Genomic DNA, 57,671 nt, shown 5'->3' on the forward strand with positions numbered 1-57,671 from the left:
ACAGTTGCAACTTTCTTGTTACTCGATTTATATGCGACCTTTTTGGAAATCTTTCCTGTCGCTGTTACCTTTGTCTTTAAGGTAAAGGATTTTCCTTTTTTTAAGGTTAACTGCTTTGCCGGCAGATTCGTAACCGCTATGGTTTTGATCTTACCACCGGCTGCATAGCTCTCTGTCTGTGGGACAGTCAGAATGGATACTGCAACTGCGATCGCTATCACCCATGCCAGAAATCTTTTCACAGACAAATTATATCGTCTTTCTTTCATCTATACTCTCCTTCTGTAGATTCCCTAATCTATTCTCATACGAACCTTATTCTTTGACATATGCATATGCGGTCGTATTACTTCCGTTCACCGTCACATCCAGATAAAAATTATAAATTTCACCACTTATACTCTTTCGACAGGTTAAATGATGAGTTCCATTTTCCAGATAAACGGTTTTGGTCGATCCATAATAACTTCCATCCGAAACATCCTGCCAATTGCCAAACCGGTTATATTTTTCACTGCATCTGGCACATCCGGGTCCAGCTCTATAGTAACCTTATATACCGGGAGTGTGACATCAAATGACCAGACCGGATGCACATCATCTGTTCCATATGCCGCTTTCTGAGTCTTCAGATTATAAACAGTAGTACCTACTGTTCCACTATAACTGGATACCGCAACATCATAAGTACCGGCTTCCAGATCATCCATTAAAATGACTCCATCCTTACTAACACCATTCCATCTGCCGCTTACCTCATCCGTATACTCGGCATATTCATTTTGGTTCTTCATAGTGAATTGAAAACTGGTCAGTGGATCGCCATTTGCATCTTTTACTTTACCCTGTAAATAACCGCCTTCTATAATTTTTAGTGTAAGAGTTCCTGTGCTTGTCATAGAAGTGTCTGTCTTATCTGTTGCACGGATACGAAGCTTGTAGGTTCCGGTTGACAGTTTTGGGGATGATACCTGTATCCCGGCTCCACCATTGATGAGTGAAGAAACTGCTAATGCAGCACTGTCACTTTCTTCTCGTAAAATCTCATATGTATAATCGCTCGTATCAGTACCGTTTCCGCCATATACCTTAAGCTGTGGAAGCGTAGTTCCCCATGCAGTTGTCAGAACCTTTTCCGCATCCTTTACAAGCAGTTCCGTTCCATCATAAACCAGCCAGATGATAGTCATACTGAATTTGTTACCAAGTTCATCTTCATAGACTAATTTACTTGTATATTTCCCTTGCTTTGTCACGTTACCGTTAAATTTAAGTGTACATGTGGCAGCAGCTGTCTTGATCTGATATTTAACCCCTGCCGGCAGTCCGCTAACAGAGCAATTGGAATAGCCCTTTCCAAGTGTCTGACTCTTATCAACAGAATCTCCAAGTTTGTATACATATGTTTCTGATTTTTCTATCGTATAAGTTTCATCCCGATAGATACATTCTCTTGACAGATTTAATTTTGGAACTACTACTTTTATATAGGAGTTTTTCTGTAACACCGAATCTCCTGTAAGCTTAATCTTATAAGTAAGCGAATCCGTTGTTGTTATCTGTCCGATCGTATACTGTTTCAGATAGTCTGCACTTTCATATTTCTTTGCCCATACCTGAAAGTCCGAAGCCGTGAGTGCTGCCTGCTTTGTTAATGTAATGGTTAACAGATCCGGCTGTGCTATATTCAGGCTCTTAACGATCAGTGGTTCTTCCGGTGTCGGGATTGGTATGATCGAAGCTGCTTTCTTCACTGTAATCTTACAGGTGGCTTTCTTACCGGATCCGTCCTTTGCTGTTGCCGTAATCGTGACGGTTCCTTCCTTCTTTGCCTTTACAACACCTTTGCTGGTTACAGTTGCAACCTTCTTATTGGATGACTTCCATACGACTGCCTTGCTGCTGGCTTTCTTCGGTGTAACCGTTGCCTTTAAGGTCTGCTTTTTTCCAATTGTCATCGTAGACTTGGTCTTGTTCAGCTTTACCTTGGTAACCGGCGTTCCGACTGTCACTGTGATCGTGCATTTTTTCTTCTTATCTGCCTTTGAGATCACATAGATCTTAGCGGTTCCTTTTTTCTTCGCTGTGATCTTACCTTTTGCATTTACCGTCGCAATCTTTTTATTGCTTGTCTTATATGTAACCTTCTTTGAAGCCTTTCCGGTTACTGTTACCTTTGATTTTAAGGCAAATGTCTTTCCTTTTTTTAGTGTCAGTTGTTTTGCCGGCAGGTTTGTGACTGCCACCGTTTTTACCTTGCCACCGGCTGCATACGTTTCCTGTACCGGCACCGTCAGGATCGAGACGGCTACCGCAAATGCCAGAACCACGGCAAAAATCCTTTTTATCATTGTTGTTCTTCCGTTTTCCATTCATACCTCCCTGTAAAAAAACTTGTTTTTCATGTTATTCTGCATCTTTTTCTGCTATATAGACATATAGTTTCATTATATCTGACGCCCAACATAAAAACAAGGTAACGCATTCTATTTATACAAAATATCCAGTTGTTTTTGTGCAGTTTTACACCAAACGAACGGCACTGCAACAAACACCGGAGCCACATTGTAAATGACCTGCTGTGCTTTCGATTCGAAGTAAATGCCCTATTTGTAAATACTCCTGTGCCAACTCGCCTCCGGCTCAAACAGGCACCCGTATTTACAGGCAATTTACTTCTCTTGTCGAAATGCTCGCGGATGTCATCTTACAATGTGGCTCCGGTGTTTGTTGTAGTGCCTGTTAATTTCTATATAAAATATATAAGCTCCAAATCTTTAAATTTAATCTCACTTATTTATTTTCCGTTGTGACATATCACAACTTGTAATTACATTACGAAGTCAATCATAATTACACCTGCTGGGCTTTATAACATAAAAATATGATGCCCTTTATAATATGACATTTGCGAGCATTTCGACTGAAAAAGCACATTGTCAGTAAATACGGGTGCCTGTTTGAGCCGAAGGCGAGTTGGCACAGGAGTATTTACGAATAAGACATGTGCTTTGATTCGAAAGCGCAGCAAGTCATTTATAGAGGGCATCATATTTATGTCATAATTCTAGCAGGTGTATTCCTACTTATCTTCGGCAACTGTTATTACAAGCTGGGATACATCGTAGCCGGTTTTTCTGGTTACGATGTCTTCCACCTGTGCCCGTTCGGTGTCGGACAGGTTTGCAACAGGAAGTGTAACATCAACGGTATCATCATTTACGGTTACGATGCAGTCGGTATAGCCTTTTGCTGTCAGGACGGTTTCCGCATCCGTCTCTTTTTCAATCATATCAGTAAGTTTAACGTAGCTGCTTACTGCTTCATCTTTTGCTGCGCTGTCCATGGTTTCATCATTGATGATCGCAAGCAATGCTTCTTTGCTTTTTGCCCGGTTCTGTTCCCGGTTCAGCTTTGCGGTTGCGAGATTCGTTCTCATTGCCTGTGCACTGGTAAGGACTGCTTCTCCTATGTCTTCTTCATCGCTGTTTAACTCCACATTTTCCTCTAAAGCCGCCTGTTCCAGATATGTAGGATCGATATTCTCCGATGCAGCTTCTCCGCCTGCTTCTGTATTATCCGCAGCTCCCATCGTTTCTTTATTTGCCTGATCTGTAAGCTCTTTTTCTGAAGTATCGGAAACGTCAGTTTTCTCACTATCATAGCTGATAACTTCAGCATCCGCATTTGTCTCCTTTGCCTTTTGCCGCAACAGGTCGTCTCTTTTTCCTGCATTGAAATTCAGATAGCCTGCAACTCCGATCATAACCGACAGGGCAAATATCACCAGACGGTTTTTCTTAAAGATCTTTTTCTTCATTCATATCCTCCATGCTTTATTCTTGTTCTAATACAACTATCTTATGCGCCGGGACATCAAATAATGCCTGCACGGCTTCGGTTATTTTTATCGCAATCGTCGGATCGGAAGCCCCCGTACAACTGACCAGAACTCCCTCAATCTCCGGCTCCAGTATTTTGCTCACATAGGGATATTCGCCGCTGTCTGCGTTTGTCATAACAGAAGCCTCACTTCTGTTTTTCTGGCTGCTGCCGTCGGATTCGCTTTCAGACTTCGTCACATCTTTTTCTATAATTTTTTCACCGCCATCTTTTAATGTGATCATGACACTTACCGTTCCGACACCCTTCACCTGAGACAATATCCCCCGCAGCTTCTCCTCCTGAAATACTATATAGTCTTCATAGCCGCTGTTCGCCGATAATATTTCTCCGGAAGTTTCCTGTCCATTGTCCGTAGCAGCCTCCCCGTTCTGTTGTTTTCCAGTCACTCCACCGGACGTTTTATCCTGCTTCGTTCCGGTTAAAGCATCAAGTCCGGAAAATCCGTTTTCCTTATCAGACGGCCAGAGAATGACCAGCAGACAAATACCTGCAAGCAAAATCCCCATGCACTTTCGAAGTGCCGCATTTTTGTCTTTTTTCAGTTCCTGCAGCTTTTGTTTGATGTTATTCCATATTCCTTCCATGCTCTCTCACTCCATTATATGTAACATGTCCGCTTTTAGTACATGTTATTTTGTCTGATATCCATTTACAAATATTTCTATCCTGTCCTCACTGATCTTATACTCTTTTGCGATCTCCTGACGGAGTTTTGCTACATCCACGGTTGTATCTGCTACACTGTCTGATGTTGTAGAGACAACATCAACCTCAACCGCTGTGATCGTATAGTTCTCATCAAAGGTAATCGTTACCTTATTGTCCAATTGAAATGTATCACGCAAATGATCTTCGATCATAGTCTCCATAACATCTGTATAATATGTAACATCGCCATTTCCCGGTGCGCCTGCAATAGATTCATAGTAATAATCAAAGCTTAGAATGTCGTTCAAGCCTCCCGCACTTAATACAGGTGTCAGGACAATGATCGCCAGTACAAAACCAACCGCCGTCTGCATATATTTTCTGTATTTCTCATCCGGAAGCAAGAAAAATACCAGCGAGGAAAACATTATAAAAAGCACGATATTTTTTATCCAAGCTAACAACATCCAGCACTCCTTTCCACCAATTTCTGAAAAACGGTTATGCATGTACCCGGATGGACAACCAGCTTTTCACCTCGCAAGCAACGTCATAAGCGTGAGGGAGATGATAAATAAAAAGGAAGCACACCAGATGCCACGCAGCATCAAACCGATGGTCTGTGCCATAATGTTAATGCCGTCGGAAAACCGTTTATCTCCCAAGGGCTGCACAAATGCGGATACGATACGGAGAGTCAGATAGATCACCGCGATCTTGGTAACCGGCAGAAGCACTGCCAGCAATACGACGACCGCGCCTGCAATTCCGATAGCATTTTTCAAAACCATACCCGAACCGAGCAGGATATCCGAGACGTTCTTAACCGTATTTCCCCCCGGCAGCATCCCGAACGCTTTTAAGACAGCATTTCGTTCCAACTTGTCCACAGATGGAACGATCACACCCTTTATCACATTCATTCCGGTTACAACTGCAAACATGGTTTTCAGGATCCATCCTGCAATATTCCTCAACAACGTAACTGTCCTTGAAAAATGATCCTCGGCATTTAACTTATTCACCAGTCCGACCACCCCACTGCATTTGGCAAGCGGAAATACGATCTGAATGATCACCTTCTCGCACAGAAAAATGATCAGCACCGTGATCTGATAGGTAAATTCTGCCGTGCCTGCACCATTTGTATAGGAGACAGCCAACGTATAAGCAGGTATAAAAGTGATCATCAGATCCGTAAGATCCGAGACTGCCGACACCGCTATATTGGAAACGATCGCAAACATTCCGAGCAGGATGGATGCCACCATCAGATAGGTGACAAAGAAGCCGTTTCCACCTACCATCTTTCCAAACTTTCCGGACAGATTCGTGAACACCGAACCCAGAATGACAACGGCAAGAAGCTGAAGGAGCAGGCGATTATTGCTTTTTATCTCTCCTGTAAGTGTCTGCTGTATGGTTTTCAGACTATAGTCAAGCAGTCCCTGAAGGTCTCCGTTTCGTATATAGGATACGACCTCCCGAAAAGAGAGTCCTGCCTGTTCTTCTGTCAGCATGTCCATCTCGTCAAAAGCATTTTCATCAAGTCCCAGATCCGTCTCATCGACATCTAAGGTAGCTGCCCTGCTGGTCTGCCCGCCAAAACACACCACAGATAATAGGATCGTGAACGCCATTACGCCTGCTATAATCATTTTCGCTTTTTGTCCTCTCATAGTTCTACCCCATCAGACGAACAACCATATCGATCACATGGAACAGGATTGGCAGACTCATCACCACCATTGTCACCCGTCCGGCAAGCTCAATATGCGAAGCGATCGCACCATAGCCTGCGTCCTTACAGATATTTGTCGCAAATTCACAGATATAGGAAATGCCAAGCATCTTAAGCAGGATCGATATATACTCCATATTGATATTGATGTATCCGGTGATGCGGTCGATGGAATCCAGTACATTTCCAAGTCTTCCTATGATAAAGCTGACAATAAATAAACACGCTCCAATACTTAAGAGCGTGCTGTATTCTGCATTCATTTTCTTTAGTTTTATCGCTACTAAAACGACCAGAACCGATGCCATACATACCGTAACAAGACTCATGCCTTTTCTCCCCTATCCACCGATATTTACAAGCTTCATAATGTCATTAAAGAATTCTACGATATATGGAATGATCCAAGAAAGTACAAGAATCAGTCCTGCCAGATTCAGCAGGAATGCCAGCTCGTCCTTCCCCGAATGCTTTAATATCTGATTCAACAGTGCTACAAGGATTCCTACCGCACCTATCTTCAATAATAACTGTATCGTCATAAGCTCCTGCCACCCTTACCCTATCAGTATTATCAAAAAGATCCCTCCGAGTAATCCAAGTGATCTGGATACTTTATTTATCCTGCGTGCCCTGTCCTTCTGTTCCTCATACTCTGCCTGCATGTTCTGTTCCCACAGCTTCAGATTCCTGATCTGCATATCGACATCCATATAACACAGCCATTTTCCAAGCTCTTTTACCGCACCGATCTGTGCGTCCGTCAGATAGCTGTGTTCCATCAGACTTCCGATACTGCCTGTCCAGATCTGCTCAAAAGAAGAAGCATATTCTTCCGTCCGGAACTGCAAAGCCAGCCCGGCAAGCCAGTCTCCGATCCTTCCCCCTGCTTTATCCGATCCTTCCCGAATGATCTCGGTGATCTCCGATGCACTGTATGCCAGATGCCCATTTGCCATCCGGACAAATATCAGAAGCTCGTAGATATCTTCCACTCGCCGGTTTTGATAAACTCCTATCGTCTTTCCTATCCCATAGGAAGCTGCGACCACCAGAAGCATTCCAAGAATCTTTATATATAACATATGTACGCCTCCCTGCACTTATGACAGTTCTGCTACAGCCGCTTCATTTTCATATGCCGATGTCAGGCGTTCATCCTCTGCCATAAAGAGAACACTTCCCCGATCGTCAAATATCGTCCGGATCTCTCCTGTCCGTTTGCGATTGCTCAGCACGATATATCGTTCAAATATCCTCTCATCGACCAGCTTCCGAAGTCCCGGACGATTTCTGATATCATCAATGGAATTGCCATGTACGGTTGCGATCAGCTTACAGCCGCAGTTGATCACGCTGTAGATCGCATCGATATCTTCCCGGCTGCCAATCTCATCCACCGCTATGATCTGCGGTGACATCGAACGGATCAGCATCAGCATTCCATATGATTTTGGACAACAGTCAAGAATATCCGTCCGTATGCCGATATCATTTTGTGGTACGCCTTTATAACAGGCTCCGATCTCAGATCGTTCATCTACGACACCGATAGTATTTCCTTTGAATCCTGGAAATCCATCCGACAACATCCGGATCATATCTCTAAGAAGTGTGGTTTTGCCACATCGCGGTGGGGAAATGATCAGTGTATGAAATGTCTCATTTCCATTTATTATGTACGGAAGAACCTTCTTACAGCATCCCTTAACCTGATGTGACAAACGGATATTGATAAATGATATATGTCTGACACTCTTGATCATTCCAGATTCCAGAATGACTTTTCCCGCAAGCCCTACACGATGTCCCCCTTGAATCGTTATAAATCCCTGCCGGATCTCATCCTCATATGCATAGAGTGAATAGTTACTGATATATTCCAGCGTTTCCCTTATATCGGCAGGTGCTACCATATATGCTTTCTTACATTCTGTGGTTCGCGTTCCCTTCTCCGTCACAAAATATTCCCGATTATCATAGATCACGATCAAGGGTTCATTCATCCTAAGCCTTATCTCCTGAAGCTTGTTATAATCATATATCTCACTCGAAAATATTCTCCTTAACGCTACGGATAATATCTTCAATATTTCATTCTCTCTGCTTTTTTCCAAACTGATCCACCTCATGCATATGTCATCTGTAACCATTTTCACCTGTCAGTTCCATCATCTGCCAATACTCGAAAAGCATCTGCTTTTCTGATATGATCTGATACCTAAAGTAGGCTGTTACACACTTCTGATAGTTATAATGTATGCATGACAAATGAAAATTAGAACAAAAAAATACCACATTTCTTTCTGAATTTTTCAGAGTGAAATGTGGTATCTGCTTTTACAGATTATCGTATAAATCTTCGGTAAAGGTCAGGCTTCCCCGATATCCCGCATATGTCCGGTTAAATACCAGCCGTTCATTCATCGGGAAGGAGGTCAGGATGAACTGACAGTCCTTTGTCAAGGCCACTTCGCGATCATTGCTGCTGCCAAGAATCAATGTGATCTCCTTTTCTTCATGTCGCAAATGTCTATCATATATTAAATAACGTACTGGTCTACCATCAGGTTGTTTTGCCAGTCAACGAGATCGGCTAAGGTGATTCCCTCAAGTACATCCTGTATTGCCTGATCAAGTTTCTCCCAGATCAGTACGCTGACACACATACTTCTGTTTTCGCAGTAAGCTGCGTTATCGCCGACACAGTCTGCAGGTGCCAGACTTCCTTCTACTGTTTCTAAGATCTGCCGCACCGTATAATTCTCCGGTGAAGCATATAACATGTATCCTCCACGCGCTCCACGGATACTTTTTACCAGTGATGCCTTATTTAATATTGCAACGATCTGCTCCAGATATTTGTCTGAAATATGCTGTCTTCTTGCAATATCCTTTATCTTAACCGGCTCACCATTATAATAGGTGGCCAGATCCAACATCAGTTTTATCGCATATCTTCCTTTTGTTGATATCTTCATCTTGACCTCCCTGTCGTTGTTATCTGATTCAAATGATTCCATACATCTATACATCATCTGAATCTCATCTACTTTTTCTGCAAACATGATAAATTATCATTTTACATTATAGTATACTATTTCTATAGGCTTTATCAAGTACAAATTTATTTTTTATGGCAATCCATCCGGTGTTCCACATCCACAGCCACCATGACCACCATGTCCACCACAACAGCCTGCTTCTGTATGATCACCTTTGATGTTACGCCCGGTCGCTCCTCCACATCATTGATCGTCCGCTCACAAAAACGGCATCCGATGTTTTATCCCGGACTCACCGGCATATGAATCCGCCCGGCATTATTTTTCTGTCCTCCAAAACACGGATGTGAGTTCTGAAGATCCTTATATGTATTGCTTCCCATTTACTTCGCCTCGTTTATCCTGAACCATAAAAAAGACTTTGTCCAAAACAGCTGCTCTTTTTATATCCCCAAAGAGCCTGCTGTTTCAGGCAAAGTCTTTTTCATTGTATTATATTTTCTCTTTCATCTTCTTAATGATCTCTTCATTTGCAGTACTTACTTTGCGTACTCAAAAAATCCGGAATCCGCGGATTTATTATAGATTGCATAACAGTCAAGTGTTGCTGATCCATCAGCACTTTCCTGCCACCAGGAAAGGAATGCTTCCGGCAATTCTGAGACAGGTGCATCCGGAGTGTAGAAATAGATCTCCGTTCCACTGTCCATGCCGGATGGTTCACCCGCTTTATAACGGATACCATCTTCGATTTTTTCCTCATCTTCTGCTACTTTCACGCTATCCAGAGTCATCGAATATGTATAATCGTTTACCTTCTTGATATCTTTGAACTGTCCGCTGAAATTACAAACATATACGGTCCCATTTGGGTATTCATTCTCATCTCGTTCTCCCATTTCGGAATCAGAAAATGCTCCTGTAAATGATCCATCCTGTGATAATGTTAATGTTGTACTCCATCCACCGGCTCCACTGCTAAAGATCATGTCTATCGGATATGTACCCGGCAGAGCGGATACAGCTTCTTCCTGTAATTCTGCTGTAGAAGTACCTTCCTCTGTAGCACCGGCATCTTCTTCGGAAGAAGCCGCTTCAGTGGTCTGTGTCTCAGTCTTAGCTTCTGTGCTGGCTGCCTCTGTTGTCTGCGCTTCCATCCCGGCTTCTGTACTGGCTGCCTCTGTTGCCTGTGCTTCCGTCTTCTCTGTCGTTGCTTCGGTTGATACCTCGGTTGTTCCTTTGTTCTTTTCTGTTGACTCTGAGTCTGCGCCATTGCATCCTGCCAGCAAACTAACTGCAAATGTTGCCGCAAGTGCTACCGTCATAATCTTTCCCGACTTGGTTCTATTCTTTCTCATAGCTTACAATCCTCCTGCATTCATCTGTAAATACGTTTCTGGAATTCTTATTGTGAATCTCATCACAATGCTTTTCTTCGGCTGTTTTTCGAATATACAAAGTATATGTCCGTTATCTGATTTTGTCAGCTTAATTATTCTTTATAGATGTTGCATTTCGTTTACGATTGTTACGGTTCTTTAACCAATCTTTGAACTCCGGCAAAGTCTTTCTTCCGGCTTCTGTAACCGGCTTCACCCATTTGCCTGATCTGGTATAGGCAAGCTCGATTGCCAGGCGCACCAGTTCATCCGTATATACAAATGAAAATACCGCGAGGAAAGGCAGATGTAAGACCATACCTGCGATCCACGTTGCCGGAACGCTGACTAAGAATAAACCGCCAATCTCCACATAGGTTCCGACTCTCGTCTCGCCTGCTGCCCGGTATCCCTCATTCATAATATAGTTACAGGTTCGAACGGCACCGAAGAACAGGTAAATGTATAACATATACATGCCATACCGAAGTGCCTGATCCCCCAGTCCAAATAAGCCAAACAATGGTTCATGTAATAACGCACAGATCAGCACAATCCCGAAAGTAACTGCCGGACAGAACAATGCCGACCGCTTCATAAACCGGTATGCACCCTTATGGTCACCGGCGCCGACAGACTGTCCGATCACAACACTGGTGGCATTTGATAAGCCACCGAAGAATGCATAGACAAAGCCCTCGCATACACGGAACGCTGCCATGGCGGCGATCGCAGATTCATTCTGATGTCCGATCACGATATTGATCAGCATCTGTCCAACTCCATAAAACAGTTCGTTACAGAGAATTGGAAATGCATTTGCCAGATATACTTTGATAAATCCGCCATGGAATAAGAACATCTGACTCAGGCGAATCCGCACCTTGCATTTTGAACGCATCAGATAGATAAACAGCAGTAATAAATTGATGATTGCAGATGCAAGTGTTCCGACTGCTGCACCGGCTGCACCCATTTTCGGTGCGCCGAATTTACCGTATATCAATACAAAGTTCAAGCAGAAATTCACTACCAATCCTACGATGGAACAGATAAGCGGCGCTTTCACCCGCTCTGTCGAACGGAGCAGGAAGCTGATAAGTACAGCAAATACCTGAAGCGGATATGCCCATCCGACAATCCGCATATACGGCTTTCCGATTCGGATAAATACTTCTTTATCTGTATATACCCCCAATAAGAATTCCGGTCTGATGATACACAGGGCTGCAAATGCAAAGCCCACGATTGCCATGCAGATGAAAGTGATACCGAATGTACGATTAATTCCCTTTTCATCATCCGCCCCCCAATACTGGGAGAAGAACAGGATCGACGCACTGGCAAATCCCCAGTAGCAGCTGAAGAACAGGGAACTGATCTGGGAACAGATACCAACTGCTGCCACGCACGACTCTCCTAGCCTTCCGATCATGATCGTATCGACCATACTGGCTGTTGTAGTTAATAAATTCTGTAATGCGATGGGAAATGCAATCGTCAGCATCACATACAGAAATGATCTTTTATTTTTCATATGTATCTAATATTGCTCAGGAAACCTTAATCGTTATCTTCTTCGATTTTCCTCTATATTTTGAAGTTCCTTTTGCCTTTACCGTAATTGTATAGGTCCCTTTGGCGTTCCTTTCCTTACTGTTACCTTTCCTTTTTTGCTAACAGTAATATATGCTTTCGAAGCCTTTGATCTGGAATATGTCACCTTACCCTTTGCATTCTTTACCCCGATTATAAAGGAATGCTTTTTGTTAAGCTTTCCGGTTGATTTTTTTGCTTTGTAGGTTTTTGAAGCCACCTTTACCTTCATTGGATTCGACTTTTTAATCATTAATTTCGCTACATTGGATTTCGCTGAATTGCTGGTTGCTGTTGCTTTTGCACTTGCAATTACATAATAGGTTCCAACCTTGGAAGGATATGTAGATAACCGCTTCGTACACTTCGAATCTGAATAATATTTATAGGTAATCTTCCCTGCCGCGCCTTTTACGCTTGCAGCACCTATCTTTTTTCCCTTTCCAGTATAGGTAACTGTCTTATTCTTCAGTGTCAATGTTGGTGTGGTCTTTGTAACCTGTGACTTACTCTGCACCGTCAAGGTAAGTGACGTTTCATGATATTTTGTTTTTGCTGTGATAGTTACTTTACCACCGCCCACAAATGTAATCTTTCCATTTTTATCTACCGTTGCTACACTCTTCTTATCTGAGCTCCATGTGATATTCCCGCTTGTAAATGGACAATACATGCTAAAACCGGGATTTACCAGAACGACCTTCGCATTTACGCTCTTGCCTGCAGTATAAGTATCCTTGTCCATCTGTATAACAAATTTATAAGAATATGTCTCACCATCACCCCAAACAATACCGTCCGTCGTAATTGCTTCTGTAAATTTCTTTTTCGGAATATTGATATTCTGTGTTATGGTACGGTCTGCCTGCTTCTCTGCCGTCTGAGCATCTGTATTTGAACCAAAGCACTGTACCCAGGTATAAATACCATTTATATAAAAGCAGCCAACTCCTATCGTAGTTGCTTTTTTACTTAAAATATTCTCCTTGTGTCCCGATGAATTCATCCAGTCATTCATGACTGCTGTTGCAGAAGACTGATTGATCGCAACATTTTCTGCATTCATATTCTTATTTGCTGAAAAGCAGCTTGCACCATCCGGCCTGGTATGTGAAAACAATACTGCCTGCTCACCGGCACGAATCATAGCCGTTTCTAACAATCCGGTATCCATCGTCAATGCATCAAGACCATTCTTTGCACGTTCTGCATTTACCTTGTCTAATACCTCAAATGCCTTCGTATAATCTCTTTTTCCTTTAATCTGAATTGTTTCTGCATAACGGAATCCATTGTAACCAAACCGCACCAGTTGATTATTGTTGCAGGTGATCACAACATCCTTTGCAAATGCATTTTCATCTACAAACTGCGTAGATGCAGGCAGCGTTATCTGTTTCAGGGATGGACAATTTGCAAATGCCTGACGATATATCTCTTTTACTTTTGGAAGATATACATCTGTTAATGCATAGCATTGTGCAAAATCAGCATATGTCACATATTCCAGTCCCATACCACGAAATGTTACAAGCTTCTGGCAGCTGTTAAATACCGATCCGTCCCAGCTTTTTATCGTTGCCGGAACTGTCACCTCGACCAGACTGTTACAACCTAAAAATGTCCGCATACCAAGTGATGTCAGACCACCAAAATCAATGGAAGTAATCCCTGTACATTTTTCAAACATTGAATAAGCGCTTTCTTTCATGCCTTTGCCAAACTTTACTGTTGTTATCTTGGTACAGCCCTGAAATGCAAAATTACCTGCTTCACTGATCTTATCCGAAAGTGTCAAGGTTCCGGATAAGCCGGACATATAAAATGCACCTTCTCCTAATGTTGTTACATTGGAAAAGTTTACCGTGTTCAAGCTGACATTATTATAAAATGCATAATCTCCGATCTTCTTCACATTCGAAGGTATCGTAAATGAGCCTGTTCCTCCATTAAACGGATACATCACTAATTCGGACTGATCCTTGGAATATACAACTCCATTCCGTGCAACATAGGCTGTGTTACCTGCTGCAACCGTATAACTCTCTATCGTTGTATTTCCAAAAAATACGAGCGGCGATATAGAGGTTACACCTGCAGGTATTGTAAATGTTATCGGACAGTTATTTTGAAATGCATAGCTTCCTAAATCCGTTACCCCCGGTATCTCAATCCGGGTAACAGCTTTACAGTCACAATATGCTCCAGATCGAATCGTCTTCACAGAAGATGGCAAAACCACCTCTTGCAGTTTCGTACATCCATAAAATGCAGCCTCTCCAATCTCTTTCAGAGTATTCGGATAGGTTACATCTGTAATATCATACATTTCCACAAAATTCTGGCTTCCGATTTTTGTAATACCACTTTTTATTACAACCTTTTCAACATCTAAAGTATACCATGGTGCCTTATCAGAAGAACTGGCGTCCGGCATATCTCCTTTTCCTGATATCGTAAGTGTTGTGCCAGAAAGCGTCCATGTTACATTCTCCCAGGTTCCACTTTGTGAAGTATCATTTGATGTACTCTGCAATGCAAGTTCCTCATCACTTGTATATAATTCCGGTCCTGCATTTTCCGACACCTCATATCCCGTTGCAGGCGTAATATCCCCTGTGCTTTCTTCAATAGCTGCAGTAGCAGTTGTCATATTTTCTGCATATACATACCTGCCTGTTGTACCTAACATGCTGCAAATGGCCCCTATTCCTAATAATACTGCAATCCTGCTTCTCCCTTTTTTTCTCATAATTTCCTCTCTTTCTGCAATTACTATTCTTCGTGTAGTTATTTTTTCTCAAAAGCTTCAGCTCATCTCAACTTGCACAAATACTTATTCATCTTATCTGGAAATAATCATCTCCCACCATTTCCTATTATATAAATACCAACGGATTGTCTCCTTTATCCCATCCTCAAACTTTGTTTCCGGCAACCAGCCTAATTCATTATGTATCTTTGTTGGATCAATAGCATAACGCAAGTCATGACCTTTGCGGTCTGTTACATGCGTGATCAGACTTTCCGGCTTGCCTAGTTCCTTGCAAATAAGCTTTACAATGTCAATATTCTTCATTTCATTATGTCCGCCAACATTATAAACTTCTCCAACGCGACCCTTATGAATGATCAGATCAATTGCCCGGCAGTGATCCTTTACATACAGCCAATCACGTACATTCACACCCTCCCCATAAACAGGTAAAGGCTTGTCTGATAATGCATTAATAATCATAAAAGGAATCAGCTTCTCTGGAAATTGATATGGTCCATAATTATTCGAACAACGGCTGATCGTAACAGGAAGTCCGTATGTCCTATAATATGCAAGCACTAACAAATCAGCAGATGCTTTTGAACTGCTGTACGGCGAACTCGTACGAATCGGAGTCTCCTCTGTAAAAAATAAATCCGGTCTGTTCAACGGAAGATCTCCATATACTTCATCTGTACTTACCTGGTGATACCTTGCAATACCATATTTACGGCAGGCATCCATCAGCACCGCCGTTCCTTTGACATTCGTATCTAAGAAAATCTCCGGATTCTCGATGGAACGGTCTACATGACTTTCGGCTGCGAAGTTCACTACCATATCCGGATGTTCTTCTTCAAATAGCCTATAGACTGCCTCTCTGTCGCAGATATCAATCTTACAAAAACGGAAATGCGGATTATCCATCGCCGAAGCTAGTGTAGATAAATTTCCCGCATATGTAAGCTTGTCCATACATACGATACGATCCTCCGGATAACTGTCCAGCATATAAAATATAAAATTGCTTCCAATAAATCCGGCTCCTCCGGTTACGATAATTGTCATGGTGTTTATCTCTTATCTATCCTATCTATGGTCTCAAATCTGCCCATGTTCGATGATTTTATATTAATCCTAATCATATTCCAAGTCAACTTATCGCATAAAATCGGAGTTAAATTACCAAAAGTTACACCCAGACATGCTGTTTATTACATCAAAGTTTTTTTTCACCCTTTTTCTGCTATGCTTTTCCTGTCGACAAAACAGGCGCCAGCTCTTTCCTACCCGTACGGAGCAGGAATGTCTCGCTGAGCTCCGGAAGCATCCGCAAAGTTACTTTGCTTATCAGAACATGACGCAGGAACGGAAGAACCGCTTTCTTGAATTTATGGAGGGTACGAAAACTCTGCCTTTAACCTATGAGCCGTTTTTCAAGAAGCTATTCAATCCGGATATCTATCCGGAACGGTTATCCAGTCTGATCAGCAGTATCATCGACATAAGGGTGACGGTTCAGTGTATCCTGTCAAATGAAGACAGCATGCTAGCCTATACGCATCTTCTTCTCTCTAAATTTGGGTATAAAAATACCCTGCCGGTTTTCACCAGCAGGGCTGACATCGAGTTGTTTACTTGTAAAGGTCCTCCAAGGTGATCAGCTGAACTTCACCTCGCTCCCGTGCTTGGAGCAGTCCATCCGTAAATCCACCTTTAGAGAAAATATAGTAGTGATAGGTGTTTCCTTTTCCGAAAACTGATGCATAATCCCTAATCAGCTCAAGCTCATCCACACCAATCTTCTCATTCCTATATTTGCAGGAGCCAATAATATACTCTTTTCCTTCTACGGGAGTTCCAACGATGTCGATCTGTATCTGCTTTTTCTTCTTGGAATCAGTTCCCCACCACTGACCAATTTCATTTAGTTCAATGGGGAGCTTGTCGGCATAGTACAACAGATAGTCCTGACACATCTTTTCAAATATCAAACCCATGTAATCGGGAAGATATTGTTTTACGGCGTGTGGATAGGTCTTTGCAATTCTGTCTGAATCAATTGCACTCATATTGACCGGGACAAAACGATACCAGAACCGGAAGAAGTTATCTGCCAGCAGGTAGATTGTTTTCTTACCAGGTTTTTCACTAATTGGAGTCTCCTTTTTTACAATGCCTAGGTCAATCAAGGTTTTGAGATATTTCGATACAACAGAATTATCCTCCCCGACCTTCATCGTAATATCATTCAGTCGTGATGCTCCCTCAGCAATTGCCTTAATGATGGCATTATAAATGGCCGGCTCTCGCAGTTCCTGTTTGAGAAGATTTGCCGGCTCCTCATACAGATAGCTGGAACGGTCAAACAGATTGTCGAGCAATGCTTCATCTACACTGTCTCTTACATCCAGCTTGTTAATATAATGCGGAACACCACCTGTGATACCGTAAATCAGCGAATTATCCTCATCCGACAGATTCGGATGGAACACAGCTGTTTCCTTATAATCCAACGGTGCAATCTTAAATTGAGCTGTTCTTCTCCCATACAATGGGCTTTCTTTCCCAAGCACCTGACTTTCCATAAAGCTCATTGAAGAACCGCAGAGAATCAGGTACATCTTGGATTCCATCCACTTATGATCAATAATGTGCTGTAGCATAGCCGAAATAGCTGGTTTTGCCTTTGCTAGATAAGGATATTCATCAATAACAAAAACCATTCGTTTTTCTTTGGAAAGTGCTGTCAGCTCGTCCAGCGCAGCATCATATGACCGAAATTCCGGTGCAGATTCCATATCCGGTCTCTCAAAAGTCATGATCGATTTTGAAAGTGCCTCCAGATTTTCCTTCCCTGTCGTGTTGAGTGCCGAGAAGAAAATGGTCGGTTTTTCTTTACAGAACTCATTGATCAAGGCGGTTTTACCAACTCGCCGTCTTCCGTAGATGACAATGCATTCAAACTTGTCACCTTCATATCGCTTATTCAGCTTTCTAAGCTCATTCTCACGGCAATAAAACTGACTCATTCGCCCACCTCCAATTTATTATACTCGTGAGTTACTAACTCGTAAGTTACTTTCTTACGAGTATAATAACTTACTGGGTGATCGAAGTCAAGCGAAATGGCGTGAACGCCATGGCTTAAAGGCTTCACAGTCAGGAGGCTCTCATGAATAATTATTGTGCATTTAGCAACAATTTATGGATATATACTGCATATTTTCTCCACGCATTATCCTTTAAGCTGCAATGCATTCCAAATGTCCACATAAACATCTCCTGCACCAGTAATCATCACAAGCTGTGTTGCACACATATCTAAAAAAACATCCTGTGTATCGCACACGCGAAGCATCGTCCATACCTGCTGCAGACTCCGAAACAGAGAATTAAAAAATACATCTCTGGTTGTATATTTCATACCATCAAACAGCCTCGCCGCTGCCAACTGGATATTTTCTATTCTTTTATTTAATCGATCCAGATTTTTCTCCTTTGTTTGATCCTTTGCATGATATGTAACCCGCAGTACACTCTCTAAAAAATTCTCAGTCATCATGCGATCTGTCAGGAAATCGTACTCCGGCATACAGATACTCATCGCCATCACCGGTTTCCTGCCAGGTATATAATCCTGTATATGATTTCCCAACTTATCATATAGTGCAATCAGCCCCTTCTCTTTCAAGCGTATCCTATGCCACAAAATCTGCTCCTGTGCATACAGCATACCATCGCCAAGTACACTCAATACACTTACATCATCTGCTTTCTCGTAGCTTCCGGGAAGCGGACATTTCTTGATCTCAACAAACATCACACGCTCCTTTCCTTCCAGGATCATATCGCAATCACGTTCTGCAAGATCTCCATCCTTATAATATTGCCCTGTGATATATGAAAAACGCTTCTCCCGAAACATTTGATAGACCAGCTGCTCCAGATACTCTCCCTGATTCCTGCTAAACTTCGTTCCATACTTTGCAAATAAGATCTGAAACATCACTTCATAAAATCCATATCCCGCCATCCTGCCATCCAGACAGAAATAAGTATCCGCATCCAGCCTGACAAGAGGCTTTCTCCAGCTATTTGTCTCATCCAGATAATACACAAAATCCTGATTCACCATATCAGCATCCAATGCAGTATCCAGCAAGATCTGTTCTAATTTGTAAGTGCTGATTCTCAGACGTTCCGATAATTCCTGCCTTTTAAATATCCGGGGGCCCTTTGCTGCATCCATCACATATATAGCAAATTCCAAATAATTATGAAAAGAATATACTCTCATTTTATCTCTGCCTGTACCATAAAATGGTTCCAGCATGTTTTGCAAAAGAAGCCTTACAAACTCCGGATGATATTGCCTTGGAATACAAAGTTTTTCAAAACATAGATTTTTCGCCAGCCGATATGGAAAATCCTCCAGATCAATAAAAACATCTTCCCAGGTCATATACCCCTGCAGCTGCAGAACCTCCAGATAATCCTGTGCCATCCGTATCAGCTCCTGATATCTGTGCTCTTTATATGCATTTGTGAATATTGATTCTGTCTTCAGAAATTTTAGCGACAGCTGAAGTAAATATTGATACGGTATTCTTACTTTGATATGGCGTTTTTCTCCCATTGATATCTTATTTCGATAGATCAGGTATCTTCCAAGCTTCTCATGATATCGTGCACAAATCTCCCTGTCAAATAACTGACGGATCACATACATTCCACCAAGCTCTTTTATCCGTCTTTCTAATTCCGCAACCAAACACTGTTCGGAATCCTGTTCAAACTCCGGCTCTCCATTTACGATCTGAAATGAAAAACCTGCATTGATCAGATTTCTCGTTGATTCGATCAATACTGCTGTCTCTTCTGACATTTTCGGCGCATAGGGCTTACCGGACTTCTTCGATGCCCCATAAAGATGTCCGATGGTCTCCATGACCTGTGGCAGGTTGCCCATCTTAAAATAGGTTCCATTTGGCAGATACGCAAGCACATGCCCCAGAATATCCAGTTCAAGCTGCATATCCCGATTATTTATTGCTTCCTCTAGCTGCATATGTACAATGATCCGGCGAAAATCAACACTTTGAAACCATGTCCCTTTCAATGTTTTTTCTCTTGCCTCTTCCCGTTTGTCCGTACAATCCGCCTTTCCATCGTCAATGAAAGCTGCCAGACTTTTTATTGCTGCTTCGCATTCTTCTATTGACCGGTCACTGTTCGTCCATTCACCTCTCCGGAGTCTATCCGCCAGATCGCATGCTGCTTGATATAATTTGTTAAATGTTGTTTTATTTTTTAAATCCATATTAGCCTTGTCCCCCCTGTTTGGTTATTTATAGTCTGAAGACCGTTTACACAAATCGTGATATATGAAAAAAGTCCGAATGCGTGTCTAACTGATGCATTATCCGATATCTACCTGCACCATGGCAAAACCGTTCTTGATACTGGCATCAAACTGAAACTTTTACAGAAATTCTATGTGGTTGTCCTTGACGTTTTCCGTGAAAGTAAATATGCTAAAGATATCAATGAGTTAAACGCTTGGTTGTCGTCTACTGACTGCACAGTCAGTAGACGACCTTGCTACACTGGTATCTGACTATCCATGGATGGAAGCCATCTGCAAGGATATGTACGAATATATGTATGATTCCGAGAAGGTTATCACTATGTTTTCAGAAGCACTTCGAATGTTAGATGAGAATACGGTTCACTATATGATCGATGAACTACAAAAGGAACGAGATGATGCAGTAGCCGCTTTATCCGAAAAAGACTCCGTAATATCCGAGAAGGATGCTGCTCTATCCGAGAAGGACTCCATAATATCCGAGAAGGATACTGAAATTGCAACAGTTCTTTCTGAGAAGAACTCAATGCTTTCTGAGATTGCCGCTTTAAAAGCTCAGCTTGCGATCCTTAATAAATAAAGCAACATTCGTGCCAAAGCATTATCTTATCATAATTATAACGCATGCTCATATAACTAACTTATGCCAGACAGCTCCAATAGGGGATGACTGGCACTTTATCGTAAAGGGCAAACCACTATCATCTAATACCCTTATTTCCAGTTGCTTTCATAACTACTCTCCCTGTATCAGTTTTTCAATAATCTCAAGAAACGAATTCGTATGCATAGCTGCAATCTGCTTTTCTGCTTTTTTATATTCATCATATATATTTTCAAGACGTTTCTTTAAATCGCATAAACCTTCTAATGTCTCTTCCAACTTTATATCCGGCATACTCTGATATGATTTCCATATTCCCTCAAAATAACCAGGGAAATATACCTTGTCCGCGTTTGTTTCTCTCTTAAAAGCCTCTGCTGTTGCCTCTGCCATCATACTATCAAATACACCAAAACGATGATTTTCTGCATATGCAAATGCCTGAGCAGAATTTTCTTTCATTAACTTAATATACTGTCTTTGGTTTCTGGAAAAAATAAACTGATTTTCCTCAAATATCCGTTGGATGCTCTGATATATTTCCCATTCTTCCGGCATAAAATATGCTCTTTGCTCCTCACAAATTCTTCTACGGATATGCGGCTGTCTGTCTCCTGTTTCAATCAAACCAGAAATCTTATTCTTTACTGCTGATTGAACTTGATTCCAATCTACTTCCGGAATTTTTATTTCGTATTTTCTGGCCATACATATATTTTCAATCAATAATATATATTCATCCAAGGAAAGCTTTCCTGCATATGCATATTGTATTACGTCTGGAAATCCTTGCATAACAATATCATCTTCCAGATCGATGATACGATTTGTTCGAACCTGATCCTGTGGCTTGCTTGCACTATCACGTTCTATTACATCATCTAACTCCATATTCATATCTTGATCAGACCATTTTCCAGATCTGATCCATTGAATCATTCCATTTATCATGTATCTTGAATTATAATATCCAGGATATAAAATAGCCATATTATCTGTGGAAAATAAATCTCCATATTCTGTTTTTTCCATGATCAACCCAGCCCGATATGCAAATGTATACGTCAAATATGAATATAACCATCGCTCTTTGTCTAGCATATCTTTTTCTACCAACAATTCATAGATACGTTCAAAATCCTGAAGTCCACACTTCAAACTTCGAATATTGTGTGGTCGCCTCTGTTGTAATGAAATTCTACGTTTTTCATCTTCTCTCTGTTCTTCCCTGTTTCTATTCAGCTTCTGCCAGCTGCTATCTGTTATATTCAATGAACCACCAGTTGGTGCAGTCCCTGAAAAAATTGAAGCTATTGTAGCCTCGTTCATACTTAAAAATTCAGAATAATTCTTACACCTCCAGTTGTTTCCTTTAATAATGTTAGCAACTACTCTTTTATAATTTCCTTCAAAATGAATTGTTCTCTGTATCAGCTTTTCTTTCATCTCTTTATAAAAAGAATCAGTATCATTTTCTTTTACCTTCTCTTCATTTGCTATGACGATGGTAGGAAAATTCTGATTCTCACAATATTCATTTATACATCCAAATCTCTCTGACTCCGACAATCCGGTCCGCTCCAGATCATCAAAAATCAAGATAACTACTTTATCTGCTATTTTATTTCTTATTGAAATACAATTCATAATATCTACAGACAAAATACTGCCAAAGTTCTTTACTGTATCCGGCAACAAATTTCCAACTTTTGTGCTGACATCTTTTAAAGCATTTGCTGCTTTTTCACCAATTTCAAGAGATTTTTCAGAAACTCCTTTTTCCTGAATAAATGCTTCTATCCATTTTTTCTTAACAGTTGCATGTAATTCCTCTGTTGTTGCTATTCCAAACAGACTAATACGAAGCAATATATGAGTATATCTCAAAGCATCTTTCAACTCATGCTCAATAAAATATGTTTTTCCACAACCCCATTCTCCAGTCAGAAGTATCGCTCCAGCTGGCTTTATTTCCCTGCAATAATATTCTAATTCTTTTAAACAATCCATATATATATTCCTCTTTCAAACATCTTAATTTTCAAAACAATGTAAACGTTCCACTGTAAGTACCCCACTATAATTAGCCGCTCGTCTGAGCGGCTTTATTTCTGTATTATTTCCTGCATTCTGCAAGGAGTTCAGCTGACTAGGGCAGAAGTTTCTCGCAGAAATCATTGTTCTTATCATCATGTGTTCCGGGATTTCTGTAAGAAGATAGTTAAAGTATTCATACAGTCTGAGCTTGTTTGCTTTTGCTGTTTCTACAAGGCTGTATATTATGGCACTGGACTTGGCTCCATTTATTGTGTCACACATGCCCCAGTTTTTTTTACCGATACAGAAACTTCTGATACTTTGTTCTGCGGCATTATTATCTATCGGGATCTCTCCATCATCCAGAAATCTCCTGAGATATTTTTCCTGGTTAAGTGAATAGGTCATTCCATTGTGAGTCTTGCTCTTGGGCATGACCTTATCTATGTTTATACGGATCCAGTTAAAATATGCATCTACAAGTGGCTTGATAAATTTCTGCCGATGTTTTCGTCTCTCCGCCGGTGACATATCCTGAAGCTTAGCCTCTTCATGATAGATCTGCTGTATCTGTGAAAGGGCAAGATAGGCCAGACTCATTTTCTGTTCACTTTTCGGAAGTGACTTAACTGCTTCATCATACCGTCTGCGGCTGTGTGCCCAGCAGCCTGATATCTCAAGATCTTCCAGTTCTCCTTCCAGTGTATGATATACCTGATATCCATCTGTTACACATACTCCTCTGAAATCCTTAAGGAATTCCCTTGGGTGATCAGCCTTCCTTGTCTTTTGATAATCGTAAAGTATTACCTGCCTGTCCGACTGATATTTCCCTGTTCTATATACCCACATATAGCTTTTACTTCCTGCAGGCCTTCCAAGATATATTTTTCTCCATTATGCACAAATATTTATCAGCTCATATATTCGAAAGATACTTCTTTAACTGCCTTTCGTGGTTCTATAGTAAGCCCCTCCATCAGCCATCTGAATTGTTTTGGTGTGAGACTTTTAACTTTGCTTGCATTGCGCGGCCACTGAAATGAACCATTTGCAAGTTTCTTGTACAGGAGTAGAAATCCATCACCTTCCCATACAAGTCCTTTGATCCTGTCAGATCTTCTTCCGCAGAATAGGTAAAGCGTACCTGCTGTTGCAGGGTTCTCAATGCCAAGGGATCTGAGGACTCCGGCAAGGCTGTCTATACCATACCTCAGATCTGTTCTGCCACATACTATGTATATTTCAGAAAAACCAACTGCATCATTCAGCATCTACAAGGACCTCCATGATGGAGCGGATCACTGCGGGAGCAGCACCGCCATCGATCTCTATGTGTATGCTGCCGCGGTCTATCCTTATTCTTGAATTGCTGCATGAATCAAGGTTATTCTGATAATCAGCGCATTCCAACTTGACTATCTGTGACTTCTCCGATTCAACTGGCAATTTTGGTTGAGGACCAGAGGACTGCATGCACGCCGCAAGTCTCAGCGCTTGAACCAGTAGTAATACTGATCCTTTGATATGTTATTTTCAGCAAGCCGGTCCTTTGTTGTCATACCGTTGTTCCTGCATTCCTGAATAATCGCAGCCCAGGTCTCTAACTGCTTTTCCCGAATAGCAAGTCGTGTTGCCATAATCTACCTCCCGAATATTTGGAGTTTTCGTTCTTATTTTCCAACTAGTTGAGGTAATTATAAAAAAATTCGGGTAAGATGGATAGGTACCGGCTATGGAGCGTTTATTCAATATCATACTCCTGAAGAAGCTGTTGAATGATGTTGCGCTTTCCTTCTGTCATTACTACTTTATGTACAGGTTTCTTTTCTCTTCTTGCCATAATAAAAGGCCTCCTATGATTTATATTTTACCATAGAAGACCTTGTTGTCATTAGATATTTACAGAAAAAGTTTCACACACTCAAAATTCAACCATCTATTCTATTGTAACAGAATACAAAATTCTATTTTTCTATCCTATTAAAACGCAAAATATATTTATTATGTTTTCTCAATATTTTTATAAAGATTTTCTTACTTTCTTAATTGGACATACTTTCATACACATATAACAACTCACACATTTTTCTGAATCGACTTGCGGATAATCAAATCCCTCTTCATCCGGCACCATTGTAATTGCTCCTTTGGGACATATGGCATAACATGCAGTACAACCACAACAATCTTCTTTACTTTCATATAATATTGGCAATTTTTTCATAATCACGCTCCTATCTGTATATTTTTCAAGTATAGCACATCTTAAAAAAATGAACGATTATTTGATTTAAACATTTTTCTTACTTGCTTGGAAATATTTCAGATTAATTCCTCACGATTACTATTTTTTGCATGAATAAACCTTGATAAATAAACAGCACCTATCAAAAATATCAACTCAGTTAGTTTAAAGGCACCGCTATCATAGAAAACCTATTACTAGGTTGACAATTAATAGTGATATCAAGTCTAGCGTTAAGCGGTATATCAATATCGTACTTAATCGTCATATATATTTTTAAACATGATGATATTTAAAAAGTTCACCTATGATGACTTGATGCTCCTAATTATTAAAATAATAAAGATTGCATATGAAATAAATAGTATATTCATGCTTGTTACTTTATAAGATATACACTTTTAACTTTAATACTTTTATTAACTTATTCTCATACTTCTATGTAAATATCACTGATAGGTCTTCTTACAGAACAAGGGATAGTATTCTCTGGAAGATAATATCCGGCTCCCACAATAACACCGATTCTTTCGCTATCCTTTAACCCTAACAATTTTCTGATTCTTCTATCTTCCGAATGCTTATTAGACCATTGTAAACAACATGAACCAATCCCTTTGGCATGTAACGCGTTTACAAAATTCATAGTACAAAGACCAGTATTCAAAAGACCTTGTTGTCTCTCTCCTGAATAAGCAAATGCCGCAAGATCATATGTGATAATAAAGAAGTTTACATGTTCCTTATTAAATCCTGGCAAACCAATAATAACCTTATTAAGTTCAGTTTTTATTTTAGTATCTTTAACCCCAATCACTCTACACATCTGTCGATTACATGCAGTTGGAGTCTCAACAAATGCTTTTAATGCCAATTTTAAGTCTTTGTTTTTTATTGGTTCATCCTTATAGTCTCTAACAGAATGCCTTGAAAATATTATTTTCTCAAAATCTTCTTCATTCTCTAACTCTATAACTGGTAAATACTTCTTATATCCAGTTTCATAAACAAACTTCTTTGTTGACAAAAATGCAACCACTTCTTTGTAGTATTTTTCAGATTGCCAATTATGTTCTTCAAAAAAAACTTTCCATGCATTTAAAACTGATACTCCAACTTCATATTCAAAACAGCTCTTTTCTGAATAATTTCCAAGCAGCCTCATTAGATCTCTGACTTTATCAAAACCAAATGGCCTAGGATTAGGCATACACATACCTTTTTCAAGACTATGCACCAAAAGCATAATACTATATCTATAATCACCACTTTTTTCTGCTGATTCTACATAATATTTAGCAAAGTTCTGAGCATCGTGACAAAACTCATTATAAATTTTCACCTTTTTCCCAAAGCATCTTATTACGGGATTTGATTTTAATATCTGATTAACATTCATCATTATATCCTTCCAATCATAAAAATATAAATATAGTTCTCATAAATTCCCTATGTGAAACATAAATGCATTATTTAATACGTCTATGGATATAAAGCACTTTTCCTCCCTTGTCTAAAACAAATAATCATAACCTTCAGTAAAATACTATTTCCTGTTACCAACATATATAATAATTAGAGCAATTTCTGGGAACAAGTTTAACATACCCTGTGTAGTTCCCAGATCCAGCAAATTCATTATTATACCTATTTTGTCACATAATCATTTATTCTCTACAAACTATTTTCCATCCCCCAAAATTTTCTACCTCTAGTGCTCTTTTTTAGATATTATCTAACAAAAAAGTTCGGATTTAATTAACTAAAATTTTTCTTTATTTTACTATAACCTCTCTTGCAAATCTGCCGCAATAGCAATTCTTACACCATTTATACTAATTATGTGCACAGTAATTTTTTTCATATATCCTTTTATCCTTTTTTTTCCCCACCGCACAAGGAATATATCTATTTATGAAAATACTGATTATTGCCAAAATTATAATAGTCAAAACTGCACTAAACACCCACTCCACATAATAGAATAAATTCACGTCTAAAAACTTATCAATAAAATGAACCACTTTTTCACATATGGGAATTACAATTTTATTTTGAAAAGCATAAAAAGCAAGTGTATTAGCAGATAAAAATTCTATTATCCTATTTCTCTCAATTTCTTTCGAAATCAGAATAATAGCAAGACTTCCTAGTATAGATGTAAAAATAAAAATGAACACTTGACCAATTTGGCAATTGTAAATATCTACATCACCCCAGATTCTCGAAGCACTTACAGCAACTATACAATTAATTAATAAACTGAGAATTCCTTTGAAACCGCTTTTTTCTGTAACTGTTCGTTTTATGTAATTATTTGCTGAATTCCCTATAAGAATAAAGCCTGCTGATATTGGCAATGTATCAATACTATATGGTAATCCACCAACAATTTTCCATACACATGGCGATATTAAAATCAAGACTACCCCCATTAAGAAAATTACCTTGTTATTATGTACTATTTGTAGTATTGCATAAGTAAGAAGTAACCCAAAAAACAAACTAATCACAAACCATAGAATATAGTAATAATCAGTTAATCTCCATCCTAATACAACACCAAGCAAATCATTTATAGCTTTTTTCTTATTAAACACTGCCAAGCCTATAAAGGACATAGTAATTTTAATAATATTTTCCATTAGCCATACTAATATATTCAGTAAAAAATAGGGAACTAATAATCTCTTTATTCTCTTCAGTAAAAAATCTTTAAATGATCCCTTTGTGTTTAAAATTATACCAGAAATAATAAAAAATAAAGGCATATGAAATGAATAAATCCATGTATGTATTAATGATGGAGTGGATGATATATGTCCCACAACCACAAGAACACATGCAATTCCTCTAGCTATATCCAAAAAATAATCATGCTCTCTCATTTATTTTCCTTTCTTTTAATAAATAGGTACCCTCATCTATGATGTCTTCCTCGAGTTAATTTACCTTTTTCTAAGTAATTCCTTTACAATACTATTAAGAAGAAGCCTTCTATAGTGAAAAAGCACAAAAAATAAAACAAATGACAAAGCTATTTCACTATATGGCTCCGCTAGATAACATAATAATGTTGCAACTATCATCGTAATATGTGCAATATTTATATTGACTGATGACCATCTAAGCGGAAAGTCGTTATAAGTATCATATATACGGTATGCCGTTACAATAAAATAACTGATACATGTCGCTATTGCTGCACCACTGATACCAATTATTGGAATTAAAATCGCATTTAATATGATATTGGGAATTGCTCCTACTACCCCTGATTTCAACATTCCGACACTATTTTTATCCACGGTATAGGTTGTTGATCCTACAAATGAGCCAAGGATCAAAAAATAATTACCTAGTAAAAGAATAGGTGAATATTTCCATGCCATATAATATGATTCCTGAACATACATTCTCATAACTGGTTTTAAAAATATCAAAATTATGATTGAAACTGTTGCAGAAAATATAGCTAGTATTTCGAATACTCTACTTGCATATTCCACACGATCCTGACTATCTGATTCTTTTATCGCTGAATATGACCAAGCTTGATTAAAAATTGTATTGCAAACTGAAACCAATCCCGGAATTTTATAGGATACAGAATATAACCCATTTGCAGCCGTTCCTATCATTGTACTCACCATTACTCTATCTGATGCATTCATTATCCACCACATAAATGTGTTAGGAATAAGTGCAATAGAATACTTCAGCATTGAATTCAGTAGACTCTTGTCGATTCCTTTCTTACATATATCAATGATTTTAATTTCACCAACAATCATGCAATATAAACAAGTTATCATATTAGCACATAAATATGCTCTAAAATATCCACGTATCCCCCATTTCAAAATCACTAAAAAGAGAATACTAAAAAACGCTATAAAAAAAGTTTGAATTATACATCCTACAGAGTAAAGAAATGGTTTCTCGATTCCTCGTAAATAATAAAGAAATACTTGAGCACATGCAATAAACAAACTACATGAATATAACAACACTCCATATCCTACAGATATTGAACATAATCTTGAAATAGGTACTAATAGCATCCCTATGACTGCACCAAATAATATGATAAAAAAAGTATTTGCTAAAATTTTTTCTCTGTCAGCATCTTTATCTAGGCAGAATCTCATCACGCCTTCGCTAATATTCAATGTAATAATCGGACCTAAAATTGTACATAAAGTAAATAACAAATCCACAGTACCGTATTCTTCTGGCAACAACACCCCTGTATATAACGGAACAAGTAGAAAAACAACAATTCTGGATCCAAAGCTTCCTAAGGCGAAAAGGAGAGTATTTTTCATTAAATATTTAAATCTTCCCATTTTACATTCCCTTCCTTATTTCATTCAGCTCCAAAAAAACATATATGGGATAACATCACTCTTATCTTCTATCATATAAATAGCTAAAAACGCAAAAGTCAAAGTAATAGTTAGTGCACTTAAAATTCTTCTATTTGAACGCCCATCAAGAATAAAGGTATTTGGAATAAATGAAATTGCTGTAATAGTAAAGAAAATATTCATTCTCAAAACAGTTGGATAAGCAGCACCAAGAATACCAATTATAACAGCAAAAAGCATTACTGGGAGCTGCTCCCCTGCATATATTCTCCCCTCAAGGTGGCTACTCTTTCTTCTTATCAAAAAAACAGAATATATCACTATTGCAAGATATCCAAAAATAATAATAATTGTACGCCCCTGTCCCTGATCATTAAACTGATTTAATGCTCTACCACCGAAATAATTACTATACATCGGAAACATTCGCAAAAATACACTAAGTAATTGTGTTTGAGATACAATTACAACCATTCCAAGAAGAATGCTCTTAACAATCAGTTTCTAATTTGCTTCTTATCCATAAAATCGATATTATTTCCTATCAATATCCATGCAGCTAATCCAACAATTGATGTTGTATGAATAGAAAGCGCAACAAAAAACAATACCCAGCCTAATACACTTTTTTTATTCCTATACCATTCAACAAATGCATTAAGAAGAATAGCAATCGCCATATATTGTCTAGAAATATTAAAACTTTGCACATAGAAAGTCAATGTCATGAATAAGATTATTGACAAATATACATCTTTGGACGATTTTTTTATATATCTAAATATACCAAATAGAATAATTAACGAAGTTCCAATAATTCTTGCTTGATAGTTTGGAAAAAACTTATAAATTACTCTACAAAAAATAACGTATCCCGGTGCTGAAATACCTGATGCACTAAATGCTTCCCGAATAGAATGTTGTTGTCCAATTCGCATGAAAATATTATTGTACATAATAGAGTCCGTCCCCATTAAAGGATTACGAAATCCCATAATAAAAAATAATACAACAAACGAAATTCCCATAAAAATTTTTGAACTTTCATCCCTTTTTATTCCAAATTTACAATATATCGCAGATAACGATACAATGGAAAAACCAATTATAAATGGTGCCATACAACATCTCCCAACAAATGCTATTAATTCAACGCAAAATCTATGTACTTATCTGACTGTCTTCTCAGTTCCGCTATTTTTTCGTTAACCTTTGTATATTCTATATCTTCAACTTGCCCTTGGGCTAAAGTATAATCGCTAACTATTCTTTTTTCCAAATTCAAATCATTCAAGATACTGACAATTCTCGAAGAATACTTCTTAGGAAGAACAGCATAAAAATTTTTCTCAAAATTCAAAGAAAAAGAAACTGCATGAAAGGAATCAGTTAAGACATAATCCGCATTATCAATAAGCCATAAATAATCTGTAACATCCGGAATAACAACTGCTTTCCCTGGTAACACTATTTGATCAAGTCTTAAACAAAGTCTAAGTAAAGTTTTATTGTTTTCTTTTGCAAATCGTTGAGCGAACACATCAAACTCTCTATTTCTATTTAATTGAACTAATAAAACATAGTTTCTATATCTTCTCTCTTTTGTTTTTAATAGTTCTCTCCATTCTTCTTGTGATAATTGCAACGTTGGATCAATAACTAAATTAACATCTTGAATTCCTAAAGCATTTAAAAGATTTACTGATGATCTTTCACGAACTGAAACCGCACTATATGTAGATAAATACTTTTTTATTTTTAGCTTTTCATCATTTTCTATTTCTTCTTTTCCAATACTAGCTGCATAAGAAATTTTCTTTTTCCCCTCTTTGACAAATGTTAGAAAAAATTCCTCTTTTACGCCACGATTCCAACCGCTATTCCAAACTTGATCACTTCCCGTACAATAAATATCCGCTATACACGGATGTCTTTCAAAATCACTTATATTATGATAAGTGTATTTTGTCAAGTTAATATATTTTTGCAAAAAATCTCCAAATACTTTTTTTTGTCTGAACTTTGACGGAAAATAAACTATTTGTCTAACAATATCTTTCCATGTTTTATTTTTTATATCGAAATAATATGCCTTCCCTGTGTCCCAAGGTCTTCGATAATCAATAACCACTGGTTCTAATTCTCGTTTTTGGAACAATCTTTGTGTCGCATATGTCTGCAGTACTGAACCATAATTTTTCACCGCATGCATTGTTATTATTGCTATTTTTTTCATATATCTTTTCACCACTTATATAGTATCTTCTAAATACCGTACCTTATATATAAATTTACAGTTTCCTTTGTTTAATATATTTACTTAAATACATAATATAATTATCCCAGTAACAGTCAGGTAACAGTTCTTTTTCATCCTACTAAACCAGTTATAGTTGCTTGATAGATAAGTCATTTTGCTCTTACAAAGAAAGAAGATAATTACAATGAATACTCTATACTTTTGAATTAATATGGATAATAAAATCAACGTCGTTTAGAACAATAAAATAAAAATTTCTACTTGTCAATGTCTATACTTTGTTCATTATAAAACACATTGCCTATAATCTATCAGGTTATTATAATGAATCATATCAAATAATTTCTTTTTATTTTTATTCAACTCATCTAGCATTACTAAATCTATTTATTCCAATAGTCCAAGGCATTATTTTCTTTAGAACAATATTACCAATTAATGATATACCAATTGCAATAAAACAAACTCCACCACCTACTACAATAGCAATAAATGTATTAGGCTTTTCAAGAATGTTTTTTGTAAAAGGAATAATTTCTTGAAATATAATAATTGGGAATTTATGAATTCCTAAAATAGCAATACTATTTCGGCCAATATATTCTAAAATACAGTTTTTACCGATAAAAATAGAAAAACCCATTATACCTAAAATTGTTGAAAAAGCTGCCAAATAATAAAATATTAAAATTCCATAATGCTCGTTACGCACACCTACTGTTCTAGTATTTAATGTACAACATACAATTCCAACACAAATACTTAACGGCCAAATTCGTTGAATAATTCTCAATCCCTTTTTACAATTAGTAAACTCCCTGCATGAAATCCCCAACACAAACCAAACAGCCATTGATATACTAGTTTCAAAATGCCATGGTAAAGCGATATCTTCATGTTTTGAAAAAAAAGCACCAATGAGAGCAAAAATTAATATCGCTACTATTCTCATCGGCTTCCCCTTTAAGCTTACGATAGCTTCCTCACAATAACCAATACACGAAGTCAAAAACAGGCATGGTAAAAACCATAATGGCAAATTATATCGCATAACCTCTGGTTTTGAATTTCCGTATAACATTACAATCAAATTAGTAGCAGGATCACACTCTAGCAATTGAGATAATGATCCAACAAATCTACTACAAATAAAAAAAATAACTATACTTACAACAGAAAAGAAAAAATAAGGTATTATAATTGTCCTTAATCGCTTATAAAAAAAAGAACGAAAATTATGTCTGTAAGTAAAACAAAAACCAGATAAAAAGAAAAACGCAGGCACATGAAATGAATATAAATACTGCCTAAGTATCCCAGTATCATAAACATGTCCCCAAACAATTGTTATCATCAGAATGCCCCTCATTATATCAATCCATGCTGTCCTTTTTTCTGCTTTCATCTTAACCTCCATGTTTTTGCTTATAACGAATTTTCGCCAACAATTTTAATGGAAAAAAACAATGTCTTTTTATCAAAAATAAAACAACCGCTCTTTGTAACTCCATATCTTTAGCTTTAACATTTAAAAGTGTATTTTTCACTAATGTTTGATTGAGATATAATAAGTATTTCTTTTTTTGAACTTTATACTTTTCTTTATTAGTCGGACTGAAATATCCACTAATTGCTGCTGCAACAACAACATAAGCAAAACGATTATAAAATAGCATCTCTAAACTATCTTTGTTATCCGATACAGAAATTTGTTTTTGAATCTCTTCAAAACACTTAATTACAAAATAATGATTCTGTTCATTATGCTTTGCAGAAATAGAATTCGGATTATAGATGTAATGATAATATATGTTACTTGTAAAATAAGCGCTTCGGATATGTTCAAAAAGACGAATATTGAATTCTACCCCCTCTGATCCCTGTCTTAATATTTCATTGTGTTCTACATGATATCTATCAAGAATATTTTTTCTAATGAGCTTTGCCCATGCTGTTGCAATATTACCTGTAAAATTAAGAATTTCACACTGAAGCTTTTTACACTTTTCTCCAATAAATATTGAACCATTCTCAAAATGATATTTAAACGGATTCTTACAGTGCCCAAATTCTTGAATAGTGCCAAAAATAACTATATCCACACCTTCTTTCATTCCAATAGCATAGTTATCTTCGCACGTCTTATCTTCAATCCAGTCGTCACTATCTAAGAATAAAATCCACTCACCAATAGCCATTCTATACCCTGTATTTCTAGCAGCTGAAAGTCCACCATTTACCTTATGTACTACTTTAATTCTATTATCATTTACAGCATATTCGTCACAAATCACACCTGAATTATCTGTTGACCCATCATCAACTAAAATTATTTCTATATTTTTTAATGTTTGATGAATACAGCTTTCTATACAATCTCTTAATGCTTTCTCCGGAACATTATATACCGGAACTACAATACTAACTTTAATTTTCTCTCCCATATACTCTGCTCCCATTAACCCTTAAGCATTCTTTTTACATATTTATATAACCCGATGCTTGAAAGTGTCGTTCTTAATAATCTTTCCACTTTTATCCTAGCAGAATCCTTAAAATAACTATTGAATGGATCCTCATTATTTGATAACCTTTTGAAAAAATCTTCTCTTATTTCATTTGGTGTCCCACATTCAGTCATTGCAGGTTCAGACTTTATTGCCTCATGAACGTCTACTTCTACAACAAATAAATATTGCTTAATTTCTTCGAGAATATTTGCTGCTTTCTCATTATGTACCATCAAATGTGATGTTCCCTTATTGTCATCCATTTTCTTATTATATTGAAAAATATTATAACAGTCCCATGCTGTAAAATCACTAACACGCTCTACCGTTTTAAATGCACACTTATAGCACGACGGTCTTGTCGCCGTATTGGATACGAAACTTCTTAACATCTGATTACTTTCCGGTCCCGATGCTAATAACTTGTGACCTTTCTTATCATAAAAAGTCATAAGCGTATACTCGTATCCAAATCTACTTTTATCTCTAAACTTAATTCTGGATACCTCATTCAAATTAATCTTTCCTGTATTCTGAAGGTGAACTAAATATTGCTCCCATACACCAGGTGAAGCTACCGAAAAACAGACAATGTCCATCAGTATGAGATTCTCATAATCTTTTTCTAGGAACGATTTCAACCCTGCAACTTGGCATGGTGTCCCTGTAAATAAAACCCAACGTTTATCTTGCAACAGATTCTTAACTTCGTTAAAAGTGTCGCCCATATTACTTTGGATATACTTGCTTCCTCTAAATTTGGATAAATCTGCAGCTGCATTTCCCTTTCCATGAACAACCCTATACATATCATCAAACTCTGCTCCAAATACTACGCCTTTTCTATCAAGTACATACTGTGCAAGAGCTGAAAAAACACCACCAGAAGTACTGTCCATCCGTATTAGTTCATTTTTATTCTGGCAAATATAAACCTTTCTTTCAAACTTCACTAAGCAAATGCCTCCTACATAAAATCAACTATTAATTGAATCTACTAGATATCTTAATGATTCTTTTCTAAACTCTTCCAAGTGCTCTTGAACAACCTCAAAATTGATTTTTCTTTCAAGCATTTCATTAACCGTATTTCCTTCTAATACCAATCTTTCCTTAAGTTTCATTTGATTAAGCAGAGTATCAATTCTTGTATTAGTAGATAGCGTTGCTTTATCTGAAAACCGTTTAAATGTGAAAAAATTTCTTTTATATATAATTGAGAATACTGTTCCGTGGAAAGAATCTGTGCAAACATAATTAGCATTTTTCACTAAATTCAAAAAATCAGCTGGCGACACGTCATACGGAGATTTATCCACATAACTTTCGTCAGAAGCTATATACTGATCAAGATGCAATAAGCTAACAATTTTACATTCTGTTTTTTTCTTTAATTCAAGCACGAACCTCCTTTGCCAAGGATTATTTCCCATAAAATAGCAAAAAATATATGGTTCTTTAATAATCCTATTAGGTGTTGCAATTTCATCCCATTCAGAATCATCCAGTAACAATGCAGGATCACAAACAAGCGGTACATTACGACCTGTGAATTTTTTTATTATTTTCTTGCCAGATTCCTCTCGTGCAGATAAAAAATCAATTCTGTTAAGAAAATAAGCCACTTTCTTTTCCTGAATCTTTGGAATTTCTGCCACACCAAAACTAGTAGCATAAGCAATTTTCTTCACTGAATCTGGAACAAAGTTCAACGTATAATAGTCACCTTCAATATTAGAAGGAAGCCACAATTGATCGCTTCCAACTACAACAGCCTTGTAAGAATGACAAGATTTACTGATATCATTCCAATCCTTGAAAATCTTAGATGTATGAAAATTTTCTTTACAAAACAACTCAAATGCTTTATAGCGAATAGCCATATTACTTCCAAATTCTTTATTTAGTTTAATTCTAATTTTTTTTAAAACAACCTGCCCCTTTTCTTTCACAATAGAAAAATCTAAGATATTCTTTACAAAATATTTGATTTTGCGTTTTTTTATCGAATCCGTCAAATTGTAAATATTTAATGTTTCTGGTTCATATCCCAATTTTTCTAATTTATAATAGGTGGCATATGCCTGAAGCATCCCACCATAGTCTGGATAATCGTAATTAATGGCTAACCCTATTTTTTTATTTTCCATGTCAAAACACTAGTCCTTCTTAATTTCTTTTATATGCGTAGCTTTCTGCTTTTGCATAGCAGTAAAATAATATCTCTGCATTCTCATCGCCTCCGAAGCTGAATCAAACCCTGCCTCTGCCACTTCTTTAGCATGGCTCTTTCTAATAGGCATATTTTCACTAGCAGCTTTCAATATCTCATCTGCCCAAACACTTTCTGATTCATCTAAATCTATAAAATGCCCTAGCTCACAAGCATTAGCTTCTCTTGTTACCTCCGTCGAGAAAAACATTGGCAACCCACAACTCTCAGCCTCAAGTCCAACTACAGGTAAACCTTCATATAAAGAAGGAAGAAGAAATATATCCATAGCATTATAAAACTGTTGGATATCTTCTCTTCGACCAAGATATTCAACTTGTTTCTTAATACCAAGCTCATCAATTTTATCCATCATCTCTTTTTTTAATTCACCATCACCAATCAAGCATAAAACCGCTTTAGGTTCTTTTTTAGCTATAGCGGCAAAAATTTCAACCAAATGTACCGAGTTTTTCTGTGGCGTAAATCTACCAATATGCCCAATTACAATTTTATCTTCCCAACCAAATTTTTTTCTTGTCTTATCTCTCAGTTCTGGATTAAATGCATTAAACTCAGTATTAATGACAGTTTTAAATACATCTACCTTCCCATCATCGAAAAGTTTATCTCCAAACTGCCAACGTCCACAGTCATCACCACATGACATATAGTAATTGGCAAACCATTTAGACATTGGACGTAAAATCATTTTTATTTTCGTCTTCCAATCACCTTCATGAGCCATGGATAAGCTTTCTGATATACGAACCGGCACTCCTGCAACTTTAGCCACAAACATAGGAAATATATTCATGGTACTATTGTATGCATGCATTACCGGATATCGATTTTTTTTACATAATTTATAAATATCAATCATATTTCCAATAATATTTTGGTATGGTCTGATTTCATAAACTCTTCCTCCAAGAGCCTCTATCTCCTCTATTGGTATAGCTTGAGAATCTGAATCACAGATAAAATCAAACTGCACCTTATTTCTATCAATATGGCGGTAGTATTCCATTATTAAATTCTTTTTTCCACCAGAATCAATCTTACCTCCTATAATAGCAATACGTACCATTTAGTTATTCCTCATTCTTTCTTTTTTCTTGCTGAATATTACTTGTTGAAAAATTCTAAAGTTTTATTAATTACTTTCATTAAATCATTTTTATCAATGTTATAATACATCGGTAACCGAACCAAACAATCACTATCTAAAGTAGTATGCTCATCTTTTCCAACAAAACGACCAAACTTTAATCCTGCAGGAGAACTATGTAATGGCACATAGTGAAATACACACTGAATGTCATTTTCCTTCATAAAGCGAATGTAAGCCTGTCTTGTTTCCAAATTTTTGCATTTCATGTAAAACATATGTGCATTATGAACACAGTCTTCTGGTACTACCGGCAATTCAACAATTTCTTTTTCTTCCAAAGGTTTAAATGCTGCATAATATGCATTCCATGTTGCTAGTCTATTTTCATTTATCTCATCTGCCATTTCTAGTTGTGCCCAAAGATATGCTGCATTCAAATCTGATTGAAGATAAGAATCACCAAAATCAACCCAATTATATTTAGCTACCTGCCCACGAAAAAATTGTGCGCGATTAGTTCCTTTTTCACGAAGAATTTCTGCCTTTTCAATATAGTTAGGATTATTAATCAGAATCGCTCCGCCCTCTCCCATTGAATAATTCTTGGTTTCATGGAAAGAAAAGCAACCGAAATCCCCAATAGTTCCTAAAGCCCGCCCTTTATAAGTGCTCATAACCCCTTGGGCAGCATCTTCTACAACCATTAAATTATGTCGTTTTGCAATATCCATAATAGTATCCATTTCACAGGCAACGCTGCATAATGCACGGGACAAATTACCTTTGTCTTTTCTGTAATAGCAGCCTCAATCTTTGTTTCATCAATATTCATAGTATCTGGTCTGACATCAACAAACACCAATGTAGCTCCTGCTAAAACAAACGAATTAGCAGTGCTTGAGAATGTGAAGCTAGGAAGTATTACTTCATCACCTGGTTTAAGGCAACAAAGAAGAGCTGCCATATCCAAGGCAGTAGAGCCACTAGTAGTCAACAATGCTTTCTTTGTATTAAATCTTTTTTCCATCCACTCATCACATTTCTTGGTAAACGGACCATCACCACAAATTTTATGGTTGTTTACTGCCTCGTGCATATATTCAAATTCTTTTCCAGTAAAAGTTGGAACATTAAAATGAATCATACTATTTCTCCTTTATTTATTTTTATACATTTCTTCATAGTATTTCTGATAATTACCAGAAGTAATGTTATTCATCCACTCCTCATTCTCCAAATACCAATCAATAGTAAGCACAATGCCTTTTTCAAAAGGAGTCTCTGGATACCAACCCAAATCATTCTTAATCTTGGCCGGATCAATACCATAACGTCTATCATGTCCAAGTCTATCTTCAACATGTTTTATCAGATTTTCAGAAATTCCTTCGTCTTGAAGACTGTCATGAAGCTGTTCAATAATAGTCTTTACAATAAATATATTAGGACGCTCATTATGTCCACCTACATTATAAACCTCACCAATCTTTCCATTATTGGCAACTATATCAATAGCCTTGCAGTGATCCTCAACATACAACCAGTCACGAATCTGCATACCATCACCGTAAACCGGAAGCGACTTATGTTGCTTCACATTATTAATCATCAGAGGAATCAATTTTTCCGGGAATTGATATGGCCCATAGTTATTAGAACATCTAGTAATGTTAATTGGCATACCATAAGTATCATGAAATGCTTGTACAAAATGGTCTGCGGATGCCTTAGATGCACTATAAGGAGAATGGGGATTAATCGAAGTCATCTCTGTAAAATAGCCATCGGCTCCAAGTGCCCCATATACTTCGTCAGTACTTACTTGCAAATACTTCTTGCCTGCTTTCCAAATTTTCATAGAATCATCATACCAAGCCTCTTTTGCTCTTTGAAGAAGATTGACCGTTCCCATTACATTGGTCTGAACGAAAACTTCAGGATTTGCGATAGAACGATCAACATGAGACTCAGCTGCAAAATTGATTACAAAATCGAAATTATATTTTTCAAACAAACTAGATACGAGTTCCCTATCGCAGATATCCCCCTGTACAAACACATGGCGAGAATCTCCCTCCACTCCCTTCAAATTTTCAAGATTTCCTGCATACGTCAATTTATCAAGATTAACGAGAAGAATCTCCTTATATTTTTTCAACATATAATAAACAAAATTTGAGCCAATAAATCCAGCACAACCGGTAATTAAATATTTTTTCATTTTTATTCCTCTATCATGTGATATATTTTTTGTTCTGAAACATTTTTCAAGTGCTCACCATACGGTGATTTTCCATATCGAATTGCTGATTCCAAAAGTAATTTTTTATCTATCCAACCATACCTATATGCTATCTCTTCTGGTGCGGAAATCTTTACACCTTGACGTTTTTCAATCATATGGACAAACTCTGCTGCTTCTAACAATGAATCCATCGTTCCCGTATCGAGCCAAGCAAATCCCCGCCCCAATAAGGAAACATTTAATAGACTAGCCTTTAAGTACATATCATTCAATGTAGTTATTTCTAATTCTCCTCTTGCAGATGGCTGAATATTTTTAGCCATCTTACTAACTCCAGCAGGATAAAAATAAAGACCAGTAATTGCATAATTTGACTTTGGATTAGCAGGTTTTTCCTCTACCGAAAGGGCCTTTCCCTTTGAATCAAATTCAACGACACCGAAACGTTCTGGATCCTTCACATAATAGCCAAAAACCGTAGCCTGTCCCTCCTCTGCATTGAGAACGCATTGCTTTAATATTTTTGAAAAACCATTGCCATAAAAAATATTATCACCAAGAATCATTGCACATGGTTCACCGCCAATAAACTTCTCTCCTAGTATGAACGCTTGTGCTAATCCATCAGGTGATGGTTGAACTTTATACGACAATGAAATGCCAAATTGTGAACCATCTCCCAATAATTCTTCAAATCTCAAAATATCCGTTGGTGTTGAAATTATCAAAATATCTTTAATACCCGCTAACATCAATGTTGATAACGGATAATAAATCATCGGTTTATCATAAACTGGTAATAATTGCTTTGATGTAACCATTGTCAATGGATAAAGCCTAGTTCCTGCTCCTCCAGCTAAAATAATACCTTTCATATACAATACCTCATTTCCATTAAATATCTAACCTTGCCTGTTTTCAACTATTAACTGCAATCATTTCATTTTCTCTCCAAACACTTGAACAAATTTCTGACAAATCCCCTCATATTCAATAATAGTTGTTTGTGCATCCCTTATAAGATGACAAAATCTAGCATAATATACAACAAAAAATAAATAGCATTTATTTTCCATGAAATAACCTGTACTTATTCTTCGCTTACATTTCTATACCTAACCACGCCTACATCGACCCTTCACCCTTCAACACGACACCCACTGTCTTGAACAGTATCTTAATATCGTTTACAAGGCTCCATTCATCGATATACTTACGGTCTAATCTTACAACCTCATCAAAATCCGTGATGTTACTTCTTCCACTGACCTGCCATAGTCCTGTGATTCCCGCTTGATTGCCATACGACCTCTGTGATGGGCAGAATATTTCTCCCATTCATCCTCTGTTGGCGGTCTGGTTCCGATCAGACTCATATCACCCTTTAACACATTGAAAAACTGTGGGAATTCATCGAGTGACCAGTCACGGATCCGGTTTCCGATGCCCTTCTTGATCGTACCATCCGGCAGCTTCTTGCAGCCGATGATTCGCGGATCATATTCCATCTTGAACATCATACCATCCTTGACCTGATTCTGCTCCATCAGTTCGGCTTTTCGTGCTTCCGCATCCATATACATGCTTCGGAATTTATAGATCTTGAACTTCTTACCATTCTTACCGATACGGTACTGGGAGAAGAAGATTGGTCCCGGTGATGCAATATAGATACAAGGTGCAAGAATAATCGTAAGGATGCCTGTAAAGATACATCCCACAATTCCTCCAAGGATATCGATTGCACGCTTCACAAATGCCTGATACGTTGTTATATATGTAGTGCTGACGGTCAATACATGATGACCAAGCTGTTTATCGAATACATACTGATAATCGGAAAGCTCTGCCGGAACACGCACCCGCACATGAACCGTGATTCCCATATCTGCAAACTGTCCCAGAAGATTCTCCGGAATATGCTTCTCAAATGGTATATTCACATAAACCTCATCTACCCAGCCATGCATGATCTGTTCCAGAACTTCGTCTGAATATGTATATATGCTAAGCTCCAAATCTGCATATTCTGTATTGTAGTTTTCTGCCTCATCCTCAGTTGCATCTAATAATACAACACCTGCAACCCGATACAGATTATAGTATTCTGTATCCATTTCTGCAAATAACGCATTCAGGTATTCTTTGACTGTCACAATTACAATGGATTTCTTTGCCACGCGATGTCTTCGTATATATTCCTTCCAGAGAAGTGTGACCACATAACCCATAACCAGATAAATCATGCCAAACAAAGCCATAACCTTTCTGGAATAGGCCGCACCCATCTTCATCATGAACAGAACGAATACTGCCAGAAGTACAACCAGTACAGACTGCTTCACAGACGCAACAGCTTCACGGAAATATCCCCGTTTCAGCACGCCTTTATATATATGACATACTATGGTAACTAATAATTGAAATAATGTCAGAAGTACGGCAATTGTCCGATATAACTTACTATGATACGGATTTTCTGTTCCCATCCGTATAAAATATGCCATACAATATGATGCATGCAGTGCTATCAGATTCAGCACTGTAAAATCAAGATGCTTTAACCAGCCCTGCGGCCCTTTTCTATACATTCTATTCCCTCATTTCCCTCATAAATGTGTTCATCATGTATCGTTATCAAGTCAAGCTATATAAATACAGTTGTTAATGGCTTAGAAATCCTTAACGCTTCTTAACCACTAACAACTATAATTCAATTCTTATTAAAAGTCAATTTTCTAAGCTTAAGTTGAATGTAGATATTTCTGAAAATAATACTGTTATTTTAGGCAATTTTTCCAAAGTATTCGACGCAGTTCTACAACTTATATCCATTCTTCTTTAGCAGCGCTCTCGCTGTCTCCGGCGAATCCACGCCCTCTGCATTCTTGATCGGTGCAAATTCATAGTCTCTGACAACCTCGAATGGCAGACAGTCATTCATGAACTGAAGCATATCAAGAGCAAGTGTCTCGAACTTATAGCCGTTCGGCTCCGCCGGCTTTACCAACTCTTTTTTCTCATTCATATATGGAATAACTTTCTTCGCAGCATGAAGCGGCATATTCTCGTTTAAGAGCACCTTCAACTGATCAACCGGGAAGATATAATTTAAGATCACGCCATAGTTATAGGCATAGTCACCGTTTGCATTTTTTTCAAACCGCATATCATCTGTTAATTCATAATATTCTACGATATGTGGCTTTCCATCCAGATTACAAAGGACGCCCACTCGCTCATACGGATCTGCTTTCTTTACGACTTTTGCCGCCGACTGATAATCTTCCATCATCATCGAACCAAGGAATACCGGATCTGCAATCTTCTGTAACACATTGTCCACGGCAAATACATTGATATACCGGATGCCCTCTTTATCAAGCTGTTCTACCAGTCCTGCCCGTTTCATGGATGAGAACCAGCCACCATTTCCATTTGGTGACAGGCAGATCTTTGATGGTGCTTCCATCAATATCTTTCCATTAAAATCAACGGATGGTACCAGCTCCTGTTTGAAGAAATGCAGATACTCCTCCTTATATCCAAAATTCTTATGCTCTGCAAAGAAGGATGTCGTTGCTTCGTAGTTCTTATCACTGGTCATGATATAGAGATGGATCCATCGTCCAAGTGTCCTCACAACAGTCAGGATCGTTTTCACCTGACATTCGAATATATAGAGATCTCTCGTCAATCCGATATTATATGTGCCCTTCGGCCCATCAAATCCAAGTCTGGTTCCCTGACCTCCGGCAAGCATTACAAGAGCGAGCTGTCCTTTCTGGATCGCCGTTTCACCAAGCACCTTATAGGCAAATTCATAGTCCTTGATCGTATCAAGTGTCAAAACCTCTGTTGGTGTGATCATTCCTTCCTTACCGTCTGATTCTTTCTCTTTTAATACATCAAATATAGAGAAGTCGATCTCTTCAATCTGGGAAAGCAGGCTCTGCTTCTCCTCATCGTTCAATTCATCATAATAGGCGAGCACATGCTCCTGCCCGTACTTTTTCAACACTTCTAAAGCGTTTTCATATGTCATATATTTTCCCTCACATTTCTATGTCGCCACTATGTATGAGGTTAACTATACTATTATTCCGCAAAACGCTCTCGCTCTATCTTCGACGTAGCGGTACATAAGGCTGCAAAGGACGCAGCCTAAGTACCGACGCTCAGATAGGTTTGCTTCATAATATATAGCAAAACCTCATACTCGTGGCATTTACGTTATCTTGTTTTACACTGTCAGTTAATAACTGTAGATACATTGTATGCAACAAACCGCGTTTTGCGGAATAATATATATGCACAGTAATTAACGTCCGTTGTTCAATGCATAACACGTTTTCTTACTTCAACAGTCTCTTTAAAGACTTTTGCTACATCCTTTAATCCGATCCTTCTTCCACCCTTGCTGTCATCCCGGCTGTAGTTCAGTTCGATCGGAGCTTCGCAGATCTTTCTACCATCTTTGCTGCCATGGCAAGAATCTCGATATCAAATGCATATCCTTCCGCCTGCATCCGGCTGACGATTGGTTTGATCACTTCTTTTTTGAATAACTTGATACCGGTCTGTGTATCGTGGGTGTTCAAATGGAACATCATCTTTAACATCAGATAATATCCATAGCTCATGATCTTACGCAGCATCGGATAATGGAGCTTCGACTCCGGATGCAGCTTGGAACCGATCACTATATCGGCATCCTGCTCCTTCATATCCTTTAAGAATCGTTTCAGCAGGATCGGTGGCAGTTCCAGATCGGAATCCAGAAATGCGATGTATCGTCCCTCTGCTGCTGCGATCCCTGTCCGGATGGCATGTCCTTTTCCACCATTTGGCTGATATGAGATTCCTCTGATATGAGTATCCTGCATTTCTGCCCGGCGGATGCACTCTGCGGTGTTATCTGCACTTCCGTCGTCAACTGCTATGATCTCATACCGTTTGACGAAACCGGACAGCACTCTGCTGGTTTCAAGCAGATTATCTGTTATATGTGCTCCTTCATTATAGGCGGGCATGACGACAGATAATGTCACATCCCCTTCCTTATTTGTTTCCATGGTCAACGTTCTCCTGTCTGACAGTCTTATTCTTCTATGTTCGCCTGTTTTACAATACCATAGACTGCCTCTCTGACGATTTCCGACATGGATACGCCCTTCTGCTTTGCATATCTTGAAAGCAGTTCATGTGTATCTGTGTCGATCCTAAGTCTTAGAATTGTGTCTTTCCGTTTATCGGTCGGTCTTCCCGGACCTCTCTTGATTTCCTCTGCCATCTCCCTGCTCCGTTTCTTTTTATTTAAAGAAAATATTTCTTTACTCCATGTATCGCATATCCTGCAAAATATCCAAGTGACTTCACTGTTCCAAATCCCATCTTCCGGTATACCTGATACGTCATCTTTGCAGAATGTAATTTGGAACCTGATTTACTGTTCTTCACCATCCGGTAAAGCAATAACGGTTCATTGATGCCTGCTGCCTCCCCGTATTTCTTAAGGATCTGCAGCCAGCAGATATAATCCTCGTGAGCATCATCATCCCCCATCGGGAACTCTGCTGCCACCTCCCGCTTCATCACTACGGATGAGCAGTTGATCACATTTCCATATAACATACCTTTATAAGTGATCTTCTCCGGTACCGGCAAGATCCGCCCGGTATGGGTTCCGTCCTCTTCCATCAGTTCTCTGGCAGTTGAGGATAATACCACTCCGGTCTTCTTCATAACAGCAAGCTGCTTTGAGAGCTTTCCCGGCCGCCAGATATCATCGGAATCTAAGAATGCTACATATTCGCCCTCTGCAAGCTGCACACCTTTATTTCTCGTTGCTGCTACGCCAAGATTGGTTTCATTCTTATATAGTCTGACCTGTGGATTGCTTTTATATTCTGCCAGGCACTCCGTCAGATCCTCCGGCGAACAGTCGTTGATCACGATGATCTCTGATATCACATCCTGACAAAGTGCGGAATCGATTGTCTGTTTAATTGTTCTGCTGCAATTATATGCCGGAATGATCACGGATACTTCTGGTTTCATTTATTTCTTTTCCTCTACACTATAGAAGGCATCCTCGGCTTCATCATGCGGATGCTTGATGCCTGTTTTCTTTGTCCTGTCTTCGCGGATCGCTGTCGTCTGATTTGCATCGATTCCTTCCGTATTCTCCTTCTGGAATAAGATCTTGAAGGTCAGCAGGATCAGCTTCAGATCCAGCCATAAGGAATACTGCTCATAATATGTCAGGTCAAGTTTCACCTTATCTCTCGGTGTGGTGTTATATTTACCGTAAACCTGTGCATATCCGGTAAGTCCGGCCTTCATCTTCAGACGATAGTCGAATTCCGGGAAAGTCTCCCTATACTGTGCTGCGATCTCCGGGCGCTCCGGTCTAGGGCCTACGACTGACATATCGCCCTTTAAGATATTAAAGAGCTGTGGCAGCTCGTCTAAGTGTGTGGCACGGATCACACGGCCAACCGGTGTGATTCTGTCATCATGCTTTCTTGCAAGCTGTGCGCCATGTTCCTCGGAGTCCATCCGCATACTTCTGAATTTCATGATCTTGAATACCCTGCCATTTAAGGTCAGACGATTCTGTTTATAGAATACAGGGCCTCTGTCATAGAGCTTGATCGCAAGTGCGATCAGGATCATAAACGGTGAAAAGATAATGATCATGATCAGGGATACGATGATATCCATCAGACGCTTGAAGATCATATCTTCTCCTGTCAGTCCCTGGTTTCTGGATAATAATAACGGTGTATCAAACAAATGGATCGGTTCTGCTCCTAAGATAATGATATCCGATAACTTCGGTACCACATACGAACGGATCGAATGCTCGAAGCAGTATTTTACCAATTCGTTTCTGATATATGCCTTTGTCTCACAAAGGATAACACCATCGTACTGTAAGATTTTTTCTTTTAATGCTTTCTCACCTTCACTGACATGAATACGGTCAGCAATGATGTATTTGTCTTTTCTGGCATTGATCTTATCAATGAATTCGGTCGGTGTCTTATATCCGTAGACAAGCAGTAAATGTCTTGGAGGATAAAACTTACGGTACATCATCCTGCAGACAAATACCCATATAAATATAACTATGATCTCTAAGAATGTAAGCTCGATCATGTTCAGTGCCGGCAGATAATTACGGGCAATGATACACAGCTCGACATAACCTACGATATTTGCACAGACCAATGATAATATCTGTGAAAAGAGAACATCCATCACCCGGAGGAAGCCTACTTTATAACCACCATACAGCTTCGTAAACAGATAAATGATAATCGCATACATACCGATTACCGCCCAGTTACCTTTGTTCCAGAACGGAATCTGGATAGCCTGAGTATTATCTGCATATTCGGTATACCACATTCTCGCAAACAGCAGTACTTCCGCAGCTAACAGAAGCACGCCTTCCGAAAATGTGATAATACGTTTGTAAATGTCTCTCTTTCTCACATGTCTGGTTTCTTCCATATCAATCTCCATCCCACCATGAGAGGTGGTCATCAGGTGGATATGCCACCTGCTTTCTCTTCATTTTTTTCTATTGGTATCGATTATTTTAACAGTTCACGGAGCATCTGGTTTACGGATGCCGGATCTGCCTTGCCTTTCATTGCTTTCATGGTCTGTCCAACCAATGCGCCAAGTGCTTTTTCTTTTCCGCCACGGAAGTCTTCGATTGCTTTTGGATTATTGGCAATAACTTCTTCTACGACCTTGCGGAGTGCACCTTCATCATTTACGGTGGCGAGTCCATGTTCTTTTACATAGCTTTCCGGTTCAATATCATCTGTAAATATCTTCTCAAATACTTCCTTTGCGACATTGCTGTTGATGGCTTTCGCATCTACCATCTGTATCAGCTTTGCAAGGTGCTCTGCGCTAAATGACAACTCATCTGCATCGATGGAATGTTCTTTCATCAGACGCATGGTCTCTCCCATCAGCCAGTTGGATACCTTCTTCGGATTTGCTCCGAGAGCGATCGTCTCCTCGAAAAGGTCTGCCATCTTCTTTGTATTTGTAATGATATCTATATCATAGTCTGGGATATCATACTCTTCTTTATACCGGATCTTCTTCTCATCCCGGAATTCCGGCTGACGGCTTCGGATCTCCTCCATCCACTCGTCACTGATCTGTACCGGTACAAGGTCAGGATCAGGGAAATAACGGTAATCCTGTGCATCCTCTTTGGAACGCATAGGATATGAATATTCCTTGGTATCATCCCATCTTCTGGTCTCCTGTACAACCTTTTCGCCTGCTTCGATCAGATCGATCTGACGTTCTCTCTCATTCTCGATCGCATGGGCGATAGCCTTGAATGAGTTCAGGTTCTTTGTCTCTGTTCTTGTTCCGAATTCTTCTGCTCCAACTTCACGAACAGACAGGTTGACATCGGCACGCATCGAACCTTCATTTAACTTACAGTCTGATGCTCCGAGATACTGGATGATCAGACGTAATTTCTCAAGATAAGCAATTACTTCTTCCGCAGAACGCATATCCGGCTCAGATACGATCTCGATCAGAGGTACACCGGAACGGTTGAAATCGACCAGTGAACTGTCTGTATATGGATCATGTACCAGTTTACCTGCATCCTCTTCCATATGGATCTCATGGATCCTTACGAATTTCTTCTTGCCCTCTACTTCGATCTCTACCTTTCCGTTTCTGCAGATTGGGTAGTACAGCTGAGAGATCTGATAGTTCTGTGGGTTATCCGGATAGAAATAATTCTTACGATCAAATTTACAGTTCTGTGTGATCGTACAGTTGGTTGCAAGACCGACAGCAACTGCTTTTTCTACTACCCCTTTATTCAGTACCGGAAGGGAACCCGGCATACCGGTACAGACCGGACATGTATGTGTATTCGGTGCACCACCAAATGCGGTACTGCAGCCGCAGAATATCTTCGTCTTTGTCGCAAGCTCTACATGAACCTCCAGACCAATCACGGTTTCGTATACTTTACTCATCTTACAGACCCCTTTCTGCTACAGCGGCAGGCTGCTTGTACTCTCTTGTCTGCTCAAATGCATATGCCGCCTGAATGATTGCTTTCTCGTTAAATGCATCTCCTACCATCTGGACACCGATCGGCATGCCGTCTTTGTCGTACCCGCATGGAAGGGAAATACCCGGAAGTCCTGCAAGGTTAACCGGAACGGTGTATACATCGCCCAGATACATCTTGATCGGATCGGATAAGGATTCACCCATGGTCAGTGCAGTTGTAGGTGCAACCGGACCGAGGATGATATCGTATTTTGCAAATGCTTTATCATAAGCCTGTTTGATCAGGGCTTTTACCTTAAGTGCTTTTACATAGTATGCATCATAGTAACCGGATGACAGGGTAAAGGAGCCTAACATGATACGTCTCTTTACTTCTGCACCAAATCCTTCGGAACGTGTCTTCTTATACATGTTGTGAAGGTCTGTATACTCTGCTGTACGATAGCCGTATTTTACGCCGTCGAAACGCTCCAGATTCGAACTTGCCTCTGCAGATGCAATGATATAATATGCAGGAATCGCATATTCTACCATACCAAGATCGAATTCTTCCACGATCGCACCTTTTTCTTTTAATACTTCAGCTACATGGTACACAGCATCCTTGATCTCCGGATCCAGTCCTTCTGTGAAGTAGTCCTTTGGAAGTCCGATGCGCATACCCTTTACATCGTCCTTTAATGCACTTGTAAAATCATTATCGGTACGTTCTACAGATGTAGAATCTTTCTTATCATACTGGGAAATGATCTCTAATATCGTTGCGCAGTCTGTTACATCCTTTGCAAGTGGTCCGATCTGGTCAAGAGATGAACCATATGCAACCAGACCGTATCTAGATACTCTGCCATATGTCGGCTTGATTCCTGTTACACCACAGAATGCTGCCGGCTGACGGATAGATCCACCGGTATCGGAACCGAGTGCACACGGTACTTCTTCTGCTGCAACAGCGGCTGCTGATCCACCGGAAGAACCACCCGGAACTTTATTTGTATCCCACGGATTCTTTGTCTCGCCATAATAAGAAGTCTCGGTTGTACTTCCCATTGCGAACTCGTCCATATTGGTCTTACCTACGATCACGGCTCCTGCTTCCATTAATTTCACAACAGCATCTGATGTATAGGTCGGTACAAAGTTTGATAAGATCTTGGATGCGCAGGTGGTAAGTACACCGTTCTGACACATATTATCCTTGATCGCGATCGGCACACCTGCCAGCGGGCCTGTCAGCTCGCCGCTGTCGATCTTCTTCTGTATTTCTTCTGCCTGTTTGAATGCACCTTCTTCATCTACGTTGATAAAACAGTTATATTCTTTGTCGTATGTCTTTATATTCTCGATGCAGGCTTTGGTTGCTTCCATAACGGAGATCTCTCCGGCCTTGATCTTCTTTCCAAGCTCTACTGCTGTCATACTCATCATATCCAATGTCCGTTACCTCCTAATCAAATGTTCTTGGCACCTTATAGCAGCCATCTTTCTGCTCCGGTGCATTTGACAGCATATTCTCTCTGTCATCGCCATTTGTTACTTCATCTTCACGGAATACATTATTATAAGAAAATGTATGGCTCATTGCTTCCACATTCTCAGTGTCCAGTTCGTTTAACTTACTTACATAGTCAAGCATATCTGACATATCTTTCTTTGCCTGCTCCTTCTCCTCATCGGAAAGCTCAAGCTTCGCCAGAATACCTACATAATCGATTGTTTCGTCTGTAATAACCATGGTATGTCTCCTTGTCTGGGTTTTATTTATAGTACCACAAAATTAGTTAGAGTGTACCACATAACTCCGTTGTTTGCAAGTCTACATAAAAAGGAAGGCATTCCACCTTCCTTTTTATGTCTTATATTCTATTTATCTCAAGTTATATAATTCACTATTTATTAAATGCTTCACACAATCCGGAATAGTTTTATTCTTATCTGATACTAATATTTTATTATATTTATCAATACACGCTTCTTTTGCAAATATAAAATCGACTATGTCTCCACCATTACTTCTTTCTATTGATGAATCTTCTACTCTCAATGACATAGGAAGAAATAAGTCTTTTTGTTTTTTTCTTGTTGATCTTTACTCTCTATTAAGCCTAATGTGAATTCCAGATTTGTTACACTCAATTTATATACAATCGTAATAGTCTTCAGATCTTTAAGAATACATACCGTATCATTTGTCAATTCTGGCAATCTCTTTAAACACGGTATTTTCTTTTTTACATTAGCAAACGGGTGCCTTGCATCAAAATAAAACTGATTATTGGTAAGCTTTCTTCTTTTCGCATTCTTATAAAATTCTCTGGCTGATAAGTTTGTTTCTACTCCGGTCAAGTGAAGAAAATGATCCACCGGAAAGGATACCTCAAAATATTCTTCACCATATACATATAAAAATACTTTACCCGCTAACATTTTACTGTATATTTCAGCCGATTCTATTATTCCCTGTCGTATTTTATTTTTCTTTTCTGTCTTTGTAGCCATTCACACCTCATCATATGCAAAGAGGAGTGTGATGAAAACCACACTCCTCTTTGTATTCTTCATAAAGAGTTTTATGCTGGTTGTCAGCCTCGATATCCAGTTAAGATATCTAAATCGGCGTGGAAATCATTAAGTCCCCCACGTGGACTACAACCATATCCTGATTGCACGGCTCGATATCAATTAAGATATCTAATGAAATGGATTTTTTACCCTGCTCCATTTGCAGCCCAACTTTTTACGATGCTCTTTCATCGAGAATATCTCTATTCTTATATTTATTATACTCAAATCATATTATAAAAACAACATTTTTATAGTTATTTTATAACATGCCCTCTAAGGTCTCACGGATTGCCTTGATGAAGTTCTCGCTGTTTAATACAGTTGGATTCTCAAGGGTTGTGATAAGTGCAAGATCCTTTGTCATCTTTCCGGATTCGATCGTTGCGATCGTCGCTTTCTCAAGCTTGTTTGCGAAATCAACCAGAGCGTCGATGCCATCCAGTTCACCACGTTTTCTAAGTGCGCCTGTCCATGCAAAGATTGTTGCAACAGAGTTTGTGGATGTTTCTTCACCCTTTAAGTGCTTGTAGTAGTGTCTCTGAACTGTTCCGTGTGCAGCTTCGTACTCATACTTTCCATCCGGAGAAACCAGTACAGATGTCATCATGGCCAGTGAACCAAATGCGGATGAGATCATATCACTCATTACGTCACCATCGTAGTTCTTACATGCCCAGATGAATCCACCCTCGGACTTCATTACTCTTGCTACAGCATCGTCGATCAGTGTATAGAAATATTCAATACCTGCTGCATCGAATTTCTCTTTGTATTCTTTATCAAAGATCTCCTGGAAGATATCTTTGAATGTATGGTCGTATTTCTTTGAAATCGTATCCTTGGTTGCAAACCAGATTGTCTGCTTGATATCCAGCGCATAGTTGAAACAGCATCTTGCAAAGCTTTCAATTGACTTATTGATGTTGTGCTGTCCCTGGATCACACCCGGTCCGTCGAATTCATGGATCGTCTCTTTGATCACTGTACCATCTGCACCTGTAAACACCAGTTCAGCCTTCCCGGCACCCGGAACCTTGATCTCTACGTTCTTATATACATCACCATATGCATGTCTTGCGATTGTAATAGGAGCCTTCCAGTTCTTTACACATGGCTCAATGCCCTTTACGATGATTGGTGTACGGAATACAGTTCCGTCGAGGATTGCACGGATCGTTCCATTTGGACTCTTCCACATTTCTTTCAGGTCATACTCTGTCATACGTGCAGCATTTGGTGTGATCGTTGCACATTTAACAGCTACGCCATACTTCTGTGTTGCATATGCGGAATCAAATGTTACCTGATCATTTGTCTCATTTCTATATTCAAGTCCCAGATCGTAATACTCGGATTTCAGATCGATAAATGGATAGATCAGTTCATCCTTGATCATCTTCCAGAGAATCCTGGTCATCTCATCTCCATCCATCTCTACTAAAGGGGTAGTCATTTGAATTTTTTCCATCTTGCTCGTTCCTCCATGTTCTTTTATTATAGTTCTAATTACTTACCTATTTTTATACACGCCTAGAATTATACATGAAAAATGTTGCTATTTCCAGTTTTTTGAAAGTTTTTTACACATATCCGTAAATTCCGCGCACGGACACTTCCCCGGATATAATGATCGACTCCTGTCCATCTTTATCCTTTACACGAAGTCCTCCATTTGGTGCAAGTCCGAGGGCTGTGTATTCTGTCCGGTTATATCCTTCGATCACATAGACCTGTTCATCCTTGTTCACAAGGATGGAATTATATTCATCCAGCATGAACTGAAGATCCTGACATTTGACAAATGCGTCATACAGCTCTTCAAAATGATTTGCCACACTGGCGACCAGTTTGCTTCTGTCACAGCCGGTTCCGTTTTCCAGCTTGATCGATGTCGCCTTATCTGCCAGTTCTTCCGGAAATTCCATCATGGATACATTGATGCCGATACCTACAACTGCATATTTGATATCCATACCTTCCGAACTCATCTCTGTAAGAATGCCACAGATCTTCTTGCCGCCGACTACAACATCATTCGGCCATTTGATCTGTGCCTGTAAGCACGCTGTATCAGCAAGAGCACGCGCCGTTGCAAGTGCCGACAGGATCGTAAGTCTGGATACATTCTCGATCGGCACATCCGGACGGAGCAGAAATGTCATGGCTATACTGGTTCCCTTCGGGGTGCTCCATGCCCTTCCTCTTCTTCCTCGTCCTGCATTCTGTTCGTTTGCAACAAACAACGCTCCGTGTGTTCCATCTGTCTCTCCTGCAAGCTTTGCCCGTATATTTGTGGAATCCGTCTCATCATAATAATACAGTTCTCTTCCGATCACCGATGTCGTGAGTGCTGCCTCTATCTTCTCTTTCGTAACGATATCCGGCTCTCCGACCAGCCGATAGCCTTTATTATTTACAGCATCTATAATGTAGCCTTCTGCCTTTAAGGCATTGATGTTTTTCCAGACAGCGGTTCTTGAGACACCTAATTTCTCACAGATCGCCTGACCGGATATATATCACTGCTTGTCCGAAGCAACGCAAGGATTTTTTCTTTCATGATTTACCTTCTTTCTGTCTCACTTTCCTGATAAATTCCCATCTTCTTTAATAAATGATAATAGATCGCATCGCACTTATCACGTTTTCCGCTGAACGGCAGTACGAATTGCTCTTTTCCTATATCGATCTTCAATATGTAATATGGCAAATGCGGATCCGGAATGACCAGATTCACATTTGTAATCTTCTCATATGGAGTATGATAAGATTTCTTTCCCTTTTCTATGATCAATTCATCGTCTTCAAAATGATAGGTCAGATCAAATGCCGATTTTCGAAATGATGATTTCACCAGCACCAGTCCGTATACTCCAAGTGCAAGACCAAATGCCAGCTTAAAAATACGACCACCGGTACTGCCATGGGATTTGATCATCAACAGGATAAATGCTGCTCCGATAACAACAAAAAATACACCAACCATCCGGTATGCAATTCTGGTTGCTCTGTTTTTCTTTACGGTATGCTGCATGTGTTTTCCTCGTTCTTTCTGTATATTTTCTGTTCTCTATTATATTTTCTACAGTCATAAAAAGCAAGCCAGAGTAAACATGACATTTTGTACTAAAACCCCCGACAAAAAACATGATTTTTACCAGATTGATTTTTCTTATAAAAAGAAGTAATATCCAGTATGCATTTAGAATATGGAAGTCGTTGCGGGCAGTTTATTTAATAGAATCATACGACTTGCCAATACAGGGACATTTGAGTCCGCCGGTTCTCGATGGCGCATAAGCGGCATCTTAGTACCGCTGCAGGACTCAACGAGCGGAAGCGTTCCCTGTTGGCAATGTCAGTATGATTCGTAAATAAACTGTTCGCAACGACTAAACTAACACAAGGAGGTAAAATCATTGAAAAACTTACTGAAAAAAATTAACGGTTCCAAGGATCTGACTGAAGGCAATCCTATGAAACTGATCTTGAACTTTGGATTGCCATTATTATTTGGGCTTTTATTCCAGCAATTTTATAACATGGTCGATACAATCATCGTTGGTAAATTTCTGGGTGTCGATGCACTTGCAGCCGTCGGCTCAACCGGATCGATCAACTTTATGATACTCGGTTTCTGCATCGGTATTTGCAATGGTTTTGCCATCCCGGTTGCTCAGGCCTTTGGAGCAAAGGACACTGATAATATGAAGAAGTACATTACAAACTGTGTCTGGGCTTCGATCTTCTTCGCTGCCGTTATGACAGTTGCAGTCGGAATTCTTACCAGAAATATTCTGATCTGGATGAAAACACCGGACAGCATCCTGGATCAGGCATTTATCTACATATTTATTATATTTATGGGAATACCTGCAACCTTCCTTTATAATATGGTTTCCGGTATCCTGCGTTCTCTCGGCGACAGTGTAACCCCTGTTGTCTGTCTGATCGCATCCTCCCTGTTAAATATCGTACTGGATATCCTGTTAGTTCGTCCGATGGGTGTCGCCGGTGCTGCTGTTGCAACCGTTGTTGCACAGGCAATCTCCGGTGTCGGCTGTCTGATCTATATGTGTAAGAAGCTCGGATATCTTCATTTTACAAAACAGGACTGGGCATTTAGTATGCGCCACTGTCTGACCTTATGCGGTATGGGTGTTCCGATGGGGCTTCAGTACTCGATTACAGCGATCGGCAGTGTTATTCTTCAGGCTGCAGTTAATTCGATGGGTGAATCCGTTATTGCTGCCGTATCCGCCGGAACAAAGATTTCCATGTTCCTCTGCTGTCCGTTTGATGCCATGGGATCGACAATGGCAACCTACGGTGGACAAAATGTCGGTGCTAAGAAAATGGATCGTGTGGATGCCGGCTTAAAGGCATGTATCAAACTCGGTATTGCCTATGCGATTCTTGCATTTGTATTTATCCTGTTATTCGGCAAGAATCTGGCACTGCTCTTCCTGGATGCAGAAGAGACAGAGATTATCAAGCTTGTATATTATTTCCTGCTTGGCAACTCAGGAGCTTACATCCTGCTTGCCCTTGTAAATATCGTCCGGTTTATGATTCAGGGGCTCGGCTATTCCGCCTTTGCCGTTATCGCAGGTATCTGTGAAATGGTTGCCCGTACGATCGCAGGCTTTATCCTGGTACCAAAATTCGGTTATGTCTTTGTAGCACTCGGCAGTCCGCTCGCATGGATATTTGCAGATATCTTCCTGATTCCTGCCTATATCTATGTTGTAAAACGTCTTCGCCGCAAGTTCGGTCAGGAGACCCCGGCGATGCTGAAGCGTTGTCAAAAGAGCCTTGCATAATATATTCTAATACAGATTTTTCTATATAATCAAAAAACCATACCGGCAGCATATATATTTTTTATGTGATTTACCTATTCACCCAAATATATATGCTGTCGGTATGGTTTTTCTTTTTATTTATTATTTATTTCTGTAGATAATGTCGGTTCTCTTTGGTCCGTTTGAAACCATAGTGATCGGATATCCGATATGTTTCTCAATGAACTCAATGTAGTTTCTGCAGTTCTCTGGAAGATCTTCGTAGTTCTTGATACCACGGATATCTGTCTTCCATCCCGGCAGAACCTCATATACAGGCTTAGCTTTCTTTAACTTAGCTGTTGTAGGGAAGTCTGTTGTTACTTCACCATCGATATCGTATCCGACACATACAGGAATCTCATCCAGATAACCCAGTACATCAAGTACGGTAAATGCTACATCTGTTGTTCCCTGCATACGGCAGCCATACTTGGAAGCTACACAGTCGAACCAACCCATACGTCTTGGACGTCCGGTTGTTGCACCGTACTCACCGCCATCACCACCACGACGTCTTAACTCATCTGCTTCATCTCCGAAGATCTCGCTGACGAACTCACCGGCGCCTACAGCACTTGAATATGCCTTTACTACTGTTACGATCTGCTTGATCTCATATGGAGGAATACCGGCACCGATTGCACCATAAGCAGCCAGTGTGATGATGATGTAACCATAGGGTAAATACCATGATCCGGATCCTTTAATGTTCCGAGCTGACCTTCTAACAGAATTGTCTTGCCTGCTTTGATCGCTTCATGGAGATATGCGGATACATCACATACATATGGCTCTACGATAGCCTTGTACTCCATCAATGTTTCATATACTTCATCTACTGTAAGAAGTGGCTTCTTATACAGATACTCAAGCAGAACATTCTTGGATGCGATAACTCTGCTGATCTTATCCTTCAATTCTTCCTCTGTGTCAAACAGTTCGCTTACCTGGAAACCGATCTTTGCATATTTGTCTGAATAGAATGGTGCGATACCTGACTTTGTAGATCCGAATGACTTACCGGCCAGTCTCTCCTCCTCGTACTCATCAAACAGAATATGATACGGCATAACCATCTGTGCTCTGTCTGAGATCAGGATCTTTGGCATTGGAACTCCCTTTTCTACGATGCTGTTCAGCTCTTTGAACAGAACCGGGATATTTAATGCTACACCAT

General features: G+C 39.1%; 52 protein-coding genes and 3 pseudogenes (2 of these 55 cut by a window edge). 2 read left to right on the forward strand and 53 right to left on the reverse strand.

The window, feature by feature from the left end:
• The 18 genes from DXA07_RS06240 to DXA07_RS06340 form a co-directional block, all read right to left on the reverse strand.
• Positions 1-269 carry the 5' portion of an Ig-like domain-containing protein gene (locus DXA07_RS06240; protein ID WP_118483871.1) on the reverse strand. The gene continues 1,807 nt to the left of window position 1, outside the view, so the window shows 269 of its 2,076 coding nt (coding positions 1-269); it begins with the start codon at positions 267-269; the stop codon falls past the left edge of the window.
• A 144-nt stretch (positions 270-413) separates the two neighbouring features.
• A complete protein-coding gene (locus tag DXA07_RS06245; protein WP_118483872.1) occupies positions 414-2,372 on the reverse strand; it encodes an Ig-like domain-containing protein in 1,959 nt (652 codons plus the stop codon).
• A gap of 710 nt (positions 2,373-3,082) precedes the next feature.
• A complete protein-coding gene (locus DXA07_RS06255; protein WP_118483876.1) occupies positions 3,083-3,820 on the reverse strand; it encodes a SpoIIIAH-like family protein in 738 nt (245 codons plus the stop codon).
• Between the two features lie 16 nt (positions 3,821-3,836).
• On the reverse strand, positions 3,837-4,490 hold the full coding sequence (locus DXA07_RS06260) for a hypothetical protein (RefSeq protein WP_118483878.1): 654 nt from the start codon (positions 4,488-4,490) through the stop codon (positions 3,837-3,839).
• 45 nt (positions 4,491-4,535) lie between these two features.
• Positions 4,536-5,021 carry a stage III sporulation protein AF gene (locus tag DXA07_RS06265; protein WP_182427517.1) on the reverse strand — a complete coding sequence of 162 codons (486 nt, stop codon included), beginning with the start codon at positions 5,019-5,021 and terminating at the stop codon, positions 4,536-4,538.
• Between the two features lie 66 nt (positions 5,022-5,087).
• Complete coding sequence (locus DXA07_RS06270; protein WP_118483882.1) at positions 5,088-6,233, reverse strand: stage III sporulation protein AE; 1,146 nt, start codon at positions 6,231-6,233, stop codon at positions 5,088-5,090.
• A gap of 4 nt (positions 6,234-6,237) precedes the next feature.
• Complete coding sequence (locus DXA07_RS06275) at positions 6,238-6,624, reverse strand: SpoIIIAC/SpoIIIAD family protein (protein ID WP_021944766.1); 387 nt, start codon at positions 6,622-6,624, stop codon at positions 6,238-6,240.
• Between the two features lie 12 nt (positions 6,625-6,636).
• Positions 6,637-6,837 carry a stage III sporulation protein AC gene (gene spoIIIAC, locus DXA07_RS06280; RefSeq protein WP_008401466.1) on the reverse strand — a complete coding sequence of 67 codons (201 nt, stop codon included), beginning with the start codon at positions 6,835-6,837 and terminating at the stop codon, positions 6,637-6,639.
• A 15-nt stretch (positions 6,838-6,852) separates the two neighbouring features.
• Positions 6,853-7,380, reverse strand: a complete 528-nt coding sequence (locus DXA07_RS06285; RefSeq protein WP_021944767.1) for a stage III sporulation protein AB — start codon at positions 7,378-7,380, stop codon at positions 6,853-6,855.
• An 18-nt stretch (positions 7,381-7,398) separates the two neighbouring features.
• On the reverse strand, positions 7,399-8,412 hold the full coding sequence (gene spoIIIAA, locus DXA07_RS06290) for a stage III sporulation protein AA (RefSeq protein ID WP_118483962.1): 1,014 nt from the start codon (positions 8,410-8,412) through the stop codon (positions 7,399-7,401).
• Between the two features lie 223 nt (positions 8,413-8,635).
• The gene (locus DXA07_RS06295) at positions 8,636-8,824 is read right to left on the reverse strand and encodes a nitrogenase component 1 (protein WP_201815390.1); all 189 of its coding nucleotides are present in this window, start codon (positions 8,822-8,824) and stop codon (positions 8,636-8,638) included.
• Positions 8,825-8,838: 14 nt separating this feature from the next.
• Positions 8,839-9,276, reverse strand: a complete 438-nt coding sequence (locus DXA07_RS06300; protein WP_117808494.1) for an Rrf2 family transcriptional regulator — start codon at positions 9,274-9,276, stop codon at positions 8,839-8,841.
• A 563-nt stretch (positions 9,277-9,839) separates the two neighbouring features.
• Positions 9,840-10,658 carry a hypothetical protein gene (locus DXA07_RS06310; RefSeq protein WP_117823470.1) on the reverse strand — a complete coding sequence of 273 codons (819 nt, stop codon included), beginning with the start codon at positions 10,656-10,658 and terminating at the stop codon, positions 9,840-9,842.
• A gap of 130 nt (positions 10,659-10,788) precedes the next feature.
• Complete coding sequence (locus DXA07_RS06315) at positions 10,789-12,216, reverse strand: MATE family efflux transporter (RefSeq protein ID WP_118483886.1); 1,428 nt, start codon at positions 12,214-12,216, stop codon at positions 10,789-10,791.
• A 78-nt stretch (positions 12,217-12,294) separates the two neighbouring features.
• The gene (locus DXA07_RS06320; protein ID WP_118483888.1) at positions 12,295-15,027 is read right to left on the reverse strand and encodes a leucine-rich repeat protein; all 2,733 of its coding nucleotides are present in this window, start codon (positions 15,025-15,027) and stop codon (positions 12,295-12,297) included.
• Positions 15,028-15,120: 93 nt separating this feature from the next.
• A complete protein-coding gene (rfbB, locus tag DXA07_RS06325; protein ID WP_118483890.1) occupies positions 15,121-16,101 on the reverse strand; it encodes a dTDP-glucose 4,6-dehydratase in 981 nt (326 codons plus the stop codon).
• 566 nt (positions 16,102-16,667) lie between these two features.
• The gene (locus DXA07_RS06335; protein WP_118483892.1) at positions 16,668-18,065 is read right to left on the reverse strand and encodes an ATP-binding protein; all 1,398 of its coding nucleotides are present in this window, start codon (positions 18,063-18,065) and stop codon (positions 16,668-16,670) included.
• A gap of 206 nt (positions 18,066-18,271) precedes the next feature.
• Entirely contained in the window at positions 18,272-20,356 is a 2,085-nt protein-coding gene (locus DXA07_RS06340) for a hypothetical protein (RefSeq protein WP_118483894.1), read from the reverse strand.
• A gap of 340 nt (positions 20,357-20,696) precedes the next feature.
• Here DXA07_RS06340 and DXA07_RS13425 point away from each other — a divergent pair, with 340 nt between their 5' ends.
• On the forward strand, positions 20,697-20,984 hold the full coding sequence (locus tag DXA07_RS13425; RefSeq protein WP_243015422.1) for a hypothetical protein: 288 nt from the start codon (positions 20,697-20,699) through the stop codon (positions 20,982-20,984).
• 156 nt (positions 20,985-21,140) lie between these two features.
• On the opposite strand, the gene DXA07_RS06350 is transcribed toward DXA07_RS13425, so the two are convergent.
• From DXA07_RS06350 to DXA07_RS06505, 34 genes and pseudogenes are all read right to left on the reverse strand, one after another.
• Positions 21,141-23,018: a P-loop NTPase fold protein gene (locus DXA07_RS06350; protein ID WP_118483896.1), complete on the reverse strand. Its 1,878-nt coding sequence runs from the start codon at positions 23,016-23,018 to the stop codon at positions 21,141-21,143.
• Between the two features lie 24 nt (positions 23,019-23,042).
• Positions 23,043-23,897, reverse strand: coding sequence for an IS66 family transposase (locus tag DXA07_RS06355; RefSeq protein ID WP_348980771.1), 855 nt, complete (start codon positions 23,895-23,897; stop codon positions 23,043-23,045).
• 62 nt (positions 23,898-23,959) lie between these two features.
• Positions 23,960-24,319, reverse strand: a complete 360-nt coding sequence (tnpB, locus tag DXA07_RS06360; RefSeq protein WP_118483898.1) for an IS66 family insertion sequence element accessory protein TnpB — start codon at positions 24,317-24,319, stop codon at positions 23,960-23,962.
• 216 nt (positions 24,320-24,535) lie between these two features.
• Positions 24,536-24,685: a hypothetical protein gene (locus DXA07_RS13040; protein ID WP_182427521.1), complete on the reverse strand. Its 150-nt coding sequence runs from the start codon at positions 24,683-24,685 to the stop codon at positions 24,536-24,538.
• Between the two features lie 383 nt (positions 24,686-25,068).
• The gene (locus tag DXA07_RS06370; protein ID WP_182427523.1) at positions 25,069-25,272 is read right to left on the reverse strand and encodes a 4Fe-4S dicluster domain-containing protein; all 204 of its coding nucleotides are present in this window, start codon (positions 25,270-25,272) and stop codon (positions 25,069-25,071) included.
• A 451-nt stretch (positions 25,273-25,723) separates the two neighbouring features.
• On the reverse strand, positions 25,724-26,695 hold the full coding sequence (locus tag DXA07_RS06375) for a nitroreductase family protein (protein ID WP_118483902.1): 972 nt from the start codon (positions 26,693-26,695) through the stop codon (positions 25,724-25,726).
• A gap of 433 nt (positions 26,696-27,128) precedes the next feature.
• Positions 27,129-28,181 (reverse strand): acyltransferase family protein, encoded by a 1,053-nt coding sequence (locus DXA07_RS06380; protein ID WP_118483904.1) that lies wholly within the window; start codon positions 28,179-28,181, stop codon positions 27,129-27,131.
• 60 nt (positions 28,182-28,241) lie between these two features.
• The gene (locus DXA07_RS06385) at positions 28,242-29,642 is read right to left on the reverse strand and encodes an oligosaccharide flippase family protein (protein WP_118483906.1); all 1,401 of its coding nucleotides are present in this window, start codon (positions 29,640-29,642) and stop codon (positions 28,242-28,244) included.
• Between the two features lie 24 nt (positions 29,643-29,666).
• The gene (locus tag DXA07_RS13695; protein WP_118483908.1) at positions 29,667-30,137 is read right to left on the reverse strand and encodes an EpsG family protein; all 471 of its coding nucleotides are present in this window, start codon (positions 30,135-30,137) and stop codon (positions 29,667-29,669) included.
• A gap of 23 nt (positions 30,138-30,160) precedes the next feature.
• Positions 30,161-30,784: an EpsG family protein gene (locus DXA07_RS13700; protein ID WP_118483910.1), complete on the reverse strand. Its 624-nt coding sequence runs from the start codon at positions 30,782-30,784 to the stop codon at positions 30,161-30,163.
• Between the two features lie 23 nt (positions 30,785-30,807).
• Complete coding sequence (locus DXA07_RS06400) at positions 30,808-31,899, reverse strand: polysaccharide pyruvyl transferase family protein (RefSeq protein ID WP_118483912.1); 1,092 nt, start codon at positions 31,897-31,899, stop codon at positions 30,808-30,810.
• A gap of 388 nt (positions 31,900-32,287) precedes the next feature.
• A complete protein-coding gene (locus DXA07_RS06405; protein ID WP_182429572.1) occupies positions 32,288-33,328 on the reverse strand; it encodes an acyltransferase family protein in 1,041 nt (346 codons plus the stop codon).
• A gap of 1 nt (position 33,329) precedes the next feature.
• Positions 33,330-34,367, reverse strand: a complete 1,038-nt coding sequence (locus tag DXA07_RS06410) for a glycosyltransferase family 2 protein (protein ID WP_118483916.1) — start codon at positions 34,365-34,367, stop codon at positions 33,330-33,332.
• A 14-nt stretch (positions 34,368-34,381) separates the two neighbouring features.
• The gene (locus DXA07_RS06415; RefSeq protein WP_118483917.1) at positions 34,382-35,386 is read right to left on the reverse strand and encodes a Coenzyme F420 hydrogenase/dehydrogenase, beta subunit C-terminal domain; all 1,005 of its coding nucleotides are present in this window, start codon (positions 35,384-35,386) and stop codon (positions 34,382-34,384) included.
• 24 nt (positions 35,387-35,410) lie between these two features.
• Positions 35,411-36,583 carry a polysaccharide pyruvyl transferase family protein gene (locus tag DXA07_RS06420; RefSeq protein WP_118483919.1) on the reverse strand — a complete coding sequence of 391 codons (1,173 nt, stop codon included), beginning with the start codon at positions 36,581-36,583 and terminating at the stop codon, positions 35,411-35,413.
• Positions 36,584-36,592: 9 nt separating this feature from the next.
• On the reverse strand, positions 36,593-37,735 hold the full coding sequence (locus tag DXA07_RS06425) for a glycosyltransferase (RefSeq protein ID WP_118483921.1): 1,143 nt from the start codon (positions 37,733-37,735) through the stop codon (positions 36,593-36,595).
• A 38-nt stretch (positions 37,736-37,773) separates the two neighbouring features.
• Positions 37,774-38,903: pseudogene (gene rffA, locus DXA07_RS06430) on the reverse strand (dTDP-4-amino-4,6-dideoxygalactose transaminase).
• Positions 38,904-38,915: 12 nt separating this feature from the next.
• Positions 38,916-39,980 carry a dTDP-glucose 4,6-dehydratase gene (gene rfbB, locus DXA07_RS06435; RefSeq protein ID WP_118483923.1) on the reverse strand — a complete coding sequence of 355 codons (1,065 nt, stop codon included), beginning with the start codon at positions 39,978-39,980 and terminating at the stop codon, positions 38,916-38,918.
• Between the two features lie 2 nt (positions 39,981-39,982).
• Positions 39,983-40,879, reverse strand: a complete 897-nt coding sequence (gene rfbA / locus DXA07_RS06440) for a glucose-1-phosphate thymidylyltransferase RfbA (RefSeq protein WP_118483925.1) — start codon at positions 40,877-40,879, stop codon at positions 39,983-39,985.
• Positions 40,880-41,129: 250 nt separating this feature from the next.
• A complete protein-coding gene (locus tag DXA07_RS14030) occupies positions 41,130-41,291 on the reverse strand; it encodes a sugar transferase (protein WP_348980782.1) in 162 nt (53 codons plus the stop codon).
• On the reverse strand, positions 41,231-42,595 hold the full coding sequence (locus tag DXA07_RS06445; protein WP_348980780.1) for a sugar transferase: 1,365 nt from the start codon (positions 42,593-42,595) through the stop codon (positions 41,231-41,233). Before DXA07_RS06445 ends, DXA07_RS14030 begins: the two co-directional genes overlap by 61 nt.
• A 227-nt stretch (positions 42,596-42,822) precedes the next feature.
• A complete protein-coding gene (locus tag DXA07_RS06450) occupies positions 42,823-44,049 on the reverse strand; it encodes a UDPGP type 1 family protein (RefSeq protein ID WP_118483927.1) in 1,227 nt (408 codons plus the stop codon).
• A gap of 394 nt (positions 44,050-44,443) precedes the next feature.
• Complete coding sequence (locus DXA07_RS06455; protein WP_243013948.1) at positions 44,444-45,079, reverse strand: glycosyltransferase family 2 protein; 636 nt, start codon at positions 45,077-45,079, stop codon at positions 44,444-44,446.
• Between the two features lie 26 nt (positions 45,080-45,105).
• The gene (locus DXA07_RS06460; protein ID WP_117823399.1) at positions 45,106-45,297 is read right to left on the reverse strand and encodes a hypothetical protein; all 192 of its coding nucleotides are present in this window, start codon (positions 45,295-45,297) and stop codon (positions 45,106-45,108) included.
• 23 nt (positions 45,298-45,320) lie between these two features.
• Positions 45,321-46,064: a glycosyltransferase family 2 protein gene (locus DXA07_RS06465; RefSeq protein ID WP_117823397.1), complete on the reverse strand. Its 744-nt coding sequence runs from the start codon at positions 46,062-46,064 to the stop codon at positions 45,321-45,323.
• Positions 46,065-47,525: an exopolysaccharide biosynthesis polyprenyl glycosylphosphotransferase gene (locus DXA07_RS06470; RefSeq protein WP_243013950.1), complete on the reverse strand. Its 1,461-nt coding sequence runs from the start codon at positions 47,523-47,525 to the stop codon at positions 46,065-46,067. It lies immediately after the preceding gene.
• An 83-nt stretch (positions 47,526-47,608) separates the two neighbouring features.
• Positions 47,609-49,042, reverse strand: coding sequence for an Asp-tRNA(Asn)/Glu-tRNA(Gln) amidotransferase subunit GatB (gene gatB, locus DXA07_RS06475; RefSeq protein ID WP_008401386.1), 1,434 nt, complete (start codon positions 49,040-49,042; stop codon positions 47,609-47,611).
• Between the two features lies 1 nt (position 49,043).
• Positions 49,044-50,510: an Asp-tRNA(Asn)/Glu-tRNA(Gln) amidotransferase subunit GatA gene (gatA, locus tag DXA07_RS06480; protein WP_348980783.1), complete on the reverse strand. Its 1,467-nt coding sequence runs from the start codon at positions 50,508-50,510 to the stop codon at positions 49,044-49,046.
• A 19-nt stretch (positions 50,511-50,529) separates the two neighbouring features.
• A complete protein-coding gene (gene gatC / locus DXA07_RS06485; protein ID WP_008401384.1) occupies positions 50,530-50,817 on the reverse strand; it encodes an Asp-tRNA(Asn)/Glu-tRNA(Gln) amidotransferase subunit GatC in 288 nt (95 codons plus the stop codon).
• Positions 50,818-51,122: 305 nt separating this feature from the next.
• A complete protein-coding gene (locus DXA07_RS06490; RefSeq protein WP_182427535.1) occupies positions 51,123-51,581 on the reverse strand; it encodes a PBECR4 domain-containing protein in 459 nt (152 codons plus the stop codon).
• Positions 51,582-51,906: 325 nt separating this feature from the next.
• Positions 51,907-53,115: an NADP-dependent isocitrate dehydrogenase gene (locus DXA07_RS06495; RefSeq protein ID WP_008401383.1), complete on the reverse strand. Its 1,209-nt coding sequence runs from the start codon at positions 53,113-53,115 to the stop codon at positions 51,907-51,909.
• 112 nt (positions 53,116-53,227) lie between these two features.
• Positions 53,228-53,983 carry a biotin--[acetyl-CoA-carboxylase] ligase gene (locus DXA07_RS06500; RefSeq protein ID WP_348980781.1) on the reverse strand — a complete coding sequence of 252 codons (756 nt, stop codon included), beginning with the start codon at positions 53,981-53,983 and terminating at the stop codon, positions 53,228-53,230.
• Positions 53,984-54,100: 117 nt separating this feature from the next.
• Positions 54,101-54,163: pseudogene (locus tag DXA07_RS14035) on the reverse strand (HTH domain-containing protein); the annotation flags it as partial.
• Positions 54,164-54,210: 47 nt separating this feature from the next.
• Complete coding sequence (locus tag DXA07_RS06505) at positions 54,211-54,681, reverse strand: hypothetical protein (RefSeq protein WP_021944860.1); 471 nt, start codon at positions 54,679-54,681, stop codon at positions 54,211-54,213.
• 442 nt (positions 54,682-55,123) lie between these two features.
• Between DXA07_RS06505 and DXA07_RS06510 the strand changes: the two genes are divergently transcribed.
• Complete coding sequence (locus DXA07_RS06510; protein ID WP_117785201.1) at positions 55,124-56,470, forward strand: MATE family efflux transporter; 1,347 nt, start codon at positions 55,124-55,126, stop codon at positions 56,468-56,470.
• 123 nt (positions 56,471-56,593) lie between these two features.
• Here DXA07_RS06510 and DXA07_RS06515 read toward each other — a convergent pair.
• Positions 56,594-57,671: pseudogene (locus DXA07_RS06515) on the reverse strand (adenylosuccinate synthase); it runs 205 nt beyond the window's last position.

This window comes from Clostridium sp. AM54-37XD (assembly GCF_003478225.1).
Lineage (GTDB): Bacteria > Bacillota > Clostridia > Lachnospirales > Lachnospiraceae > Coprococcus > Coprococcus ammoniilyticus.

Coding starts and splice junctions, on each gene's coding strand:
- DXA07_RS06245 (WP_118483872.1), bottom strand. CDS start 2,372: ATGGAAAACGGAAGAACAACAATGATAAAAAGGATTTTTGCCGTGGTT.
- DXA07_RS06255 (WP_118483876.1), bottom strand. CDS start 3,820: ATGAAGAAAAAGATCTTTAAGAAAAACCGTCTGGTGATATTTGCCCTG.
- DXA07_RS06260 (WP_118483878.1), bottom strand. CDS start 4,490: ATGGAAGGAATATGGAATAACATCAAACAAAAGCTGCAGGAACTGAAA.
- DXA07_RS06265 (WP_182427517.1), bottom strand. CDS start 5,021: ATGTTGTTAGCTTGGATAAAAAATATCGTGCTTTTTATAATGTTTTCC.
- DXA07_RS06270 (WP_118483882.1), bottom strand. CDS start 6,233: ATGAGAGGACAAAAAGCGAAAATGATTATAGCAGGCGTAATGGCGTTC.
- DXA07_RS06275 (WP_021944766.1), bottom strand. CDS start 6,624: ATGAGTCTTGTTACGGTATGTATGGCATCGGTTCTGGTCGTTTTAGTA.
- spoIIIAC (WP_008401466.1), bottom strand. CDS start 6,837: ATGACGATACAGTTATTATTGAAGATAGGTGCGGTAGGAATCCTTGTA.
- DXA07_RS06285 (WP_021944767.1), bottom strand. CDS start 7,380: ATGTTATATATAAAGATTCTTGGAATGCTTCTGGTGGTCGCAGCTTCC.
- DXA07_RS06300 (WP_117808494.1), bottom strand. CDS start 9,276: ATGAAGATATCAACAAAAGGAAGATATGCGATAAAACTGATGTTGGAT.
- DXA07_RS06310 (WP_117823470.1), bottom strand. CDS start 10,658: ATGAGAAAGAATAGAACCAAGTCGGGAAAGATTATGACGGTAGCACTT.
- DXA07_RS06315 (WP_118483886.1), bottom strand. CDS start 12,216: ATGAAAAATAAAAGATCATTTCTGTATGTGATGCTGACGATTGCATTT.
- DXA07_RS06320 (WP_118483888.1), bottom strand. CDS start 15,027: ATGAGAAAAAAAGGGAGAAGCAGGATTGCAGTATTATTAGGAATAGGG.
- rfbB (WP_118483890.1), bottom strand. CDS start 16,101: ATGACAATTATCGTAACCGGAGGAGCCGGATTTATTGGAAGCAATTTT.
- DXA07_RS06335 (WP_118483892.1), bottom strand. CDS start 18,065: ATGAGTCAGTTTTATTGCCGTGAGAATGAGCTTAGAAAGCTGAATAAG.
- DXA07_RS06340 (WP_118483894.1), bottom strand. CDS start 20,356: ATGGATTTAAAAAATAAAACAACATTTAACAAATTATATCAAGCAGCA.
- DXA07_RS13425 (WP_243015422.1), top strand. CDS start 20,697: ATGTATGATTCCGAGAAGGTTATCACTATGTTTTCAGAAGCACTTCGA.
- DXA07_RS06350 (WP_118483896.1), bottom strand. CDS start 23,018: ATGGATTGTTTAAAAGAATTAGAATATTATTGCAGGGAAATAAAGCCA.
- DXA07_RS06355 (WP_348980771.1), bottom strand. CDS start 23,897: ATGTGGGTATATAGAACAGGGAAATATCAGTCGGACAGGCAGGTAATA.
- tnpB (WP_118483898.1), bottom strand. CDS start 24,319: ATGCTGAATGATGCAGTTGGTTTTTCTGAAATATACATAGTATGTGGC.
- DXA07_RS13040 (WP_182427521.1), bottom strand. CDS start 24,685: ATGGCAACACGACTTGCTATTCGGGAAAAGCAGTTAGAGACCTGGGCT.
- DXA07_RS06370 (WP_182427523.1), bottom strand. CDS start 25,272: ATGAAAAAATTGCCAATATTATATGAAAGTAAAGAAGATTGTTGTGGT.
- DXA07_RS06375 (WP_118483902.1), bottom strand. CDS start 26,695: ATGATGAATGTTAATCAGATATTAAAATCAAATCCCGTAATAAGATGC.
- DXA07_RS06380 (WP_118483904.1), bottom strand. CDS start 28,181: ATGAGAGAGCATGATTATTTTTTGGATATAGCTAGAGGAATTGCATGT.
- DXA07_RS06385 (WP_118483906.1), bottom strand. CDS start 29,642: ATGGGAAGATTTAAATATTTAATGAAAAATACTCTCCTTTTCGCCTTA.
- DXA07_RS13695 (WP_118483908.1), bottom strand. CDS start 30,137: ATGGTTGTAATTGTATCTCAAACACAATTACTTAGTGTATTTTTGCGA.
- DXA07_RS13700 (WP_118483910.1), bottom strand. CDS start 30,784: ATGGCACCATTTATAATTGGTTTTTCCATTGTATCGTTATCTGCGATA.
- DXA07_RS06400 (WP_118483912.1), bottom strand. CDS start 31,899: ATGAAAAAAATAGCAATAATAACAATGCATGCGGTGAAAAATTATGGT.
- DXA07_RS06405 (WP_182429572.1), bottom strand. CDS start 33,328: ATGAAAGCAGAAAAAAGGACAGCATGGATTGATATAATGAGGGGCATT.
- DXA07_RS06410 (WP_118483916.1), bottom strand. CDS start 34,367: ATGGGAGAGAAAATTAAAGTTAGTATTGTAGTTCCGGTATATAATGTT.
- DXA07_RS06420 (WP_118483919.1), bottom strand. CDS start 36,583: ATGGAAAATAAAAAAATAGGGTTAGCCATTAATTACGATTATCCAGAC.
- DXA07_RS06425 (WP_118483921.1), bottom strand. CDS start 37,735: ATGGTACGTATTGCTATTATAGGAGGTAAGATTGATTCTGGTGGAAAA.
- rfbB (WP_118483923.1), bottom strand. CDS start 39,980: ATGAAAAAATATTTAATTACCGGTTGTGCTGGATTTATTGGCTCAAAT.
- rfbA (WP_118483925.1), bottom strand. CDS start 40,879: ATGAAAGGTATTATTTTAGCTGGAGGAGCAGGAACTAGGCTTTATCCA.
- DXA07_RS06445 (WP_348980780.1), bottom strand. CDS start 42,595: ATGTATAGAAAAGGGCCGCAGGGCTGGTTAAAGCATCTTGATTTTACA.
- DXA07_RS06450 (WP_118483927.1), bottom strand. CDS start 44,049: ATGACATATGAAAACGCTTTAGAAGTGTTGAAAAAGTACGGGCAGGAG.
- DXA07_RS06455 (WP_243013948.1), bottom strand. CDS start 45,079: ATGGAAACAAATAAGGAAGGGGATGTGACATTATCTGTCGTCATGCCC.
- DXA07_RS06460 (WP_117823399.1), bottom strand. CDS start 45,297: ATGGCAGAGGAAATCAAGAGAGGTCCGGGAAGACCGACCGATAAACGG.
- DXA07_RS06465 (WP_117823397.1), bottom strand. CDS start 46,064: ATGAAACCAGAAGTATCCGTGATCATTCCGGCATATAATTGCAGCAGA.
- DXA07_RS06470 (WP_243013950.1), bottom strand. CDS start 47,525: ATGGAAGAAACCAGACATGTGAGAAAGAGAGACATTTACAAACGTATT.
- gatB (WP_008401386.1), bottom strand. CDS start 49,042: ATGAGTAAAGTATACGAAACCGTGATTGGTCTGGAGGTTCATGTAGAG.
- gatA (WP_348980783.1), bottom strand. CDS start 50,510: ATGATGAGTATGACAGCAGTAGAGCTTGGAAAGAAGATCAAGGCCGGA.
- gatC (WP_008401384.1), bottom strand. CDS start 50,817: ATGGTTATTACAGACGAAACAATCGATTATGTAGGTATTCTGGCGAAG.
- DXA07_RS06490 (WP_182427535.1), bottom strand. CDS start 51,581: ATGGCTACAAAGACAGAAAAGAAAAATAAAATACGACAGGGAATAATA.
- DXA07_RS06495 (WP_008401383.1), bottom strand. CDS start 53,115: ATGGAAAAAATTCAAATGACTACCCCTTTAGTAGAGATGGATGGAGAT.
- DXA07_RS06505 (WP_021944860.1), bottom strand. CDS start 54,681: ATGCAGCATACCGTAAAGAAAAACAGAGCAACCAGAATTGCATACCGG.
- DXA07_RS06510 (WP_117785201.1), top strand. CDS start 55,124: ATGAAACTGATCTTGAACTTTGGATTGCCATTATTATTTGGGCTTTTA.